A 56,805-nucleotide genomic window follows, 5' to 3' on the forward strand; every position below is an offset into this window, starting at 1 on the left:
CCGTCGGACAGCGACTCAAGTCCTGCCAACAGGCGCAAAAGGGTGGATTTACCACAGCCGGACGGCCCGACCAGTACAGTGAAACTGCCATCTTTGATGGTCAGGTCCAGCGGCTTTAACACCTGCTGCTTGCCATAGTTTTTGGCAACTTTTACTAATTCAACCAATGCCATCGATTATTTCTCCACCGAATTTTTTTCTGCCGAAACTGAAAGTAAAACCTGCCAATCTGGATACTGACGCGGGTTACTGCTGATGGCGCTTCCCGCCACGCGCACGCCCCATTGCAGCGCCTGCTGCGGCTCTTGGCCATACACCAGCGCCGACAAGAATCCGGCGTTGAAGCTGTCGCCCGCGCCGATGGTGTCAACCACCTGCACCGGATCCGCCGCCTGATGCAGCTGCCCATGGGCCGACCATAACCGCGCGCCGTCAGGGCCACACTTGGCGACCACAAAGGCATTCTTTGCCATCTGCGACAGCAGGTAGGCTGCGGCGTCATCCAAGGTATCGCGGGCCGACATGCCCAGCGTTTCTACTTCGTTGAGCAGCAGCGCGTCGCAATAGCCCAGCCACGGAGTAATTTGCTGGCGCAGGGTGTCGCTCCAGTCCTGCGGCGGCCAGCCGCTATCCACTACCACCTGATAACCGCGCTGCTTGAGGGCCGACAGCAGTTGCGGATACTGCTCGAACAGCCGGGTGCAGAGGAAGGTGCCGCACAGCAACACCCAGTCGCCGGGTTGGGCCTGGGAAGGCAGTTGCAGCAGCACGTCGTCGAGATTCAGCCGGACGATGTGCCCCTGATTGCTAAAGAAAGTGCGTTCGTGGTCGGGGTGGGTTACGCCAAAAGTCAGCGAAGTTTCACAGTCCACGGTCGGCCAGTGCGGCGCGCTTTGCGGGAACAGGCTGGCCAGCCAGTCGGTGAACTGGTCATTGCCCTGATTAGCCACCAGACGGTGCGGGGTCCCCAGCGCCGCCAGCGCTAATGCACAGTTTCCCGCCGAGCCGCCGGGGCGAATCGAGCTGGTTTCCAGCATGGTTTCAGTGCCTTTTTGCGGCCACTGGTGCAGGGTGCTCATGATCAAATCAACGTTCAGATTACCCACCACGTACAGGGTGGACTGGGTTTCTGGCTTATTCATGTTGTCGAGGTTTCCCATCATGCTGACATTCATCCCTTGCTGCCGCCGCTGGTTAAGCCGCTAACCAGCGTTTTTTGCAGCCACAGAGCAATAAACAGAGGCGGAATAGCCGCCAGAATACCGACGGCGGCGATCAGGCCATCGTCGGTGGCGCGCCCGGCGGTGAAACCGGCAATAGTCACGGGGAGCGTTTGGGCATCAATGTTGTTGGTAAACAGCAGCGCGTAGAAGAACTCATCCCACGCCAGCAGCCAGCCAAACATCGCCGACGCGCCCAGCGCGGGCTTGGCCAGAGGCAACGTGATGCGCAGCAGTACTTGCCAATAGCGTAAACCGTCGAGGCGCGAGGCCTGTTCGATATCCACCGGCAGGGCGTCAAACTGGTTTTTCAGCATCCACGTCAGGAAGGGCAAAATCATCGAGCAATAAACCAGCACCAGCCCCAAATGGGTGTTGAGCAGGGTGAGCTTTTGCAAAATGAAGTACAGCGGCAACACGAAAGCCACCGGCGGCACCATGTAAATCGCCAGACTGCCGAACAGCCAGCCGTTGCGCCCCGGATAGCGCGAGAAGCTGTACGCCGCCGGGATCGCCAGCAGCAGCGAAATAATGGTCGCGCCGCAGGCAACCAGCAGGCTGTTGCCGAGCGCGTGCAGGAACAGCGCCCCCGGCTGCCCGGCTTGCAGGGTCAGCAGGCTGACGTAGCGGCTAAAATCCCAGTGGCGCGGCAGCCATTCCAGCGGAATGCGGGTGAGATCTTCCGCCGAACTGACGCTCATCAAGAACATCCACAGCAGCGGAGCCAGAATCGACACGGCCAGCAGCAGGGCGAAGGTGTAACGCAGAACCAGACGAATTTTCGATTTCATTCCACGCTCCCTGAACGGCGCTGGCGTAATAACATCAGCATGTAAATCAAGATTAAAATCCCGCAAATCAGGGTCATCAGAATGGCGTAAGCCGCGCCGCTGCCGGCTCTCAGGTAGCTAAACGACTCTTGATAGACGAAGAAACTCACCGTTTTGGTGCTATCGAGCGGGCCGCCACGGGTCATCACGTAGATGATATCGAACACTTTAAAGGCGTCGATGGTGCGCAGAACCAGCGCCACCGCCAGCGGAGCCGCAATCGCCGGGAAGGTGATTTTGCAAAAGCGTCGCCATGGCGAAGCACCGTCCAACCGCGCCGCTTCGAACAGGTCTTCGGGAATGGTTTGCAGCGCCGCCAGCGTCAGCAAGGTGATCAGCGGGTAGTTCTTCCAAATATCGGCGAACATCACCGCGTTCAGGGCTGAGCTGGTATCGCCCAGCCAGCTACGGTAGCTATCCAGCACGCCGAGTTGGGTCAGCAGGGCGTTGATGCTGCCGTAATCCGGGTTGAAGTTGAGTCGCCACATGGTGGCGTTAACGATGGTCGGCAGCGCCCAAGGCAGGATAACCAGCACCCGCAGGGCGCTGCGCCCCCAGAACTGTTGATTGAGCAGCAGGGCAACCAGCACGCCAATAATGCCTTCGAACAGCACCGACACCAGCGTGAAATAGAGGGTGCGCCACAGCGCGGCGCGGAAATCCGGGTCGGTCAGGGCATAAATAAAGTTGTCGCTGCCCACCCAGTTAGGCGCGGTGCCGTCGCCAATCAGCCCGGCATCGGTAAAACTCAGCCAAAGCGTGCGGGCCAGCGGCCATGCGGTGAGCAGAAACATCATCAGCAGCATCGGCGCCAGCAGCAGCCAAGCCTGACGTCGTTCTCGTTGCGGTAAAGTAAGCATGTTCTAAGTTCCGTGGTGTTGATTTGCCCCGCATATCGCTATGTGGGGCATTGGTTTCGCTAATAAAGTGGAACTTAACGCAGACGGTCTGCGGCTTCGGTCGCCGTGGTCATGCCATCTTTGGCGCTCACTTTGCCTTGCAGCACGCCTTGCAGGTTCTGCTGCAAGATGTTGGACAGGCGAGAGTAATCAGGGGTGACCGGGCGAGAAAGCATCACGTTGAGTGAGGTCTTCGCGGCGGCGATCAGCGCTTCCTGATCTTTCTGCACGGCCGGGTCATCATAAGCCGATTTCCAGATTGGCAGGCTCAGCTTGGCGTATTTGTCCTGTACCGGCTGGGAGGTCATATAGGTGATGTACTGCCATGCCTGATCCGGATGCGTACTGGCCTTGGCGATGCCTAAACCCATGGATCCGTTGACGCCAGACGCCTGACCCGCCACCGTACCCGGCGCCGGAATAACCCCAACCTGGCCCGCCACTTTGCTCTGTTTCGGGTCATTCGCCATGTTGTACATATAGGTCCAGTTCAGCGCGAAGGCCGCGTCACCGTTGGAGAAGGACTTACGCACGTCTTCTTCCAGATACTCGCGGGAGTTCGGGTTTGTCAGACCTTTATCCAGCGTCTCTTTCATGAAGTCGACGGCTTTCAGCGCGCCCGAATTGTTGAAATTCAGCTTGCCGTCTTTATAGAAGTCACCTTTAAACGCCGAGACCAGCGTGGTGTAGTCACACAGCAAGGCTTCTGACTGCGACCAGCTCCACACCAGTGGGAACTTGACGATGCCTTTCTCTTTCAGAATTTCAGACTGCTTCTCCACTTCGGCCCAGGTGGTTGGCGGGGTAGTGATCCCGGCCTTCGCCAGCATGGCTTTGTTGTAATAGAGATATTTAGTGTCGAGGATCCACGGCATGCCCCAGCGTTTGTCTTTGTAGGTCACGGTGGAGATAGCGCCGTCGAAGATTTTGCTGCTTTCGTCAGCGCTGATGCGTGAGGTCACATCTTGCAGCAGGCCGTATTTGTTGAATTCGGCAGGCCAGATGGCGTCGAACAGCACCACGTCATAGCCATTGGCCCCGGCACCGCGCGCGGCGACGATTTTGTCATGCAGGGCTTCGTAAGGGACGAATTCGAGATTGACCTTGATATCAGGATGCTGCTTGGTGAAGTCGGCGGTCATGGCGCGAATGTCAGCTTCGCTATAGGCCGCCTGAGTCATAAACAGGGCGCTGAGCTGGGTTTCAGCCAGCGCATTTGCGGAATAACTGAACGCTAAAGCGGATAGGGCGCAAAGGGTGGCGGCAGGGGTTAATCGCATATCTTCATCTCCAATAACTCGGTAATGGGTGGGTGGATAATTAAATCAATTTGATTGCTTTAATGGGCGAAAAAAAAGTTCCGCCCCTTGCCCCTTTTGGGGCAGCATCCATGCCGAATTTCCATCGCTGCTACACGTGGTTTTAAAGATGACGATGAAGATAATGACGAATTTGTATTATCATCACGCAAAATTATAATAAAAACTTAACATGCTCATAACACTGAAAGCTGTGATAGCGGCGTCATTCTCAACACTTAGATCAGAGCAGGGTGATTAATAAAATCAATTTGATTGCTCAATTATCTATCAGCATACTGGTTTCAAGCTTTCCCTTGGTGCATAGGCAGTTATGACAACTTCTGGTACTAACCTTGAGCATGCTCGTGCTCACAATCGCCGCGTAGTTATCGAGGCGATTCGCCTTAATGGTGAACTCACTCGCGCCGAAATTGCCCGTATGACGGCCTTAACGCCGCAAACCGTCTCCAACATTGCCACCGAGCTTGAGCAAGCTGGCGTGCTCTCATCCCATCTGCCGCGTAAAGCGGGAGGAAGAGGGCAACCGGCCACGCCGTTGACGCTCAATCCAGACAGCGCCTACTCCATCGGCATCCATCTTGATCACCAGTCATTGCTCATCGTGCTGGTTGATCTCACCGGCACCGTGCGTTTTCGCCACTGGCTGGCGGTGCAAAAACCGCAGCCGGAACCGACGCTGGCCCTGATAGAGCAGATACTGCAAGAAATGCGCCAACAGGTGAAAATCGACTGGAGAAAAATGCTGGGAATTGGCATCGTGATGCCGGGGCCTTTTGGCGTCGAAGGCATCTCTTCCGAAGGCCCAACCACCTTGCACGGCTGGGATAACGTCGACGTCGAAGAGCGACTGCGCAGCAGTACCGGCTGGCCAGTCACGCTGGAAAACGATGCCACCGTAGCGGCCATCGGCGAGCGTTTTCACGGCGTCGCTAAGCAACTCACCTCCTTCATTTACCTCTATATCGGCACCGGGCTGGGTGCTGGCATCTTTATGGACGGGCGAATTTACACCGGCCATGCACACAATGCGGGCGAGGTCGGTCACATAGTGGTGCAACCCGGTGGACGAGAATGCTATTGCGGCAACAAGGGTTGCCTCGAGCGCTATCTGTCACTGCAGGCCGCCTATGAAGCCTGTGGGTTGGATCCGATGTCCGCTAAGCCGGAAGATCTGTTAGAAGTGGGTGACGACGCCTTCGAGCGTTGGCTAGATACCACCGTCGAACCCGCCTGCCAGGCTATCAATATTATGGAGTGCGTGTTCGACGCCGAATGCGTGATCATCGGCGGCATGATGCCGCAACCCCTGCTCGAAAAGCTGATGAAACGCCTGACGCCGCTCTATAGCTCAGTAAGAAGCCGCTATCCGCGCGGCATGCGCGTCAGAATGGGCATGTCCGGCACCGATACCGCCGCGCTGGGTGCTGCCGCACTGCCGATTTTTGATGAGTTTAATCCGCAATATGAGGTGTTGTTGAAGTAGAGCGACTTCTGGGCGCTTTCTTTTCAATTTCATCTTAAGGTCAAAACCTTGCGTTACCACGCAAACTGGCCTTTAAGGTCAAGGTCGTGCGCTGCCGCCACACCGGCCTTAAGGTCAAAACCTTGCGCTGCCACGCAAACTGGCCCAAAGGGTTTTAAACGAAACCCTTTGGAATCCTGCGTTTTTTTGCTGCTGAAAGATCGAGGCTTCGCAGGGTCGGAATGGACGTGTTCCAGCGGCCAAAAATGATCGCCGCGAAGTGCCGCCGCTTAGGCGGTTCCCTCGCGGCGGGATTCCAACCCGTGAAAAAAGACTCGCGGTTTTCCACCTCTTGCTCGGCGTCACTTCTGAATGCGGCCTACTGGCATTTCAACCGTGCCTTTTAAGGGGAGTGCTGTTCTGCATCAGTGGGTTAATGACAAAAACTCACTTTTCACTGAAAGGCTGAAAGACAAACATGCCGCCGACGGCTTGGGCGTAGCGGGCCACGGTTTCTAAGTTGGGGGAGACCACGCCGTTTTCCATGCGGCTGATGTTTTGCTTTTTCATCCCGGTTTTTTCCGCAATGTCTTCTTGGGTGAGGTTGAGCGCCTGCCGGGCCTGTTTGAGCTGTGCCAGCATCGCTTGGCGAATTTCAATGGCGTCGAAGGCCGCGCGAACCTGCGGATTTTTTAGTGCTTCATCCATGACCTGCTGAAGTGGCAACAGATCGTTCTCGTTTTTAATCGCCATGCTATGACCTCCGTTTTATCGCCTTCATTCGCTGAACGGCTAATTTCAATGATTGCCGTGGTGTCTTTTGTGTTTTCTTGTGCAGCACATGCACCACGTTAATCTGACGTCTTTCCATGAAAAAATAGAAAGCGCGACCTTGCCCATCAAGGCTGGTGACCCGAAGCTCTCAAATGCCTTCTCCTACATACCTCACCTGCGGCTCCTGCAAGAAAGGCCCAAACTCTGTCAGTTGCGTAAAACCAAAAAGCATTGCGGCAACCATTGAAGGGGGTAACTGCTCCAACTCTTTTTGAGCACTGCGGGTTAAAGCGACTTGATACATTCCGCCATCCTTGGAGTAATCAATTATGATGTTTTTAACCAATAAGTAAAGTCACCATTTATGATTACTTTCCTTTATTGGAATGAATGTCGCATTAGGAGTGTAAACAGCATGTATGGCTGCAAAACACTCCTTTTGAGCATTCTAAAGTGTCAGGATTTTGGCGCGAGTGCTTAAAGTGAAGGTGCCGAGACAACTCGCAAAAATGGCGGGGATATAGCTATTACAGGTCACGCCAACTTGCGATTCTGCAATTTCACCGCGATCAGCATCAGCGTGACGCCTATCAGCACGGCAATCGACGCCATCGCCATGCCGTCGCCAACCGAACCTTGCTCAAACTGCCGCCAGACAAACACCGACACGGTTTGTACACCTGCGGGAGCCAGCAGCAGCGAAGTGACCAGCTCGCGCGACGCCACCGCGAACACCATCATCATGGCGGCCAGCAGGCTTGGGCGAACCAGCGGTAGTAGGATCCGCCACAGCGCCTGACCCGCGCTGGCGCCGTGCACCCGGGCCGCGGCGTCGAGATTGCCACCAATCTGCTTCAGGGCGGCGCTGGCGTAGCGCACCGGATAAGGCAGCAGCAGACAGCAGTAGGCCAGCAGCAAAATCGCCCAGCTGTTGTAAGGCGTGACCGGCCAGAAGGTCCGGTTCCACGCCAGTATTAGCCCGACGCCCACCACAATGCCCGGCAGCGCGGCGGGGAGCAGAGATAACCCGTCAATTGCCGCCGAGCCGCGAGTCTTGCGCACCACAACCAGCCACGACGCCAACAGGCCGACGGCCCCGGTGATCAGCGCCGTGCCCAAGGCCAAGCCGAGGCTAGTGCTGAGCGCGCCCAGCGCATCGCCGTCAATTTCAAACAGCGCCGCATAGTGGCGAAGTGAGAGGTTTTGCCACGAAATGCCGCCGGACAGCGTGTTTGAGAATGCCGTCAGTGCCATAGAGCACAGCGGCATTACCACCGTGACCAAGCCAACCAGCGAGAACAGGGCTAACACCGGCCATTTCGCCGCGCCCAGAGGTTTCGCCACCACGTCCGCCGGTTTGCCGGTCAGGGTTTCCACATTGCGCCCGGCCAGCACCGCGCGCTGCACGCAGTAGGCGCAAAGCGCCAGAGACACCAGCACCAAAGACAGCACGGCGGCACCGGGCATGTCCACTGGCCAGTCGGCCAGCTTCTGCTCAATGCCGGTAGTCAGCAGGTTCACGCCGCTGCGCGCACCCAACGCGCCGGGCACGCCATACTCTTCAATCGTCAGGGTGAAGGCCAGCAGCAGGCTGGAGGCCATGGCGGGTAGAGCTAAAGGCAGGGTGACGCGGAAAAATGCCCGCCACGGCCCCGCGCCGTGAATGCGCGCGACGTCGGCCAGTCTGCTGCCACTGGCGGCCATGCTGCGCGACACTGCGAAGTAGACCACTGGGAAGATGTTGAGGGTCATCACCGCAATCATTCCCGGCACTGAGAACAAAAACGCATTGAGACGCACGGCCAGAAGCTGTTCCAGATAGCCATTGGTTTGCAACGCCAGCATCCACGATAGGGCGGCGATGTAGGGCGGCACCATGAAGGGGATCAGAAACACTAAGTCCCACAGCGCCGCGCCGGGCAAGGCGAATAACCCGCGCAGCGCGCCGAGAGGAATGCCAATAATGGCGCTGCACAGCGCCACGCCAAGCCCGACTTTCAGCGTGCTAATGACCATTTCCCGCAGCTGGGCATCACTAAAAAGTCGGCCAAAAGGGGCAAATGCGTATCTAAAAGCGCCGCCGTCGAGATGTGGAAAGATAGCCTGTAATACGACAAAACTAACCGGCAGTCCCACCAGAAGCAGCAGCGCAGCGCCTGTGAGCGCGGGTAACAAGAGCGTCTTATTCATCAGAAGAGTGTCTGTTGGTGTAAACAGGGAAGATAACGTCAGGGCCGGCTTGCGGCCCTGAACATGGATGACTCAGCGTTGACCAAACAGAGCGGCAAATCGGTCAAGAACCTCTTTGCGCGATGCCGAGGCTTGAGCCTCTTCTGGAAGCAGTTTCAAAGATTTAAACAGCGGGCGCTTGGCGTCGATATCGGTGCGCGCTGGCATCAGCCAGGCTTCGGCAACCAGCTTCTGGCCTTCTTCCGAAAGGGCGTAATCGATAAAGGCTTTGGCCTCTTTTTGCTCTTTGCTCGACTTAAGGATCATCATCGGGCGCGGCGCGATCACCGTGCCGGTAGACGGGAAAATCACTTTAATCGCCTCACCGTCCTGCACGCTGCTGTAAGAAACATAATCTACCGCGCCGAACACCGCGGCTTTCGCACCTTGCAGCACCGGCGTCAGGGCCTGTGCGTTAGGTCCGGCAATCACCATGCCGTTGGCTTTGAGCTGGTCAAAGAGCTTCCACGCCTGCTCGTGCTGGGCATTTTGTAACCCGATCAGCAAATCCAGCGAAGCCCCGGACAGCGCCGGGTCAGGCGTGGTGACTTTATCTTTAAATTCAGGCTTGGCGAGATCAGTCCACTCTTTTGGCTCCGGCGTGCCGCTTTTGGTATTCCAGACAATCCCCAACGCCGAAATGCCCTGAGCCACGTAATAAGGCGTTTTGAACTGCGCCGGAACCTGCGCCGCGTTAGGGCTTTGGTAAGGCAGCAGCCAGTCGCGTTTTTGCAGGTCTTCGGCGGTATCCCACGAGGCGGAAATCAGAATGTCCGCGCGCGGATTGGCTTGTTCGGCGTCAAGGCGTGCCATCACTTTGCCGGTGGTGGCCTGAAATACGTCGACTTTGACGCCAGTCTGCTTTTCATAACCTGCGGCCAATTTTTTAGCCAGAGAGCCTGGCCCGGCGGTGTAGAGCGTCAGGGCATTTGCGCTGCCCGCCATTGCGAGAGAAAGAGTCATTGCAGTGATCAAACCTGTTTTCGATATAAAAGGAGTGCGTTTCATCATCAGTTATCCATCAGAGGTTAAAGAGCAAAAGGAACAACGCGGGAAGGTTCAATATGGTCAAGTCGCGCGATCTGGCCGTGCTCCATGCGAGCCACGCAGTGCGCCAAAGCTTGGGCTTCTTGCGGGTCATGGGTGACGTAAACCGCCGTAGTGCCCAGCTGACGCAGGAGCACCGCCATTTCTTCACACAGGGTTTCGCGCAGGTGACGGTCGAGGTTGGAGAGAGGTTCGTCGAACAGCAGGATTTGCGGCTCGGCGACAATCGCCCGCGCCAGCGCCACGCGCTGCTGCTGCCCGCCAGAAAGCTCAGCAGGGCGGCGTGCGGCGAAATCCGCTAACCCCACGCGCTCGAGGGTTGCCATCACCCGCTGCTTTTGCTCCGCTCCGCGCACGCCGCGCATCTGCAAGGGAAACGCGACGTTCTGCATCACGCTCATGTGCGGCCAAAGCGCGTAATCCTGAAACGCCATGCCCAACGAGCGTTTTTCCGGCGGCAAGCTAAAGCGACCGGCAGCCACGCGAGTGGCACCAAAGTGGATCTCACCCGATGACGGATGCAGCAGTCCGGCTAACAGTTTCAGCAGCGTACTTTTCCCACAGCCCGAAGGGCCGAGCAGGGCGATGATGGTACCTTTCGGCACCTCGAGATTGACGTGATTGAGTACCCGATTTGCCCCAAATTGGTAACAAACCTGATGAACAGCGATTGCGGGCAAGGAAGACGCGCAGGGGCGCGATCCCAGAGCCGCAAGGTCTGGAGTGGTCATGGGAACTATCCTCTTTGGGATTTAATGTATCGCTGGAGCTTAAAGGGGATTGATGACGGATTTATGACTGTTGGGGGAAACAGTCGGCGTCGCTTTTTAGCCTTGGGCAGCGGCCCAAACGCGCTTTTATATTCAAATTCAACTTCAAGGTCGTGGGCGTCGGCCCACACCGTTTTAAGGTCAAGGTCGTGCGCTGCCGCCACACAGGCCTCAAGGGGCGCCTATCGCCGCGCCCCTCAAGACTCCCAGGCTCTTTACTGCGCGCTTCGCTCGTGAGGCGGACGTGTTTCAGGGACTTCCGTTATCCACCGCAAAATGTCGCCGCTTAGGCGGTGCCTTCGCCACGGGATTCGAGCCTTTGGTCTCGAACCTCTCGCTCAGCGCCATTTTTGACTGCGGTTTTGAGGCATTTCGACCGTGCCGTTTCAGTGAAGTTCTATTCGGCTCCTCCCCCTGACAAGAGGGAGGAGCAAGGCAATAACAAACAGAAAACCTGAAAAGGCACGGTGTAAAAGCCAGTAGGTCGCGTTCAGAAGTGACGCCGAGCAAGAGGTGGAAAACCGCGAGTCTTTTTTCGCGGGTTCTAATCCCGCAGCGAGGGAACCGCCTAAGCGGCGGCACTTCGCGGCGATCATTTTGGCGGCTGGAACACGTCCATTCCGACCCTGCGCAGCCTCGATCTCACAAAAGAAAAAACGCAGGGTTCCAAGGGAGGCGCGTTTACGCCTCCCTTGGTCGGTGTGGGCCGACGCCCACGACCTTGACCTTAAAGCAGCTCAAAGGGCTGCCCCTTATTCACTGTGGATAGGGAACCCAGCTCCCGCCATTCAACCGGATGTAGAACTTCCCTTGATACTCCATGACCACGGCGTTCTCGTTTTCTGACACCCTTGGGGTTTCAGGCAGGTTGCCGCTGAGGGTTGGCCAGTCGACGGTGGGAGAGGTGAACAGCTTGCCGTCCACGGCGCGGGAGACCAGCTCGGAGAGGGCCAGATAGCTACTGGGTTGATCGATTTTCAGCGGCGTGGCTGGGTGCGGGGACTGCATACCGAAGAACTTCACGCCGACGGGAATATGGGTGATGCTCGGGCTTGGGATATCGCGCAGGCCGGAGATCTGCATCTTATCTCCTGCTAAGGCTGCGCCATGCTCGGGTACCACCACCAGCATCACTTTACGGCCGGATTTCTCCAGCTGATCCATAAAAGTATCCAGCTGCGCGAACAACGTCTCGGCGCGGGTGCGGTAATCCGCCGGTTTATTGGTGCCAACGTAACGGTTGCCGTCGTGTAGCGGCACGAGGTTGAAGAAAGTCGCGGTGCGATTACTGCCGGCTTTCTGCTGATTCTCCAGCCAGCGGGTGAATAACTGACCGTCGTTGTAGATTGGCGAACCGTCGAAAGAGGTCAGATTATGGCCCAGCCCGGCTTGCGACATCAGTGGTGCCTGCAACCCAGCATCTTTGCGTAAGTCTTTAATATAGTTGCCAAACTCACCGGTGTGATCCATCGCCAACTGGGAGCCAAAACCCAGGCGCGCGAGATCGTCAAACAGGTAACATTTCTGGCCTGAGGTTTGATACAAATCGTGGTGCGACGTCTGGCCACAGCTGGCGCGCAGCAGGCGAATCGAGGCCGGGCCGCTGTAGGAGGTGGCGGAGTTAAAATTGCTGAACACCATGTCGAAGCGCGACCAGAGCGGAGAATTCGCCAGATTGGCGGCATCCAGATCCGACCACGCCAGCGAACAAATGTTGATCACTAACAGATCAAACGGCTGGGCGTCGGCGGGCAGAGCTTCAGGGAATAGCGTCTGACGAGTGCGCTCGCGCTGATAGAACTGCTCTAAATAGGCATTCAGATTTTCATTAGTTGGCGGCCCGCTGACGGTATTGGGCAGGGATTCGCCACTGCGCGGTTGAGCCACCGGCTGGCTGACTGGGGTGGAAATGTTCGCCACGGCTTTCGCTTCGGGCGATGACCAGCCCGGTAGCACCAACAGGCTGACATTCAGCCAGACCAGTACCGCCACGGTTAGCGTAGTGATGCGGATCCACTGCGCCACAAACAGATAAGCCACCAGCAGCACGAAGGCTACGCCAACCCACTGCCAGTTAATAAAGCGGTCGGTCAACTCGAGCAGGTAGTCGAGGCTAAATCCGCTGACGTCGCCGCCCTGACTGACGATGGTGCGCCAGCCCGGTAGCCAGGTGTCGTGATAAAACAGCCCTAAACCAAACGGCAGGGCCAGCCAGTGTCGCCAGCGATGCAGGCGCAGAGACGGCAGGGGGAACAGCAGGCAGGCGGCAAAAATCAGGTTGCCGATGGCGTCGAAATTGAGATAACCCTGCCACAGCAGAATAAATTTCAGCAGAAAATAGTAATTCCATGCCCCAAGACCACGCCAGGATTGCCACAGGGGAAGGCGAGATGTGTTTAATTTGTTGTTATTCATGATGATCTATTCGATGAGTCTGGCGCTGAATCAGCCGCGGCGAAGGCTTGCTCCGCGCGGCGGGCCTCTTTGGCGGTGATCGGTTTAAGGTAGCGAGGGGACAAAAAGCGCGCCTCGAAGCTCAGTTTCCACCGTGTCAAACGGCGGCCGATGAACATTCCAAAGGGGATAAAAATTATCGCCGCCAGAATGAATATTTCGATAATGTCGCTGATATTCATGGTTATTGCTGATCCTTAGCGCGATAAGGCGTGGCGCTTAAAAGCAAATTGATTGGCTGCGGGTGCGTCGGTTCAGGCGCGTTGGCGGCGTCACGCGGCGGCACGGTCATCTGCTGCGGCTCGGCGACAGGGTCCGGCAGAGCAGGTTTGGCGGCCAAACGGCGAATTTCCGACTGAATATCATCAGCTTGATGCCAAACCGTGCGGCTGGCGAACACTTCATCCACCGGCAGGCTGAACAGCGAACGCAGCACCTGCTCCACATCGCCGGCCTGGCAGTTGGAGAGAAACAGCAGCAGATGACGCTCTGTCAGGGACAAAATATCGCCGTCGCGGCGCAAATGACACAGCGACATAGACTGCGCCGGATTGATGCCCGTCACCGGGCGCAGGGAAATCAGCACGCCCGGTGCGTCGGTCTGCTGCTCGGCGTGGCTCCAGATGGACTGCATCACTTTGCAGAAGGCCGGCAGCGGCAGGTAGCCTTTGTGATGGGTCGGCAGGCGGCCTTGCAGCAGTTGCTCAATATCGTCCGACACCTGACGGGTGAAGCTCAGAGGCTGAATATCCTCCAGCAGGGTGAGGAAGCTGGAAAGACGCGCCGCCTGTGGCACCACCAAATTGGCACCGCAGGCCTGCAATAGGCGCTGGTCGGCGTAGCGCAGAGCAGCGCCCAGTTCGCGCACTACAATTTTCAATCCGCCGCCGCGCTGGGTGCGCAGCAGGTGGATTTGCCGGGCGAGGGTTTCAACCTGCTCATTGCTATTAAGGGCGAAAATCAGCGTAGCCGAGCGAGCACGCATACCACTTTCGGCCAGTGCCGCGTTGTCTTCAAACAGCTGCCAGTTGCCGGAGAGAGGCGGCGCGCCTTCCAGCACGCCGCGCTCGGCCAAAAAGGCCCACTGATCGTCACTGAGCGCGGCCGGGCCAGCGTCGGCGGCGGCTTTGGGCATTACCGACCAGCCAAGCGGGCGCTTTTGTAGCGCGTAAGTGGTATTGGCCTCCGCGGTCACTTGGTTATGCCACCAGGAAATAACCCACTGCGCTGGCTCAATATCACTGCGCAAATGGCAAAGACCATATAAAGCACGATGATAAGTATGGAGTTTTAATTTAAGGTTCTGCTCAGATTTGCCATGGGCAATAATAAGTAGCGCAATCTTCTTAGATTTCGCCAACGCGCTGATTTCATGCAGCCAATGGGCAAACTCTTGCTCGCTGAACCCCTGCCAAACGCCGTTGGGAAACAATAAAACCACCAGTTTATTTTGTTCACCAATCACACGATTGAGATCACGCGACAGAGATTTGAACGCCTTTTTATCCGTCGGCATCGCATATTGCTTGACCGAGGGGGCGGACGAAATAAGGCGCGAAATGAGCACGTGGTCCGGGGAAAGAGGGCGTTGCTTGTTACTCGTAATGAGATTTTCTTGAGGATAAATAATCGTCGTTATTATTTTAATTTCTTGTGCATCAAGCACCTGACCCGCCAGCTCGTAAGCCGCATTTTGGCTATCTGCGTTGACCCAGTAAAGCCCGCTGGACTGCATTTCAGCCAATTCATTCCAGAATTGCTTGGTGCCAAAAGAAAGGGAAAGAGCCATTATTTGTATAGCCTAAATAAGTTTGCCGGAATAAGTCTGACTGACTTGCTGGCATAAGGTGTAACATCATTTTAATTGAAAGTATGCTTTGGAGACAATTAGAAATATGATTATAATAACCGAAATTTCTTAATCTAAATATTTCGGGCATTGCCCCATCCCATATCCAGTAAAGAACATCCTAATACCACAACTTATTTTTAGTCGGCGGTGTTGTTTTTATATCTCAGGAAATGTGAGGGAAGCGGAGTGAAAAAGAGATGCGACCTGATAGCCCAGTAGTCAATAGCGAAAAAGATAATGAAAACGATGATTTACTGGCGTTAAGTCACCTTTTTTCCTTACCTGAATTACATTATATCGATATAGCCCGTAAAGAAAAAATTCCGCAGGTATTAAAACGCTGGCCACTGCTGGCTGAATTATCTCCGAAAGCGGATTTTCATCCCGACCACGAATTAACTCACAACCAAGGGTGATCTCATGCCTGTTATTGCCCTTCAGGGGATCCGGGGAGGAACCGGCGTCACCTCAGTCACTGCGTCTTTAGCCTGGGCGCTGTCTCAGGCCGGTGAGAAGGTGTTGGCTATCGATTTTTCGCCCGCTAATCTCTTACGTTTACACTTTAATATGCCTTACGACTCGCCGCGTGGCTGGGCCACGGCGGTGCGCGCAGGCGAGGGCTGGGAGCAGGGCGCGATGCGCTATCATTCCCATCTCGATTTCTTGCCTTTCGGCCAACTGCCTGCCATCGAGCAAACGCAGGTTTACTGCGACTGGCAAGATAACCTGACAAAAATTGACAATACTGGCGTCTATGATTGGGTGCTGCTCGACACGCCCGTTGACCAACCGGCGCTGGCGGCGCAGGCACTCTCTATTGCCGACCACGCTTTCACCTTGCTGCACGCCGACAGCCAGTCGCACGTTCGTTTGCATCAGCAGCCGGTGCCCGCCAATAGCCATTATCTGGTGAATCAGTTCATGCCTGGCAGCCAGTTGCAGCAAGACATTCTGCTGCTATGGCAACAGAGCCTGCCGCGCCTGCTGCCGCTGATCCTGCACCGTGACGAAGCCATGGCGGAGTCTCTGGCTGCTAAGCGTCCGGTGGGCGAAATGGCCCCACTGAGCAAAAGCTGCCAAGAGATGCAGGCTCTCGCCAGCTGGTGCCAAATCCACCTGCGCGCGGGGCAGAAGTAATGAGTCACCTGCTTCGCGCCTTGCTGGTGCCTCCGGTCGCCAGCGCCTTACAACAGCGTTATCGCAATTATCGCCAGCAGGGCGCGTCGCTTGTCGCCAGTCTGCTGATGGTGATGTGCGTCACGCTGGGTTGGCTGTTGCTGCGCTTTGAGTCTCCAGCGTGGCAGCGCGTGCGTCAGCGCCGCGCCCAGTGGTTCCCCCATATTTCTGCCCAACGCCCGCGCCCGGCGGACCCCATCCGCTACCTGCTGCAAACCTGCTGGCTACTGCTGTTTATTCCGGCAGGCGGCCTGCGCGGGCGGGTAAAAGTCAGTGACTGGCCGCAGCGTTTACGCGCCAAGATGCACAACTGGCTGGACGCGATGCCCGCGCGCATCACCCATAGCCCCTTGTCAGAGAAGGTGATGCATCCGATGCGTGGCCTGAGCAAGCTGGCAAGAAGGGCGCTGATCGTCATCGGTTCGCTGGTCGCCGCCGTGCTGGTGATGTTCTGCATCTCGCAGCCCTTCGGCTATCTGGCGCAGTTCATATTTGTGGTGCTGCTGTGGAGCCTCGCCATGCTGGTGCGCCGCATTCCGGGGCGCTTCCCGACGCTGATGCTGATCGTCCTCTCGCTGACCGTCTCCTGTCGCTATCTGTGGTGGCGCTACACCTCAACCCTCAACTGGGATGACCCGGTGAGCCTGATTTGCGGCCTGCTGCTGTTAGCGGCGGAAACCTACTCATGGGTGGTACTGGTGCTGGGCTACTTCCAGACCATTTGGCCGCTGAACCGCAAACCGGTGCCAATGCCCACGGACATCGCCGTCTGGCCGCAGGTGGATCTGCTGATCCCCACGTATAATGAACCTCTTAGCGTGGTGAAACCGGCGATGTACGCCGCGCTGGGGCTGGACTGGCCGAAAGAGAAGCTGACCATTTGGCTGCTCGACGACGGCAATCGCCCCGAGTTTGCTGATTTCGCCAAGGAAATCGGCGTGCAATATATTGCGCGGCCGACCCACGAACACGCCAAGGCGGGCAACATCAACAATGCCTTGAAGCAGTGTAAAGGGGAGTTGGTGGCGATTTTCGACTGCGACCACGTGCCGACGCGCTCCTTCTTGCAGCTCACCGTCGGCTGGTTCTTCAAAGACAGCAAGCTCGGCATGTTGCAGACCCCGCATCACTTCTTCTCGCCGGATCCGTTCGAACGCAATCTGGGCCGAGTGCGCCGCACGCCAAACGAGGGCGAGCTGTTCTATGGCTTAGTGCAGGACGGCAACGACCTGTGGGACGCCAGCTTCTTCTGCGGCTCTTGCGCCGTGCTGCGCCGCAGCGTGCTGGATGAAATCGGCGGTATTGCGGTGGAAACCGTCACCGAAGACGCCCACACCTCACTGCGCATGCACCGCCACGGCCACACCTCTGCCTATATTCGCATTCCACAAGCAGCCGGATTGGCGACTGAAAGTCTGTCAGCCCACGTCAACCAGCGTATTCGCTGGGCGCGCGGCATGGTGCAGATTTTCCGCCTCGACAACCCGCTGTGGGGCAAAGGGCTGAAGCTGGCGCAGCGTCTGTGCTACGCCAATGCCATGTTGCACTTCTTGGCGGGCATCCCGCGCCTGATCTTCCTGACGGCGCCTTTGGCTTTTCTGCTGCTTAACGCCTACATCATCTATGCCCCGGCGCTGGCTATCGCGCTGTACGTGCTGCCGCACATGGTTCATGCCAGCCTGGCGACCTCACGGGTGCAGGGGAAATATCGCCATTCTTTCTGGAGTGAAATCTATGAAACCGTGCTGGCGTGGTATATCGCCCGGCCAACCACGGTGGCGCTGTTTAACCCGCGCGCCGGGAGCTTTAACGTCACGGCGAAAGGGGGGATGCACGACAAATCCTACGTCGACTGGAAAATCACCCGGCCTTATCAGTTCCTGATGTTGCTCAATCTGCTGGGCTTTGGCGTGGGGATCTGGCGTCTGTTCCATACGCATTCCGACGAGTTTTATACCGTGCTGATAAGCCTCGCGTGGGTGACCTACAACATGATTATTCTGGGCGGCGCCATCGCCGTGGCCTTTGAAGCCAAGCAGGTCAGGCAGGCGCACCGCGTGGAAGTCTCCATGCCCGCCGCGCTGGCCCGCGAAGATGGCCATATCTATGTCGCCACCATGCAGGACTTCTCGGACAGCGGCGCAGGTATCGCCACGGCCGGTGCCGCGCACTTCAGCAAAGGTGACAATGTCACTTTATTATTGCCTCGCGGCCAGCAGGAATATGCTTTCCCGTGCCGCATAAGCCGAGTATTTGGTGAAAACATTGGCGTGCAGCTGTTGCCAATGACCACCGCGCAGCACGTCGATTTTATTCAATGTACCTTCGCCCGCGCCGACAGCTGGGTAGTACGCAGCGACAGCTTCCCTGAGGACAAGCCTCTGGAAAGCCTGCGCGAAGTGCTAGGGCTGGGCATTCGTGGCTATCTGCGCATGCTGGATATTGCGCCTTACCGCTTCCGGCCGCTGGTCGCGCGCGGCAACACTTTTGGCCGCTGGGCGGTCTCCTTCCTGCCTCGCAATCCGTCGCTGTCCGTGCAGCCTGATGAATCAACCTTAACGATGATAAAAAAATGAAACTACTTCCTTTACTCACTTTGATGACTGCGGCATGGGGTGCGGCAGCTCCGGCGTTGCATGCCGAAACCGCGCCGCTGGATTCGCCGCAGGCCACCGCCATTCCGCTGGTTGCTCCGGCGGCGGTGCCGATGATTATTCCCGGCGCGCCGGTGCGTGAGGTAAATCTGCCGTTTCAGGCGATGGTGCCTGAGCCGGGCGCCATGACCCTGCGCGGCTTCAAGCCCTCGGGCGTGATTGAGTTTGGTGTGCGTAGTGATGAAGTAGTGACCCAGTCCACCCTGAATCTGCAATACACGCCGTCGCCGTCGCTGATCCCGGTGCAGTCGCACCTGAAGGTGTTTCTCAATGACCAACTGATGGGCGTGCAAACCATCGAGAAAGACCAGCTCGGCAAGCCGAATCAGTTAAAGATGGCTATCGACCCGCGCTATATTTCCGACTTCAACCGCATCCGGCTGGAGTTTGTCGGCCATTATCAGAATGTCTGTGAAAACCCGGCCAACAGCACGCTGTGGCTGGAAGTGGGCAAGGGCAGCTCGCTGTCGCTGACCGTGCAGAAGCTGCCGTTGAGCAACGACTTGGCCCACTTCCCGGTGCCATTCTTTGATGCCCGCGATAGCCGCCCGCTGACGTTGCCGATGGTGTTCTCCGCCGCCCCGGACGCCGGTGAGCAGCAGGCCGCCGCCATTTTGGCCTCGTGGTTTGGGGTTAAAGCCCAGTGGCGCGGCCAGACCTTCCCGGTGCTCTATAACCAACTGCCGGACAGCCACGCCGTGGTATTCGCCACCAATGACCATCGCCCGGACTTCCTGCGTGACCTGCCGCCGGTGAAAGGGCCGACGGTGCAGATGGTCAGCCAGCCGGACAATCCTTACGTCAAAATGCTGCTGGTACTGGGGCGTGACGATAAAGATCTGGTGACCGCCGCTAAGGGCATTGCGCAGGGGAATCTACTGTTCCGTGGGTCAAATGTCAGCGTGGATAATGTCGAACAGCTCAACCCGCGCCAGCCTTACGACGCGCCAAACTGGGTGCGCACCGACCGCCCGATGCACTTTGGCGAGCTGAAGCAGTACGCCGAACAGTTACAGGGTAACGGCATTGAGCCCAACCCTATCACCCTGAATATGAACCTGCCGCCGGACCTGTTCCTGATCAACAGCAACGGCATCGATATGCGGCTGAAGTACCGTTACACCTCGCCGCAGGTGAAGAATACTTCGCGCCTGAGCATCAGCCTGAACAATCAGTTCCTGCAAGATTTCACTCTGGTGCCGGGCAGCGAGCAGGGTTCGCAACTGCTGCACTTGACCATGCTGCAGGGGCTGCTGGATGACCATAAAGACCTGATGATCCCCGCTTTAAAACTGGGTGCGGTGAACCAGCTACGTTTTGATTTTGACTACAGTTCGCTGCTGGCGGGCACCGCCGAAGGGCGCTGTGAGACTTACACTACGGTGCAAAACCACGTGGTGATTGATGACAGCTCCACCATCGACTTCTCCGGTTATCGCCACTATATGTCGATGCCGGACCTGCGCGCCTTTACCAACGCCGGTTTCCCGTTCAGCCGTCTTGCAGACCTGTCACAGACGCTGGTGCTGGTGAAAGCTCAGCCACAGCCGGTGCAGCTCACCACCATGCTGGATCAGCTGGGCAACATAGGCTCCCTTACCGGCTATCCGGCAACCGGCGTGGCGGTCAGCAATGACTGGTCGCAGGCCAAAAATGCCGATGCCGATATTCTGATGATTGGCGCGCTGCCGGAGGATTTGCGCGACGCCTCAATCCGTGATGATAAGAAGGCCAATCTGCTGCTCGACGCCACCCGCGCCGCCGTTAATATGCCCAACCGTCAGGTGGCTTTGCCGGAGAACACCGCGCCAGCCAGCGATGCCACGCCGGATGCCGATGTGCAGGTCAGCGCCCAAGGGCCGATTTCCGCCATTGTCGGCCTACAGTCGCCTTACCACGCTCAGCGCAGTGTCGTGGCGCTGCTGGCCGACAGCCCGCAAGGCTTCGCATTGCTCAATCATTCACTGCAGGACAGCAAGCAGAAGGCGCTGGTGTATGGCTCGGTGGCGATTTTCCGCGATTCCGGCGTTAACAGCCTGAAAGTGGGCGATGTCTACTATGTCGGCCACCTGCCTTGGTGGGAGCGCGTGTGGAACAAGTTAGCGACGCACCCGGTGCTGCTGGCCTTTATGGCGGTGGTGGCGGTGGTGCTGACCGCCGTATTGCTGTGGAATGGGCTACGCGCGCTGGGCCGTCGCCGTCTCTCATCCGACGATCAGGATTAATCCCGTGAGGCAGATTTCTCGAGGAGTGCCTTTGTCACTGAGCGCCCTGGCGCTGGCGCTGGAGCTTTGTTTGACTCCCACGGCGCTGTTTGCCGCCGAGCAAGTGGCCCCTGAAGAGTGGCTGCTGGAGCAGGTGCGCATTGGTGAAGCCAGCCATCGCGATGATTTGGTGCGCCAGTCTTTGTATCGGCTGGAGCTGATGGCCCCGGAAAATCCGCAGGTGTTATCTGCCCGTATGCGTCTCGCGCTGCGGGAAGATAATCAAGCGCTGGCCCAGCAGCAGTTGGATAAAATTCAGCAGGTTGCGCCCAACTCGGCGATTTACCGTCAGGCGAAGCTAAGTCTGGAACTGACCTCGCCGGACAAGCAGGCTTTAGTGCAACAGGCGCGCCTGTTCGCCGTGGCTGGCCGTCTGCCAGAGGCCAAGGCGCTGTACGATCAGGCCTTGCAAGGGCAGCCGCCGCCGCGTGAACTGGCGCTGGAGTATTGGCAGCTGGTTGCCCGCATGCCGGGGCAAAGCGCAATGGCCGAACGCCAATTGCAGGCGCTCAATCAGCATTACCCCGGTGATGTGAATGTGCTTCTACAGCTGGCGAAAATGGCCTTTGCCCAGCAGCAAAATGTCCGCGCCATTGCGCTGGTCACCGAGCTTTCCAATTCCGATGAAGGCCGCGAACAGGCGGCGGCCCTGTGGTTAACCGAGATAAAATCCCAGCCGGTGAGCAATCAGTCGGTCGCGGAATTGCAGCATTTTGGCCAAGTGTTCCCCAGTGGCGACTCGGCGATTGAGGCCCAGCAGGAACTACAGCGCCAGCAGGCCTTATTGGCCGATCCTCGCTATCAGGCGCGGGTCAGCGGGCTGCAAAAAGTGGCCAGAGGGGCCTCGACCGCCGCCATCGCGCCGCTGAAAGAAGCCCTGCAACAAACCCCCAATGACGCCGACGTGCTGGGCGCGCTGGGTCAGGCCTATTCCCGCGCGGGCAACCGCCAGCAGGCACTGTCGTACTACCGGCAGGCCAAAAAAGCCGACCTCAACGCGGCTTATGGCAATAAGTGGGACAGCCTGATTAAAGCCGACAGTTACTGGCTGGAAATCGAGCAGGGCGATAAGGCGCTGAAGGCCCAAAATGTCAATCAGGCCAGCCAGCACTATCAGCGGGCAAGGCAGATTGACAGCCGCGACCCGTGGGCTTGGGTTGGGCTGGGGGATATCGCCGTGGCGCGCCACGACGATACGCAGGCGCAGCAGGCGTATCTCAGCGCCCTGAGCCTTGAGCCTGGGAACAGCAGCGCCCAGCGCGGGCTGGCGAATATCTATCAGCGCCAGTCGCCGCGAAAAGCGCTGGAGTACATCCAGACGCTCCCCGCGGCGCAGCGCGCCAAGCTCGAGGATATGCAGCGCGGCATTGAAAATAGCCAACTGGCTGACGAGGCCGAGCGCCTGGCCAACCAAAAACAGTGGGCCGCAGCGGCGCAGCGCTACCAGCAGTTGCTCAAACTGGATCCGGATAACGTTTGGGCCACTTATCACTACGCCAATGCGCTACGCGAGACGGGGCGCAACGCCGAGGCCGACGCGGCTTTCACGCCTCTCATCGCCAAGCATCCGGACGATCCGCAGCAGGTCTACGCCTACGCGCTGTATCTTTCCGGCACAGATCGCGACGCCGCCGCCGTGCAGCACCTCAACTCAGTGCCGCAGGCGCGCTGGGACAGCAATATGCGCGAACTGGCGCAGCGCATCACCCTCGACAAGACCTTGAGTGAGATTGACCAGCTGATTGCCCGCGGCGAAAAACCGCAGGCGCGGGAGAAACTGGCCGCCAGCCAGCTGCCGGTGAGCACGTTGAGCCTCAACCAGCAGCGCCGCGTGGCGATGGCCTGGCATGATGTGGGAGAGACAGCGCAGGCCGCTCGTCTGCTTCAGCCAGTGAAAACCGCGGCCCGCGATTTGCCCATCGGCCAAGACAAGGCGCTGATTTACCGCGATTCGGCGCGCCTTGAGCAGCAGACAGGCCAGCCTGAGGCGGCGCGTGAAGATTACCAGCAGGCGATGCTCGCCAGCGGCATGACCACCCAAATGCCTGCCGACAATGACAGTTACACCCGGCTGACGCGCAATCAGGCCGGGGATGACTGGCTCAATCGCAGTATTCGTGCCGATGCCCATGACCTTTACCGCCAGCAGGACGTCAATTTCACTCTCGATCAGGATATGTCCACCAACAGCGGCACACCGGGCAAATCCGACCTTAAAGCCAGCACCACCATGCTACAGGCCGATATGCCTTGGGATCAGGGGCGCGCCTTCCTGCGTTCCGACATTGTGCGCATGGATAACGGCTCCTTTGAGAATGTCACCAACGATGAAGGCCAGTATGACGGGTACAGCACCTTGTTTGGCACCTGTAGCAGTCAGGTGAAATGTGACAGCGATTATGGTCAGCGGGCCAGCGGCGTGAGTCTCGGCGCGGGCTATAAAGACCAAACCTGGGAGGGCGATCTGGGCACCACGCCGCTCGGCTTCCCGGTGGTGGATTGGGTTGGCGGGCTGGCCTACAGCAGTGACTGGCAGGATATTGGCTGGACGGCGATGGCGTCGCGCAGGCCAATCTCCAGCTCCATGCTCTCCTACGCCGGGGCGAAAGATCCGCATACCGGCATCAAATGGGGCGGCGTGCGTGCCACGGGTGTCAGTCTCGGCGTCAGTTACGATCAAGGCAAAGCGCACGGGCTGTGGGGCGACATCAGCGCTCATCAGCTGACCGGCAAAAACGTCGCCGACAACAGCCGCGAACGCCTGATGGGTGGCTACTACTATAAAGTCATCAATGAGGATAACCGCCGCGCCACAGTGGGACTGAACTCCATGCTGTGGCACTACCAGAAAGACCTCAGCGGCTACACGCTGGGACAGGGCGGCTATTACAGTCCGCAGCAGTATTTCTCGCTGGCGGTGCCGGTGAACTATCGCCAGCGGTCGGACAACTGGTCATGGGAAGTGGGCGGGTCGGTCTCTTGGTCGCGCTCCTCCACCAAAGACCAGAAGCGCTATCCGCTGCCGGGACTGATCCCTGACGGATTGGTGGACAAAGACGCGATAGAACAGGGCAGCAGCAGCTCCGGTTTTGGTTATACGGCGCAGGCGCTGGTTGAAAAACGCGTCAGCTCGCACTGGACGGTCGGCGCGGCGATTGATATTCAGCAGGCCAAGGACTACACCCCGAGCCACTATCTGCTCTATGTCCGCTACTCGCTGGCGGGCTGGCAGGGGGATCTGGATATGCCACCGCGCCCGCTGGTGCCTTACGCCGACTTTAAGTAACGGCTTCAATCACTTCCTCTCCTTTATCGGGATGGGAAGTTAAGCTTTCACCTCGCCATTAGCATAAAACCTCTTATACTGTGACGGTGTCACTTTAAGCTGGCGCAAAAACGCTCGCCGCAGGATATCCACGCTGGAAAAGCCACACTCATCGGCGATTTGCTTAATCGCCAGCTCGTCGTTTTCCAACAAGGTTCTGGCTTGGGAAATGCGCTGTTGCTCCAGCCATTCTGCCGGAGTCTGGCCAATTTCCTGATTGAATAGCCGAGTTAGGTGCCTGACGCTAACCCCCATATGCTGCGCCATGGTCTGCACATTGTGCGGCGACGCCAGAGAGCTCAGCACCCAGCGCTGCACATCCTGTAACGCAGAACGGCCGCTGACCGAGGCTTTGCCGTGACGGCTAAACTGCAACTGGCCGCCGGGACGTTTGAAGAACATCACCAGTTGGGCAGCCACCTGCATGGCAACCTCCCGCCCGACGTCTTCCTCCACCATATTCAACGCTAAGTCTAGGCCGGAGGTCACGCCCGCCGCCGTGCGCAGCGGGCCGTCGCATAGGAAGATGGCATCGGCGTCAACTTGCACCTGCGGGTAGTCCCGCGCCAGCTGTTCGGCTACCGCCCAATGAGTGGTGATGCGCCGGTTATCCAGCAAGCCGCTGGCGGCTAATAGCAGCGCGCCGCTGCACACTGAGCCATAACGGCTGCTTTGCAAGGCTAGGCGACGAATGGAAGCAAGCACCGAGGCATCGGAGACAAAGGTGTCGAGCACTGGCGCCCCGGCCAGTAAAAAGGTATCGATAGGCTGGGTTGGCTCATCAGAAAGCTTTAAGTCTGGCAACAGCCGCGCGCCGGAAGAGGAGACGATCGGCTGGTCATCCAGCGCCATCACGCGAAGCTTATACAGCTCGCGGCCCAGTTGGGCGTTGGCTTCGGCAAAGACGTCGAGTGGCCCTGAGACGTCGAGCAGCTGCACCCCCGGCACCGCCAAAATAATCACCTGTTTTACCATCTGAGCACTTTCCTCTGTTTTCCTGTCGCGTAACAACGCAATGTCGCTTTTAGTCGTACTGCGACGTTTGAAGACATTTATCATCCCCCTTATTCTCTGCTCATGCAACTCACTGCATCACTGCTTACCAACGAGGAACAATCATGAGTCTAAACATTAACGGTATTCGCATTCCCGACAGCAAGATGGCCCGCGAGGCGACAGAACTGGTGCGCGACACCGAGTCATCATTGCTGTTTAACCACTCCAGCCGCGTGTACTACTGGGCAGCATTAGCCGGGCAACAGCGCAATCTGACCGTCGACCAGGAGCTGCTGTATATCGGCTGTATGTTCCACGACATGGGTCTGACCCACGAGCACTGTAGCTGCGATAAACGCTTCGAAGTGGATGGCGCCAACACCGCCCGTGACTTTATGCAGCAGTACGGCGTTTCAGCTCAGGATATCGACAAGGTGTGGACCGCCATCGCGCTGCACACCACGCCGGGCATCCCGGAGTTTATGGACCCAGTGATTGCGCTGGTCACCGCCGGGGTAGAGATGGACGTGCTCGGCATTAACTACGGCGGCTATGAGGATAAAGTTCGCGAAGACGTGGTGGCGGCTTTCCCACGCACCGCGCAATTTAAAGAAGACATTATTCAGGCATTTTACGACGGCATTAAACACAAGCCGGATACCACTTTCGGTAACGTGAAAGCCGACGTCATTGCTGATAAAGAGCCAGATTTTATGAAAGGTAATTTCTGCCAGGTTATCCGCGCTTCACGTTGGAAGGCGTAATTAAGAGGGATTGACCCGCGCCGCAGGCTGTGACGCGGGGTTTTGGCTTAATCCTGTTTGATATTGTGGCTGGCCACGGCGGTTTCTTCTGCGGAGAAACGCGCGCTGATGGCGTCACGCTCGTAGCCCTGCGGCTCAGCCAGAATCTGATACAACGCTGGGCGACGGCCGTAAATCCAACGCCGCCCGGTACTCAGAGGGATAAGCGTCAGATCCAGCTCGGCTGTAACCATGGTATCCGCCGCCGCCCAAGTTTCATTGATGATCCGCCCATAGGGGTCGAGGATCATCGCGTTGCCCGTTCGCACCTCATCGTCATCAGCCCCCACGCCATTGCTAAACAGAATAAACAATCCATTGTCGTGCGCCCGTGAAGGCAACCAGCGCATCAGCCATTCACGGCCATTCGGGCCTAGGAAGGCGGCGGTAATTTCCTCTTTCTTTTCATGCCGCTGTTGCCATAAATCCAGTGGAATCGGCTTCATACCGTGCGGGCTGCGGGAGTTCGTTCCTCCCGTTTGGTGCGGCGCAAGCAGAATGTCAGCGCCCAACAGGGTAGTCGCCCGGACGTTTTCCACCAGATTGTTATCCCAGCAGATCAAAATGCCGACCTTAACGCCCCAAGGGGTATCAAACACGGTATAAGCATCGCCGCTGCTAATGGCCTGATGCTCGAAGGCGTGAAGTTTACGATGAGTGTGGAAGCTGCCGTCCGGCATGCAGGCCGCATAAGCATTGAACAGACGCCCGTCGTCGGCCAGCTCGATTAACCCAACGCCAATCAGCATATTGTGGCGCATAGCCAGCGAGCGAATTAGCGCCAGAGAAGGGCTGTCGGACAGCGGCTCAGCCAGCTGCCGCACCTCATCCGCGCTGAGTTTCGGCACGTGCCAATAGCCGGTAATGCACATCTCCGGGAAGGCGAGGATCTGGATGCCCTGCAGCGCGGCTTGTTCTATGTACTTTTCAATCACCATCAAATTGTATTTCTTGTCGCCCGCCTGGTGCTGAAACTGCACCACGGCGCTTTTAATCAGATTGCTACCAGTCATGTCATTCTCCCGTTCACTTCGGTTCACTGGCTGGTATTACAGCAACTTCACTGATAACTTTATAATGAAGTATTTTCTAATATTGATTACTAAATGGAATGCAAAACCATGAATATCAAGCTGCTGAAAGCCTTTGCGATGCTGGCTGAGAAGGGCAATTACGCCGAAGCAGCCTCAGCGCTGTCAATGACCCAACCCGCGCTGACCAAACAGATCAATCTGCTCGAGGCGAAGCTTAACGTGCGGCTGTTTAGCCGTGGCAGGCAAGGGACGCAGCTTACGCCCGGCGGCGCGCGGCTGCTGCCCGAAGCGCAGAAAGTCTTGAAGCAGTCCGCCCTGTTTATGCAGCACGCCGGGCTGGTGGCTCAGGGAATGGAGGGCAAAATCGCCATAGGATTTGGCTTATCGAGCTTTGTCTATGCACCGCAAAGCGTGGCTAAGTTTGGCAAACGTTTTCCGGCCATCAATATCACTTTGCAGGATCTGCCTTCAAGCCAGCAGATACAGATGTTGCAGCAGGGCGAATTGCAGATTGGTTTCGTGCGCGTTCCGCCACCCAGCCCGCTGGCGCATTTGCCGCTGTTTGAGGACCGTCTGGTGCTGATCACCCCGGAGAGCCATTTCCTGTCAGTAGAAGAGTGGCTGGCAAAACATCCGCTGCTGCGGTTACAGTCCGGGCGCGGGCAGGGGCTGAATCGGCAGATTGATCTGTTTATGCATGAGCAGTATTATCAGGCGAGGAGTGAACAATATGCTGCTGATATTCATACGCTTTTGGCTATGGTGCTCGCCGGGCTGGGCGTGGCTTTGCTGCCACAAAGCATTGTGCATATTGCGCCGTCGGACCTGAATATAGTGCCACTCAAAGGGCGCAGCTTAAGCTGGCAGACGGGGATTGCCTGGGACCCAAGAATAGAGGATAGGGCGCGGGATAAATTCATTGAAATGGTGCGGCAGGAGGACCCCGCCGCAGGCAAATAGGCTTTATTTAAGCAGGCGGAACTCAATCATAAACAGCTCATTTAGCCCCGGATTAATCTCTGAAATCACCTGTTTGAGCTGCTCTAAAGTCATGTTTTCCTGATCCGCGTGGCGCTGGTTTAACTCTGAAAACAGCACCGGCGTCACCGCAATCACTTCAATGTTGCAGAAAAACACCCCATCCTCGTAGCGCGAAACCCGGACTTTATCACCCGCTGAGAACTGGGCGTCGCTGGCTTCGCGCAGGGTAATGGTTTTGCGCTCGGCCAGAATGTCGGTTTCGAATCGCGAGAAGAAAGTGATGTTTTTCATTGCTGTTCCTATTATTTGGCCGGAAAATTATTGCCTGATCATCTGATTGGCGAAAAGTCCCACATAGGTGTCGCCAGCCGTTTTACACCCATTGTATGAAGCGCCGGGAGAATGTAAACGACTGGCGATCATTAAGCGCGGCTATTGGCTGTCAGTTGAGCAAGTCAGGCTTTCCCATTGATCAATTTCCTCACTCCAGCTGGCCAGTTTTTGTCGAACCAGTTGCAGGGCATCGCTGCCTAATAGCAGGTGAGCGGGTGGATTTTCACTGGCAATCAGCGTCAACATGGCGCGAGCGGCCTTCTGCGGATCGCCAAGCTGCTTGCCACTTTTGGCCTCGCGCGCCTGACGAATTGGGTCGAACAGGGCGTCGTAATCAGTGAGCGAGCGCGGGCTGCGAACCATCGAGCGGCCCGCCCAGTCAGTGCGGAATGAGCCTGGCTCGACAGCGGTGACGAAGATGTTGAAAGGGGCCAGCTCTTTGCTCAACACTTCAGAAATCCCTTCTAAAGCAAACTTGCTGCCGCAGTAGTAGGCAATCCCCGGCATGGTGATGAAGCCGCCCATGGAGGTGATATTCAAAATATGGCCCCGGCGGCGTTGGCGCATAAAGGGCACCACGGCCTTGGTGACGGCTACCGCGCCGAACACGTTGACGTCAAACTGGCGGCGCATCTCTTCCAACGGCGACTCTTCGAACACCCCTTCGTGGCCGTAGCCCGCATTATTCACCAGCACGTCAATTGGCCCGACGTTGTCTTCAATTTCAACAATGGTTTCGTCAATATAGGCAAAGTCGGTGACATCTAAAATGCGCGCAATGGCGTGAGTCGGGTGCAGCGCGGTAAATTCTTCAGCCGCCTTGGCGTTGCGCACGGTGCCTATCACGCGATGGCCGTCAGACAGCGCCTCTTGCGCCAGAGCGCGGCCAAAGCCGCTGCTTACACCGGTGATCAAAATGTTTTTAGTATCAGACATGGTTATTTCTCCAAAAGCATTGATAAAGCCAACGCGGCTTTTCACGGCGCTCAGAATAGCGCCGATATGTCATTCGCAAGAGACCTGAAACTCGGAGTTTATTGCCTAAAACTATGAGTGTTGTTTTTATCACCATCGCAACTTGTTACACTGCATCAGAGTTATCTTTGAGGTGATTGACATGAACAGCGAAAACGTGGGGCAGGTTGGGGCAGTGCAGCAGGAGATGGTCAAGCTGCTGGAAACACTGGCGCCGGTCGAAGGTTATAACCTGTCGCGGGTGCCCGATGTGCGCTTTTTACGCTCAAACCGCCCCTTGAAACGCATGCCGGTGCTCTATGACCCGGGCATTGTGATTGTCTGCCAGGGGACAAAACGCGGCTATTTTGGTGACCGGGTGTACGTTTATGACGCACAGCATTTCCTCGCCGTGGCGCTGCCAGTGCCTTTTACTATGGAAACCGACGCCAGCGCAGAACAGCCGCTGTTAGCCATTTATATGCATCTCGATTTTTCTGTCGCCGCTGAACTGATCATGAAGATTGACCAAAACTCTGCGCAAGAGTCACCAAGGCCGCAAAGCATGGTGTCGACACCCATGGGCGAAGCTATGCAGCACTCGGTTTTGCGTTTTCTTCAGGTAATGAGTGAGCCACAGGAGGCCGCCATCCTAGGCCCGGCGCTGGTTCGCGAGATCTACTACCGCGTATTAACCAGCGAGCAGGGGGCTGGGATCCGCACCGCGTTACAGCTGCAAGGCCAGTTTGGCCGTATCTATAACGTGATTCGCCACATTCATAGCGCGTATAGCGAAAACTTAGATATCAATCAGTTAGCCCAAATGGCCAATATGAGTCCGGCGACTTTCCACAGCCACTTCAAACTGATCACTGAGACATCGCCAATGCAATATCTGAAGTCTTTGCGGCTGCACCAAGCCAGACTGTTGATGGTCAGAAAGGAGATCACGGCGCTAACGGCGTCGCTGCAAGTCGGTTATGAAAGTGCTTCGCAGTTTAGCCGTGAATTCAAACGCTTATTTGGCCGCACGCCGGTCGAAGAAGTGAAACGTATGAAAGAGAACTTCGCCGTGCCGCCTGAGCATCAGGCCACCGAGTTTATTTCTTCCCACTGAGATGGCTGACGAGCACATGACAAATGACGCAGATTTAATGCAGCACATCATCGAGCTAGAAACGCGTTTGCATCAACGCAATTCACGCCGCGATGATCAAACACTCGAGCATTTGCTGCATAGTGAGTTTGCAGAGATTGGCCGCTCGGGGCAGCTGTACAGCAGGAAGGATGTTGTCGAGGCGTTATTGGCTGAAACCCATCAATCGAAGATAGCAGCCGAAAACTTTGCGCTGGGCAAAATCAGCGAAGGCGTGGTCATTCTGACTTATCAAAGTTTCGAGTTAACGCCAGACAACGTGATAGTGCGGCGCACATTGCGCAGTTCAATTTGGCAATGGTCAGAGCCTTACGGCTGGCAGATGAGATTTCATCAAGGGACAGTAAGAAAGGAGTGAATGTAAGAAAAATAGGTTTAGATAAAAAAAGACTAATTCTTTTTTTACTACGCCACTTCCAACGTATTCCGCTTAAGCTACCTCAAAGTTTAATATACAAGAATATTCCGACACGGCTTAAATTAATGTGGGTTCTATTTTTAGTATTTATTTCAATTTTTTCTTAGCAAACGAAATTAGCTAAAAGCCTCATATGTGAGATGCGCTTGTCAGCGGTGGGTAAAGATCCTAAACGCACCAGAGCATATAAAACAGGCAAATCATACATAATAATAATACCAGCGAAAAAATCATCACTAAAACGCATTCATAACGCAGGGTTATAATTTAAAAACAGGCTTAGCCCTACTTAATTTGTCATAAAGCAAAACTTCACGTTGACTTAGTTCTGTAATCAGATAAATTCACACTCCTGGTAAATTTCTTTTTACCGCAAATGAACTTATTCAGTGATTCGATTTTCTGCAAAAACACTCTCAAATGTTTAGGAACGCAGAATTGAAATCAATAACATTCACAGAGTGAATGTTAAAAACCTGAGTTATTCATCATCCTATTATTACTAAGATTAATTGTCTGTCATAAAGAAAGGATTTCTTATATGAAAATGCAAATGAAAGCATTGTCCGTGTGTATTACTCTCGCCTTAGGTATTCCCCAAAGTTATGCCGCCGGGGCCACATGTCCTAAAGACATCTCAAAACTCAGCAAAGCTGAAAAAAGTGCGCTGCCAGCAGACTGTCAGAAAACCGGTTTCACCGATCAGCAACTATGGATCACTGGAGGTGCGATTGCCGGTGTTGCAGCAGTAGTAGGTATTGCAATGGCTGCGGGTGGCGGCGGCGGTGGCGGCGGTAATTCGGAGGGTGGTAAACCCGTTCCGCCAAGCGACGGCGGTGATAAACCCGTTCCGCCAAGCGACGGCGGTGATAAACCCGTTCCACCAAGCGACGGCGGTGATAAACCCGTTCCGCCAAGCGACGGCGGTGATAAACCCGTTCCGCCAAGCGACGGCGGTGATACACCCGTTCCGCCAAGCGACGGCGGTGATACACCCGTTCCGCCAAGCGACGGCGGTGATAAACCCGTTCCGCCAAGCGACGGCGGTGATAAACCCGTTCCACCAAGCGATGGTGATACACCCGTTCCGCCAAGCGACGGCGGTGATAAACCCGTTCCGCCAGTCGATCCGGTCGCGCAAACCACGACTTATCCGAACGGCTTATCCGTCACCATGATTAAAGGGGCCAGCACCGCCACGCTGACCTTAAATGGCGTATCGATGGAAGCAACCAAGCAGTCCGACGGCACGTGGTTGATCACCGACCCGGCGACCGGGAAAACGTATGTTGCCCAGACGCTCGATCGGACCACCGGCGAGATAAAAGGCTACAGCATTGTCGATCGTAAATTATGGACGCTGGATGGCACTACGCCAATCGGTATTAAGAAGTGGACATCGAATTACAATCTGCTGAACCCTAAGGGTACATCGCTGGCGCTAACTGATGGACAATTTCTAAATTACAATGCGTCAGCCTCAGAACCTCTGGTTATCGAAAATGCGGGCACGTTGACGGGTTTCAACAGTTTTTACAGGAGCGGCACAGGTGAGAAATGGCATATCTCGCAAACAAAGGTTGGAGAAAACGCTCTATTCTTAAATACGGGCACGATGAAATTCACGAGAAGTCTGGGAGCATCTTCCGACAATGCGGTTTCTCAAATTCTCATTACCAATAAAGGTACACTGTTCAATGCCAAAGGCGCTGAAATTAAATTTGGCGATCTGACCCAGGGTGACCAATATGCAACCCCTATGGGCGGGAGCATAGGCATGCTGGATAACTCGACCATGGTGAATCACGGTCAGATTAATGCAGCCGGGAGGATAATTATTCCTGAATCAGGAAGTCCTTTGAACATATATGAAAGTATCTTTACCTTGGGTGGAAGCGGCACTTCTAACTCTATTTATTGGGAAAATGCCACGGACGGCGTTATCACCGCCAGCCACGGCTACAACGTTATTACAGATGATACGAGGTGGCGTTGGGTAGATGGTTCCACAGGTGGATTTTTGTCAAATGCAGAAACTAAAAGCGGGGTGACAATTAATGCGGTTAATAACGGGCTAATAGATTTTACCGTGCCACTTCAGCCAAATAATTTCTATCATCCATCGGCCGCGATTTCATTGGGTATGGCAAGTAATGGTGCTCCAAAAAATTCAAATATCAGCACATTCATCAATAACGGCACGATGACGGTCAAAGGCAATGATGCTACCGCATTATACGGTGAAGGAAACTCCACCTTAGTCAATAACGGCACCATTAATTTAGGGTCAAAGGAGAATTCCATTGCTGATAATGGGACGGGATTAACCGCCTTTAAAGCCGTGGGGGAAAAGGTTACCGCCTATAATCAGGGCACGGTGAACATTAACGCCAACCAGTCTTACGTCTTTGACCGTAACGGCACCACGACGGCACACCTGGTCAATACCGGCACGGTGAACGTCCGCGATGGCGTAACCGAATGGGGCCTGGTGAGAGGGGAAAATGCCAGCGTTGTGGATACCACATCGGTGTACCGCAGCACGATCAAAAACTACACCGTGGGCACCAAGGCAAACGGCACTGCCGGTACCATGAACGTGTCTCATGCGAACCTAAAAGACGTTTCCGTGGATACCACATTCACCGAAGGAACGGATGCGAAAACCAAAACTTTCGATAACGTCTTCACCGGCAAGGACATTCAGGGCACGCAGAACGTTAAGTCAACCAGTGCAGTATGGAATGCCCGCGCGCAAACCGATACTAACGGTAACGTCGACGTGACCATGACCAAAAGAAGCTATCAGGACGTAGTGAAAGACAGCGCCGGGCTGCAAAACATGGCGAGCAAGCTGGAAAACAACTACACCAATAACGCCTTATACAACAGCCTCAATCTGAAAACGTCTGCTGACGTAGAAAGTGCGATGCGTCAGCTATCCGGCGCGAACGCCACTTCCGCGTTTAAAGAGGCCCGCGTGTTAAGCCAGCGTTTTAATATGCTGGCGGATAACGCGATTGTGATGCCTTCCGGATTCGGTTTCAATCTGGTGGACAAAAACGATAAGCGTGCGGAGCTGGGCAACGACACCCGCTACGATATGATGGCCTTAAGTCAGAGTTTTGACCTGAGCGCCAGCCAGAAAATGCAGATGCAGTACGGTATCGCGCGCCTGGACGGGAACGGCGTGAACGGCAAGCAGAAAGCGGGTGACAACGGGATTATCGGCGGGTACAGCCAGTTCTTCGGGCTGAATCACAGCGTGGATATGGGCCGCGGCCTGACGCTGACCAACGCCCTGCGTTATGATGTGCACCAGTTGGAAAGCAACCGCAGCATCCGTTACTCCGGCGCTAATCAGACGGCGAAATCAGACAATAGCCAGCAATATATGGAATGGCGCAGCGGTTTCAGCAAAGGTTTTGACGTTGCCGAAGGCCTGAGCCTGACGCCAAGTGCGGGCCTCAAACTGCGCCACACGGCGAACAACGGCTACAGCGAGCGCGGGGCAGGTGACTTCAACCTGACCATGGATGACAGTAACGAAACGGCGGTGGACGCGCTGGTTGGTTTGAAACTGAAATTCGCCACCTCTAACGGCTGGTCTGTCAATGCCTTAGCCGAAGGCGGACCGAACGTCAGTTACAAACAGTCCGCGCAGACTGCTTCGTTACAGGGTGCCGGTAACTCGCGCTTTATGGTCGACAACGATCAGAAAGGTGGCGGTATTAACGGCGTGGTTTCCACGGGTGTTAGTTACGGCGGTGAGGCGGGTCGTCTGGCATTCGATGCCTACCAGTGGAAAGAAGACAGCGTGAGCGACAAAGGTATTCTGATGAATTACCAATACAATTTCTAACGGATCACTGCTGATATGTTTTTTCTTTTCTGATGCCACGTCGCGTTATGACATGCCATTAGTTTAAGAAATACTTGAAGGATCCGCTGTTATTGAAAAGGGCTCATAATCTTTTATGAGCTCTTTTTTTATGCGTCGACACGTTCCAATAGGTCAGAGCCTTATGACTGGCAAATTAGATTTCATCAAGGAACAGCAATGAAGGAGTGAATGTAAGCGAGACAGGTGAAATGGCGCAAAACCGCAGATCCGCGAGCAGCACAATGACAGCGCCAAAGCCCCAGATTCTACGTACCCTTATCTAGGTGCGCATAATGTATATTATGTTAAATTGAATATCATAGCGTACCAAGCCTGACTGGCTTACCTCATCCCCTGTTGTTTTCCATGGCTTATTTTATGATTCGGTCCTTTTTATTTAGCATAAAAATTGCGACCTTTCGGCCGCAACTCTTTTTAACTCTTAACCGGCGGCGTTGGCGGAACTGGCAGAATAATTTCTGAAGCGATCTTCCATTCTTTGTTAACTTTCAACCAGTTATGAATCAACAGGAAAGGTTTCGGCTTACCGTCTTGCCCAGCGTAGGACACGGTAATGGTCACCGGCGCGTAGCTTTGGGCCACATCTTTGGTTAATCCCACCACTTTTAACTTACTCAGATCCGGGGTCAAAACTACCGGGCCGGAGTGCGCGATGTCTGACAATTTCTGATCGATAGCCGCATTTCCCCACACTGCCGACCAATTGCCCTCCACTGCCGGATTGGCGCTTTTCGCTACCAACATGGCTGACGACGATTGCCAGAACATATTGTGAATCCCCGTAATATCGTGCTTGTTCGCCAAATCCGCCAAATGAATAAAATCATTCCTGATGGTTTCTCGGGTTTGTGCTGATAAGGGATCCTGATCCGCAGCCACTGCCTTTGGCAAGCTGGCCAATGTCGAAAGCGTCACAACCAGCCCGACGACTACATTTTTCATCGCTTCATATCCTGCTATTAAGTAAAAGACACGCGGTGTAGCCAAAACCCACGACACTTCTCAGTTCATAGAGACATTGGCCTTAATTCATTAATGACCGATCATCTTGAAATAATCAAGGCAACGCTGTGGCAAAATTGTAACTGTCTGCCTACTCTGCCCATGCAGAATTCGCCAGATCGCGTCATTTCACCATGGCATAAAAAGAGGGTTTCATGTCATTTGTTAAAGTGGTTTAAAGATTAATACTGGGTTTCCTTACTGAGACACTATTGGACTTTAAAAATGACAACATCTACTGCTCGCCCTGTTGCTCTGATCACCGGCGCTTCTACTGGCATCGGCGCTATCTATGCAGACCGTTTAGCTCGTCGTGGCTATGACCTAATTCTGGTGGCGCGTAACCAGTCTCGCTTAGAGAAAGTGGCTGATATTATTAAGGAAAGCACGGGCGCTGGCGTTACCGCGGTGGCCGCGGATCTCGGTCAGCCTGAGCAATTACGTCAGGTGGAAGCCCTGTTACGCCGTGAAGATAGCCCGATAAGTTTGCTGGTCAACAACGCGGGGTTTGGCTCAGTGTTCCCACTTTTGAATGCCAATGTCGATGAAATGGAACAGATGATCGACCTGAACGTTACCGCCCTGACCCGCCTGACCTACGCCGCCGTACCGGGATTTGTGGCACTCGGCAACGGCGCCATCATCAATATCTCATCCATCGTGGCGATCAGTACCAATGTGCTGAACGATGTCTATAACGCCAGCAAAGCTTATGTACTGAACTTCACTCAGTCGCTGCATCACCAGTTGGCGGATAAAGGCATTAAAGTCCAAGTGGTTCTTCCAGGCGCGACGGCCACCGAATTTTGGGACGTGGCCGGAACTCACGCCTCCAACTTGCCGCAGGACTGGGTAATGAGTGCCGAAGCGATGGTGGACGCGTCGTTGCGCGGTTTTGATCAGGGCGAAGTTGTCACCATCCCGCCGTTGCAGGACGGTGACAAATGGCTGGCTTATGATGCAGCGCGCGTTGAGCTTTCCGGGTTGTTTGCTAATAAAACCCCAGGCCCGCGCTATTTATAACCGCTTGAAAATGCAGGTATTACTCGACTGCGGGTGCCTGTTCCACATAGGCCTGGCGGGAACGGATCTCCCGCAATAACGCCTGCGGCGGCTGCCCGAGCGTGCGTAAAAAGGCGCGCCGCATGCGTTCTTCATCACCAAATCCCGTTTTTAAAGCAATCTGCGCAATAGAAGAATGCCCAGCTTCAATCATCGATTTTGCGGCTTCAATGCGTAATTTTTCTACCGCTTTGGCTGGTGAATGGCCGGTCTGATGCTGAAATGCGCGGCTGAAATGTCTTGGGCTCCAGTGAACCTGCTCGGCGAGTTGCTCAACGTTTAAGGGTTCACACAAATTCTCTTTGGCGAATTCCAATGCTTTGCGAACGCGATCGGAATCTGGCTCCATTTCGGCCACGGTTGAAAACTGCGACTGGCCGCCAATCCGGCGATGATAAACCACCAGTTTTCGCGCCACGCTTTTGACCAGTTCTGCGCCTAAATCCTGCTTCACCATGGCGAGAGCCAAGTCAATGCAGGCCGTCATACCCGCAGAGGTCCAGATTTGGCCTTCATTAATATAGATTTTGTCCTGATCGACGCGCACTTTGGGGAATCTTTGTTGCAGCGCGGCCGCCTGTCCCCAGTGCGTGGTGGCGATGTGGCCGTCTAAAAGCCCCGCCTCCGCCAAGATAAATGCGCCGCTACAGATGCTGGAAACGCGCCGCGTTTGCAACGCAACATGTTGAATTTGGCTGATTAATAGCGGGCCGACGTGTGGAATATCCGTACTGCCGCCGACCATAACGGTGTCGAACTCGAGCTGCTCAATCGGCTGGCTATCAATTTTGACCCCAGCCGAACTGCTGATCAGGCCACCCTGACTCGAGACAATGTCGAACTGATAATATGGCTCTTCATGGCCGCGCATGGCCATTTCCAGATTGGCAATTTCAAAAACAGAGAGAGCCGCCAGATCCAACATTTGAAATCCGGGGAAAATTACCAGTCCGATACGCAGCGCCATGATGTCCTCTTTTGAGGGAAGTAATATTTAATAGACTTTGCCATGGACGCCGTATTCAGGTCAATCAGCCTTTAACCATGACAGCATCGACTATCAGCCGGAGCCTGATCGCGCTCCTTCAGGCCATAATCTCGCACGACCTCGGCTACGCGCAGCCGGTAATCCGCCAGAATATTCTCCCGTCCTTTGGTCTGCGCCAGCCGGTGCGGCTCGAGGTTTCGCCACTGCTTTACCGCCTCTTCATCGCGCCAAAAAGAGAGAGAAAGCAGCTTGTTGGGATCGGCAAGGCTTTGGAAACGCTCGATGGAAATGAAGCCGTCGATTTCTTCAAGCAAGGGCTTAAGCGCGGCAGCCATCGCCAGATAACTTTCACGCTGGCCATCTACGGGTTGTAGTTCAAAAATGACAGCAATCATGGGCATTCTCCTGATGTGTTTACAGGTTGCGAGTTTACGACTGGCGCGAACGCCATACTTCGCTTAACCTCGAAGTATGGATAACATTGATATTGAAGAACGGCTGGCAGCCCTCGCGGCGGCCATGGCCGACAAAACCCGAACCCGCATGCTGTGCCTGTTAATGGACGGTCGGGCTTACACTGCCACGGAAATGAGCGCGGCGGTGGATGTCGCGGCATCCACAACCAGCGCACATCTGGCAAAACTGATGGAGCAGAACCTGATTAGCTGCGTCAAACAGGGGCGCTATCGCTACTTTCGACTGGCCGGTTTAGAGGTCGCCCAGCTGCTGGAATCGCTGATGGCGATGGTCGGCGTCGAACGCCCGGTGGTGAAAAGCTCGACTCCTGGCGCATTGCAATTTGCCCGCACCTGTTATGACCACATGGCCGGTGACGTGGCGGTGAGGCTGCATGACGGCCTGTTCCGCGCGGGCTGGTTGAGTGGCGATCAGCTCTACCAGCTAAGCGAGGAAGGTCGTGAAAAGCTGACCGCCGTGGGCGTGGATTGCTCCCAGCCCGCTTCACGTCGCCATTTTGCCTGTAGCTGCCTTGACTGGAGCGAGCGCAAAGCTCACCTTGGCGGTGCTTTAGGCGCGGCAATATTGGCTACTTTTGAACGAAAAGAGTGGGTGTTACGCCACCTCGACAGCCGCCAGTTGTCGTTCACCGCTAAGGGGAAAATCGCCTTAGCTCGCCATTTTTCACTTCATCTGGATTAAGTCGATTGCCCGCTCGATCCTGCTGCTTTTTATTACATTTCAGTAACATTCCCTGTGACAGCCTCCTTGCGAAAAGGTAGTCTGAACGTAAATGAGTGTCATCGTCAGTCGCCTTTTCGGAGTGGTTCATGTCGTTCAAATTCAGCCTCCCTGCTGGTTCCGCCTTGCCTTTATTAGTGGCGGGCGCATTCTTCATGGAGAACCTAGATGCTACGGTGATTGTCACCGCGCTGCCGCAAATGGCGCAGGCGTTTGGCGTACACCCGGTCGATATGAATATCGGTGTATCGGCCTATATTCTGACTACGACGGTGTTTATTCCGGCCAGCGGCTGGATTGCCAATCGCTTCGGCACGCGTAAAGTTTTCTCGATGGCCATCGTGCTTTTTGCACTAGCGTCGATCCTCTGCTCGGTCAGTACCAGCCTCGCCACCTTTACCGCAGCCCGCATGTTACAAGGCTTTTCCGGCGCACTGATGGTGCCGGTTGGGCGACTGGTAGTACTGAGAAATACCTCCAAGTCTGATTTGATCCGCGCCATCGCCACTATCACCTGGCCGGGGCTGGTTGCGCCGATTATCGGCCCGCCGCTGGGTGGCTTTATTACCACTTTTGCCTCCTGGCACTGGATTTTCATCATTAACGTGCCGCTCTCTCTGGTGGCGCTTTATTTCAGCCAGAAGCTGGTTCCCGCGCTGCCCGGTGAAAAAGGGGTGCCATTCGACTGGCTGGGATTTGTGCTGACCGGCGCGGCCTGTCTGGGCCTGATGTTTGGTCTGGATCTGTTTAATCAGCAAGGGGTGAGCTGGTTGCCAATCACCTGCGTGGCGGCAAGCATCCTGCTGGGAGTCTTAACGGTGCTGCACTCCATCCGCGCACCTTTCCCACTGCTGCCGATGGTGGCGATGAAGATAAAAAGTTACGCCGTCACTATTTATGGCGGTTCGCTGTTCCGTATCGCCATCGGCGCCCTGCCTTTTCTGCTGCCTTTGATGTTCCAGCTGGGCTATGGCATGAGTGCTTTTGATGCCGGTCTGCTGGTGCTGGCGGTGTTTGCCGGAAATCTGGCGATGAAGCCTTTTACCTCGGCCATTCTGCATCGCTTTAAGTTTCGCTCGGTCATGTTGGTCAACGGGGTGCTTAACAGCCTGACTATTTTTGCCTGCGCGCTGCTGACTCCTGAGGTGCCGACCTCACTGACATTATTGCTACTCTTCGCCAGCGGCATGACGCGTTCAATGCAGTTCACCGCGTTGAATACCCTAACATTTTCTCAGGTGCCGAGGGAGCAAATGGGCGGCGCGAACACCCTGGCAAACACTGTGCAGCAGCTTTCCACCGGGTTGGGCATTACCATTGGCGCCCTTTCACTGCGCGTGGCGGAGCATTTCCAGACCGACGCCGGAAGTTCGGTGCACCTCGAGCAGTTCCACGTGGCCTTCATTATTATCGGGCTGTTTTCGCTGGTCGGCACCTTGAATAACCTGTCCCTTAGCCCGACCGCCGGGGATGAAATCCGCCGTAAAAAAGCCCCGTCGGCCCCTGCTGCCTCGGGCGGAAAATAATGGGTTAAGCACACTGCCGATTTGCCTTCATTTATGCTAATACTGTGTGCAGCTTCACATTTTAATGCGTGATAACTATTGAGGATTCTTGGGATGATTATTTTTGTAACAGGCGCAACCGCTGGTTTTGGCGCTGAAATTGCCCGTAAATTTGTTAAAGCAGGTCATCAGGTTATCGCCTCTGGACGCCGAAAAGAGCGTCTGGCCGATTTGAAATCTGAGCTGGGCGATGCGCTGTACGTGGTGCAGCTAGATGTGACCAATCGCGCATCGGTTGGCGAAGCGATCGCCGCGCTGCCTGCCGAATGGCGCAATATCGACGTGCTGGTCAACAACGCGGGCTTGGCCCTGGGTCTGGAAAAAGCGGACAAAGCCGATCTGGATGACTGGGAAAACATGATTGATACCAACGCCAAAGGCTTGGTGTACATGACCCGTGCCGTTCTGCCGGGCATGGTTGAGCGCAACGTGGGCCACATCATTAACATCGGCTCAACGGCCGGTAACTGGCCATATGCCGGCGGCAACGTTTATGGCGCGACCAAGGCTTTCGTTCGCCAGTTCAGCTACAACCTGCGTTCCGACCTGCACGGCACTCACGTTCGCGTGACCAATATTGAGCCGGGCCTGTGCGGCGGCACTGAGTTCTCCAACGTACGCTTCAAAGGCGATGACGAAAAGGTCAGCAAAACCTATGACAACACCAACCCACTGACCGCGGCCGACGTGGCTGAGTCTGTGTTCTGGGTGTCAACGCTGCCAGCTCACGTCAACATCAATAGCATTGAAATGATGCCAGTCAGCCAGTCTTTGGCGGGCTTGCAGGTGCATCGCGAAGAGTAATTTTTGCGAACTGGAAAGCAAAAAAGCGCCGCTGGGCGCTTTTTTTATGGCTGAATCATGAGATAAGGCTTAACTCGCTTTCCAGCCAGAGACGATGATCAGCATTCCAGCCAGAGCCACGCAGGCTCCCAGCCAGTCGGTATGACTTAATTTCACGCCATCGACAAAACGTAACCACAAAAGCGCGGTCATAATATAGACTCCGCCGTAGGCCGCATAAACACGGCCACTGGCTGCCGGATGCAGGGTAAGCAACCAGGCAAACGCCGCGAGGCTCAGCGCCGCGGGAAACAGCAGCCAAACGCTTCCTCCCTTTCTCAACCACAGATAAGGCAAGAAGCAGCCGATGATTTCAGCCAGCGCGGTGACAAAAAACAGTATGGTAGTTTTGAGCATGGCGGAAGTTTACAGTCCATAATTCAATCAGGAATAAACCACTCGTCCGTCAAAGAGTGACGTTCGTGGTCGCAATGGTATAATTTATTTATTCGCCTGAGCGATGTGTAAACCTATAAGGAAGAGCTAATGAATACAATGTTTATGACCCAAATGACCCGCCGGTTGTTACCGGTTGCCCTGTTGGTCATGGCGGCAAGTTGGCAGGTTTCTGCACAGGCCGCAAATACCAACTGTTCCGGCGGTACCTGCGTGTTCAGCGGTACCGGTAATGACGCGGTGAATAACGAAGCCGCGCGCCAGAGCAAAGAGCAGTGGAATGACACCGAGCAGCTGCGCCATTCAATCAACCAGCGGGCGACCAAGAGCTTCAATAAGTTCGACAAAGCCGTGGATGCGCGCGATGCCTGCGAAGCCAGCCAAAACCTGAATGCCTACTGGGAACCTAACACTGAGCGCTGTCTTGACCGCCGCACCGGCCGCGCCCTGTTAGCACCGTAACGCAGAGTTAACAGCCAACGAGCGTAAAGGCCCCCCTTTGCGCTCAGGCTGCTAAACTTAAGTAGAAGACCTTCTTTTACTTAATAATCATAAAAGGATTAGATGATGAAAAAAACCATGTTAGCCGGACTGGCCATTCTCGCCCTCGCACCCTTAGCAGCTCAAGCATCATGCGACAGCGTGAAAGCCGATATCACCCAAAAAATCGTTGCTAACGGCTTGCCTGAAGCCAATTTCAAGTTAGATATCGTGCCAAATGATCAAGCCGATCAGGCTGGCGGTCAGGTAGTGGGTCACTGCGAAAACGACACGCAGAAAATCGTCTACACCAAGACTTCCGATCGCATCGATGACAGTGCCAAGACTGGGACGAGTCAGGATGCACCAGCACAGTAATTTGCGCTTTTAAAAGCTGGTCAAGTTCAAGGTCGTGGGCTCGCCGCCCACGACCTTGAACTTGAAGTTGAATTTGAATTTGAATTTGAATTTAAAGATTTAACAAGCAGGTCAGGGATGCAGCCCTCAGATCTGATAATCAATAACCACTTCTTCCTCTTGTGGCTGTGCGAAAGCCTTCTCTTTAATCTCATTAACTGACAGCCGTGGGTTGCACAGCTCGATAAATCGCCAAACATAGTTACGTTGTAACTGCGCCCTTTTCAACCCTAGCCAGACGGTGTTGGCTTCGAACAGGTGTTCGGCGTTGATGAGCGTCAGGCCGCTGTCGCGCTCTGCTTCAAAGGCTTTGTCGGCGACGATACCCACGCCCAGACCTAACTCGACATAAGTTTTAATCACGTCGGAGTCCTGCGCGCTCAGCACGATGTCCGGGCTGAGGCCCGCGCGGTTAAAGGCTTCGTCAATGCGCGAACGGCCTGTGATGCCCTGACGATAAGTGATTAACGGTTGCTCGCTCAGGTGTTGCAAGGTTAACGGTTGCTGGTTAATTAGCGGATGATCGTTAGGCACTACCACCGAGTGATGCCAACGGTAATAAGGGAAAGCGGCGACGGCCGGATCGTTGATCAGCCTTTCGCTGGCGATACCAATGTCCGCCTGGCCGCCTAACAGCATGGCCAGCACTTCCTGCGGCGAACCCTGTTGCAGCTCGAGGCGCACGCCCGGATAAATAGCGCGGAACGCCTTGATCACCTTCGGCAAGCTATAGCGCGCCTGAGTGTGGGTGGTGGCGATAGTCAGAACCCCGGCGTCTTCCTTAGAAAACACATCGGCCAGACGGCGAATATTTTGCGCCTCATTCAGAATTCGCTCGGCGACGGCCAGCAGCTCTTTACCCGGCTCGGTCAATCCCAGCAGACGCTTGCCGCGACGGATGAATATCTCCACGCCCAGCTCATCTTCCAGCTCACGGATATGGCGGCTCACGCCCGACTGAGAAGTAAACAGGATGTTGGAAACTTCCGTCAGGTTGTAGTTGCATCTCGCCGACTCGCGAATGATTTTTAGCTGTTGGAAATTCACCGTTTTCTGCCTCTTGAAGTTCGTAAATGTGCGTAAATCTTTTGTGCGTAGCACTATTGTTACGGCCTGTTGCTGCGCAGGACAAATACGAAAAAACGGTTACTTATGCTTTTTCCGACTAAAGAAAAGAAAAACGCCGGAAACCGGCGTTAAGAGATGGCGACTGATCTCAGTCAGGCACGGACGGGAGTCAGCACCGGCGCGCCGCCAAAATGGGCCAGCAGGTTGTCGATCACCAACGTCATCATGTTGTTCATCGCCTCGGGAGAGCGCCCGCCGATGTGCGGAGTGATCACCAGATTGGTCAGCGGGATGATCTCCTCCGGGACTTTTGGCTCGCCGTCAATGACGTCCAGCGCTGCGCCAGCGATGTCACCCTGCGTCAGGCTGGCAACCAAGGCTTGGGTGTCGACCACGCTGCCGCGGGAGATGTTGATTAAGAAGCCCTTCTCGCCCAAGGCGCGCAATACTGACGCATCTACCAGTTTGGCGGTGCCCTGACCGCCCGGCGTCGCGACGACTAAATAATCGGCCCACTCTGCCAAGGCGTGCAGGCTGTCAAAATAGCGCCACAGGCTGTCAGTGAGTGGATTGCGATTATGGTAGCCGACCGCCATGTCGAAGCCACCGGCGCAGCGGCGTGCAATTTGTTCGCCGATATTGCCTAGCCCGAGAATGCCGAGTTTTTTGCCAAACATGCCGCCGACGTCAGTACCGGCGCGGGTCCAGTCGCTGCGGCGCACCTTGGCGTCCATCTGCGGGATTTGGCGCGTGATCGCCAGCATCAGCGCCAGCGTATGGTCTGCCATCGACGAGCTATTAGTGCCGGGACCGTGAGTCACCACAATGCCGCGCTGCTTGGCGGCGGCCACGTCAACTAACTCATAGCCCACGCCCTGCGCACAGATAATGGCCAGATTCGGCAGCTTATCCATCTCTTCGCCCGTCAGCCCGATAGTGCCAATGGTCAATACGGCGCGGATGCTCTCGGCCACGGCAGGGTCGAGATTCACCCGGCTTTCCGGAGTTATGGCGTAATGCAGCTGGAAGCCTGCGGCTGTAAAACGTTCTGGATAACCGGCTTCGAGGGGGACATGACTTAGCAGCGGGACATTCATGATAGCTCCTGATTAAACAACGAATATTGGCTTAAAGAGGTTTTGATTATGGTTTTGACTATCGGCGAATGGCACAGCCTTGTACAGCCAATAAGCGCATTATCAGAGGCTTAAAAGGTAAAAAATTGCATCAAGGTCTACACTCAATCGAGGCTTCGTGCACACGGCTTTATCTGCCGCTGATGTTCTTCGCTCAATGTTCCTTCAGGTTTTATTCTGATTTCCCTGTTCAGGAGTGACGTTAAGAATGGCAAAAAAAGCATCCCCTAAATCCACAACTTCCGCCGAAACCCCAGCCGCCAAGCCCTCCACCGCGCCTCACAAGCAAGTGAATGTCGCCGTGGATGAGGGTGGCGTCAGGATCATTCATCCCTACAGCGATGGTGAAATCGTCAAAAGCTTCGACTCGGGGCACCAAACGCGGGTCCGGGAAGGTTTACCCGTGCCTTTGGGTGCAACTTGGGACGGTTTGGGGGTCAACTTCGCCCTATTCTCTGCCAATGCCACCAAAGTCGAGCTGTGCCTGTTCAACGATCAGGGCGAGCAGTATGACGTCATTGAGCTGCCGGAATACACCGACGAAGTCTGGCACGGCTATTTGCCCGACGCCCGCCCCGGCCTGCTGTATGCCTACCGGGTACATGGGCCTTATGACCCGCATAACGGCCACCGTTTTAACCCGGCCAAATTGCTGCTCGACCCTTATGCCAAGCAGATTGTCGGCGAGTTGAAATGGGACGATGCGCTGTTCGCCTACGACATGCAGAGCGACAAAAAGGACCTCCACCTCGACAATCGCGACAGCGCCGAATTTTTGCCGAAGTGCCGCGTGATTGACCCGGCCTTCTCCTGGGCCAGATCGCGCAAGAACCATATTCCGTGGGAAGAGACGCTGATTTATGAAACGCACGTGCGCGGCTACACCATGCGTCATCCGGCGGTGCCAGAACATCTGCGCGGTACCTTCTCAGGCTTGAGCACCCCGCAAATCGTTGATTACATTAAGTCGCTGGGCGTGACTTCGGTAGAGCTGATGCCGATCCACGCCTTTACCGACGACCGCCACTTGCAGGAGAAAGGGCTGCACAACTTCTGGGGCTACAACACCCTGAGTTTCTTCGCGCCGCACCCGCAATACATGGCGACCCACACGGTGAACGAATTCAAACAGATGATCGCCACCCTGCACGCGGCGGGCATTGAGGTGATCCTCGACGTGGTTTACAACCACACGGCGGAAGGCAACGAGCTTGGCCCGACCCTTTCTTTCAAAGGGATTGATAACGCCAGCTACTATCGCCTGATGCCGGACAATAAGCGTTATTACATCAATGACACCGGCACCGGCAACACCCTGAATCTGAGCCATCCGCGCGTGCTGCAAATGGTGACTGACTCCCTGCGCTACTGGGCGACCGAGATGCAGGTTGACGGTTTCCGCTTCGACCTGGCAACTATTCTGGGGCGTGAAAGTTATGGTTTTGATGAAGGCTGCGGCTTCCTCGACACCTGTCGTCAGGACCCGGTGCTCAGCCAGTGCAAACTGATAGCAGAGCCTTGGGACTGCGGCCCCGGCGGCTATCAGGTAGGCGGCTTCCCTCCCGGCTGGACCGAGTGGAATGACCGTTTCCGCGACTCCGTGCGCAAGTTCTGGCGTGGCGACGAAAGCCAGCTGGCGCAGTTCGCCACCCGGCTCTCTGGTTCTGCCGACCTATTTAACCATCGCGGCCGTAAGCCTTACGCCTCGGTGAACTTTATTACCGCCCACGACGGTTTCACCCTCAACGATTTAGTCTCTTATGAGAACAAACACAATGAGGCCAATGGTGAAGATGGTCAGGACGGCAGCGATAACAATATTTCCGCCAACTACGGGGTTGAAGGACCGACTGACGATCCGGCGATTAATGAGCTAAGGCTGCGGCAAATGCGCAATATGCTGGCGACGCTGCTGTTCTCACAGGGCACGCCGATGCTGCTGGCGGGCGATGAATTCGCCCGCTCGCAAAACGGCAACAACAACGCCTACTGTCAGGATACCGACATCGCCTGGGTAAACTGGAACATCGAGGATAAAGGCAAGTCGATGATCCTCTTTACCTATCGCCTGATTGCCCTGAGAAAGCGTTTCCCCATTCTGCACCGTGGGCGTTTCCTGACGGGTGCCGTGCATGAAAAGCTGAATGTGAAGGATGTGAGCTGGTTCCAGCCACGCGGCGAGGAGATGACCGACGAGGCTTGGGCCGATCCTCACGCCAAAAGCATCGCCATGCTGCTCGATGGCCGCGCACAGCCTACCGGGTTACTGCGCTACGGCTCGCTAAGTACCGTGCTGCTGTTGTTTAACGCCTCACATGAAGAGGTGGTGTTCACCTTACCGTCGGTGGCTCACGGCGAGAGCTGGCGGCACATTTTTGACACCTTCCAGCCGGATGATGTCAATGAGCACAACTTTGATTTTGGCCGGGAATACATCTGCCCGTCGCGCACCGTGGCGCTGTTCGAGCTAATAAGCGCCGGTAAGCACTCGGCGTAAAACGTTACGTCACAACATCAGGGCGCGAGTCAGACGATTCGCGCCCTATTTTTTGCCTGTCATTCGCCACTGATAGCTTCGCGCAGCGAATGACGCGCCCTCTCCAGCGCGGTTTCCCGGCCAATGGCGCTCATGCTGACGCCTTCGGCGGTGATCACGCTGACGTCATTCATACCCATCAGCGCCAGAATAGAAACTAAATAAGGTTCCTGAAAATCGTGCAGCCGCCCGGCTTCTGAGGAGTAAATCCCGCCACGCGATGAAGCCATAAACACTTTTTTATCCGTGACTAGGCCCTTAACCCCGCCGTGGGTATAGGTGAAAGTGATGCCCTTTTGCGAAATCTGATCGATCCAGGCTTTGAGGTTGCTGGAAATAGAATGGTTGTACATCGGCGCGCCAATCACAATGACGTCGCTGGCCATCACCTCTTCGATGGATTGATAAATGCCGTCGATTTCCTGTTGCAGCTCAGGGGTGATCGCCGTCTCTTTGGCGTCATGGAAAATGGTCATGGCTGCTGCTGATAAGTGCGGCGGCGGCGTGGTACCTACATCGCGATAACGCACGGCGGCGTCCGGGTTGATCTTCAGCAGTTCAGCGACAATCCACGCCGATAACTCGCGGGTGACGGAGGTTTCAACAAAGGGGCTGGAATCAATATGTAAGATTTTCATGCTGCGGCCTTAATTCGGGAGGGTGAATGGGCGCAGTCTAGTCGTTGTCGTAAAGTTGATAAATGCACATAATGGCAACATATCGTTGTGAAATAAGGACGACACCGTGCAAGACGATCTGAATGACATGGCTTACTTCGCCGCCGTGGTGCAGCATCAGGGGTTCACCGCCGCGGGGCGGGTGATCGGCGTGTCGAAATCGGTACTGAGTCGACGCATTGAGGCGCTGGAGGCTCGTCTGGGCGTGCGGCTGTTAAATCGCACCTCGCGGCACTTTTCCGTGACGGACATTGGCCTGCGTTATGCCCAAGAGTGTCGAAAAATGCTCGAGCAGGCTCAGGCCGCCCGGCAGGTGATTGACCAATCGCGGCAGTTCCCGCAAGGCTTTTTGCGCGTCACTGCCCCGGTGATGATGGCAGAAATCGTCCTCGCGCCGATTATTAGCCAATTTCTCAAGCTTTATCCGCAAGTGACCTGTGAAGTGCTGGCGATGAATCGCACCGTGGATCTGCTGGAGGAGAACATTGATGTGGCGATTCTCTCGCACAACGCGCCGCTGGAGAGCTCCTCGCTCTACCGTCGCGCTCTGGGGCAATTGAAAAATCTGTTGGTCGCCAGCCCTGAATTTATCGCCCAATGCTCCGTTGCGCCGAGTATCGACACCCTTGAGCAGTTGCCGGTGCTGACTCGCCATGCCACCACGCCGCGCAGTGAATGGCAGCTCCATCACGCCGAATTGGGCAGCCGAAGCGTGCAGGTGCAGTCCCGTTTGCGCAGCAATAATCTGCTGGTCATCAAGCAGGCCGCCATTGAGGGGCTGGGGATTGCGCTGATTTCAGAACACGTCTGCGCGGACGCGCTGGCAGAGGGAAAACTCGAGGTGGTGATGCAAGAGTGGCACACCGCGCCGTCGTATATTTCGGCGCTGTATGCCAATAAGAAAGGGCAATCCTCCGCCCTGCGCGCCTTTCTCGACTATTTAAGTCAGGCGATGGGGCGAGAGTGATTGTTGCAGTCCCACTACCTTAGCTTACTCAGGATCGCGCAAATACGCCTTAAACTGCGGGGTCATGTGCACCTCAAAGCCGTCCGGGGTTTTGGTGATCAGGTACACCGCCAGATGCTCTTTCTCTGCCAATGCCATGGCTTTTTTGGTGCCGAGCACCATCAGCCCGGTGTCCCAACCATCGGCCTCCAGCGCGGTAGAAGCAATCACCGTGGCGGAAACCAGCTTGTGGGTGATCGGATGGCCGGTCGCCGGGTCAATGATGTGCGACAGGCGCTTGCCGTCCAGCTCATAATAGTTGCGATAACTGCCCGACGTGCTGATGCCCATGCCCTGTAGATCCACAATGGCCTGCACTTCATTATCTTTATCCGTCGGCTTCTGAATCGCCACCTGCCAAGGATTGCCCTTCGGGTTGTGCCCGCGAGACACCACGGCGCCGCCGACGGACACCAGATAGTTGCTAATGCCGTTAGCTTCCATCAAACGCGCCAAATGGTCGGTGGCGTAGCCTTCGCCCACGGTGGACAGGTCGACATACATGTTCGGCATATCTTTTTGCAGATACTGACCGTCACTCTGCTGGATCACTTTCAGATGCTGTAAACCAATCTCCTGACGCGCGGCGGCAATTTGCTCATCGGTCGGCGTTTTGGTTGGCTGTTTTTGAGGGCCAAAGCCCCACAAATTGACCAACGGGCCGACGGTGATATCCATTTCGCCACCGGTTTTCTGCCCGATACGCAGCGAGGTCACAATGGCGTCAGCCATCCCCGCGCTGATGGGCTGCGGCGCGGTACCCAGATATTGGTTAAAGCGTGAAAGCACCGAGTCTTCTTTGTAGGTCGACATCTCGTGGTCATCTTCCGCCAGCTGCGCCTCAATCAGCTTACGCAGCTCGGGTTCGCGGCTCTTATCCACGCCTTGCAGGCTAACCCGGTAGAAAGTCCCCATGGTTTTGCCGTCGATGACCAGCGCATCTTTCGAAGAATTAGTGACGTTGTCACAGGATGAGAGCAGGCTTGCCCCGGCAATAACCCCCGCCAGGCTTAATGCCAGCGAGATTGAGGAACGCTTAAATTGGAACATGTAGTTGGCTCGCTAAAAAAACAAACCGCCTGCGGAGCAAGCGGTAAAAGTGTTGGGACAGTACGACATGTCACTTAAACAAGGAATTAACGACTGCGTTTCGCATGGCGTTCCCAGTTTTCTTGTTTGGCCTGCGCGGTTTTCTTCAGCGCGACATAACAGGCCCCGGCCCCGCCGTCTCGCTGTAGCGCGACGCTGAACGCCTGCACTTCATCGAGCTGCTTCAGCCATTTGGCGACATAACTTCTGACAATGTTGGCGTGGCTGTCATCGTCACGACCACGGCCATGGATAATCAGCAGCGTGCGTAAACTGTGGGTTTGTGACTCGCAGAAGAAGTTAAACAGCTCCTGACGACAGGTTTCGACCGGCTTTCTGAGCAGATTCAAACTGGCTTCTAACGGATATTTCCCCGCCCGCAGTTTATCCAACACGCCCTGCTGCACGCCGCTCTGTTTGTACTCCAACGGCTCATCAAAAGGCAGAATATCAAGAAAGCCGGTGGTGAAGGTGTTCTCTGGCCGCTCAGGTTCGGTTTCCACGCTATTCTTTGCCGCCGGATGCCCGCCGCTTTTGAGGTAAACCACGCGTTTATCGCTAGCCAGCGGCCTGACGTCGGCCATTTCCTGACTGAAGAGTTGCTCATCATCTTTCATCTAAACGCCCTCCGTTTACTCACTTAGTTTACCTAATTTTGCCCTTAGTAACAGTCCCGTGCTGTGGCCGCTAAGGGGCCGGTTTAGGCTGCTGAAACCTTTCTCCCTTGCTCTCGCAAGTCGCCCTTCGCCCAGTGAATCTGAATTTTCCGTATATACTGAATGATTAGGGAGCGAAATAATCATTCGTGATTGTATTCGGTTCCTTAATGAAATTGAGGAGAAATAATGCCGTACCTTGATGATTCCTTGATGGTTTTTACCGATCTCGATGGTTCTTTACTCGATCACGACAGCTACTCTTGGCAACCGGCACAAGGCTGGCTGGAGAAGTTAGCCCAGCACCAGATCCCGGTGATTATCACCACCAGTAAAACCTCGGCCGAAGTCTCCTCCTTGCAGCGTGATTTGCAGCTCAGTCACTTGCCTTTTATCGCGGAGAACGGGGCCTATATTCATCTCCCCGCCAGTGAGGGGCCGCAGCATCAGGTTATTGGTGCGGATTACCAGCGGGTGCGTGAAATTTTAGTTCAACTTCGCCAAAGGTACGATTTTGAGTTTCGCGGCTTTGGCGATGTCAGCCCGCAGCAAGTGGCGGACTGGACCGGACTGTCTCTCGACGATGCGAAGCTGGCTATGCAGCGCCAAGGCTCGGAGCCTTTAATGTGGTTTGGCAGTCAGCCGGATTTCGCCCATTTGGAAAAACTGCTGGCGGAGGAAGGCCTGGCGCTAACCCGCGGCGGTCGTTTCTGGCATGTCATGGGCCGCGAGGCGGGCAAAGGACAGGCGGTCAAGTGGCTGACTGAGCACTATCAGCAGCAGCGAAGTAAGCCGCTGGTGAGTCTGGGTCTGGGAGACGGCCCGAATGATATTTCCATGCTTGAAGCCGTTGATTTCGCGGTGGTTATCCGTGGAAAGCATGACCAAAAAATGCCGCTAAACAAGGCCGATAACAATATTTATCGCACCACTTTGTATGGTCCGGAAGGCTGGAAACAAGGGCTGGATCACTTTTTATCCTTTTGATTTTAATACTTTACTCATTTACGGGAGTGTTCTATGAGCGATTTTTATCAGGATGGCATCATTACCAATTTCCACAATCTGACTCGTCGCAAGACTGAAGAGCTGGAGTATGACCTGCAGGTCTTCTCCGGTCGTCGCTCAATGGGGCTTATTTTACCTTCGCTGTTCTCCGAGCTGGAAGGTCCGGCGCTGACCAAGATTGTTGATGAACTGACCCAAGTTCCCTATCTGGATGAGATTGTCATCGGCCTCGACCGAGCTGACCGCGAGCAATTTTTGTTTGCCCGTGAATTCTTCTCGCGCCTGCCGCAGCGGCATCGCATTTTGTGGAATGACGGCCCGCGCCTAAAAGCGCTGGATGAAGAGTTGCAACAGAAAGGCCTGTCGCCAATGGAGCCGGGCAAAGGCCGCAATGTCTGGTTCTGCGTCGGTTATACCCTCGCCTCGCGCCGTACCTCGGTGGTCGGGCTACACGATTGTGACATTGTCACTTATAATCGCGATATGCTGGCGCGCCTGATGTATCCGGTTGCCAACCCGAACTTCAACTATGACTTCTGCAAAGGCTATTATGCCCGCGTGGCGGACGGCAAATTTAACGGTCGCGTCGGCCGCCTGCTGGTCTTCCCGCTGCTCAAATCGCTGCAAAAGGTTTACGGCAACTCCGATTTCCTCGACTATCTGCGCACCTTCCGCTATCCGCTTTCTGGCGAGTTCGCTATGCGCACCCACGTGCTGAATGACCTGCGCATTCCGAGCGACTGGGGACTGGAGATTGGCGTGCTGTCAGAGATGCACCGCAATACCGCAACCAAGCGTATCTGTCAGGTGGATATCGCCGACAACTATGACCACAAACATCAGCCGATGTCGGAAGAAGATGCCAGCAACGGCTTGCAGCGTATGAGTATTGATATCACCAAGGCGCTGTATCGCAAGATGGCGGTGCTGGGGGTGAATATCACCAGCGAGTCCTTCCGTATTCTGAAAGCGACCTACTATCGCAACGCGCTGGATATGATTGACGGCTTTGAAAATGACGCACGGATGAACGGACTGTCCTTCGACCGCCATAACGAAGAGTCGGCCGTAGAGCTGTTCTCCAAAGCGATCATGGAGGCCGGTCAGGCCTTTGTGGATACGCCGAGTGAGAAACCCTTTATTCCGAGTTGGAGCCGCGTACAGTCGGCCTTCCCGGATATGCTCGATCGGCTGCATGACGCCGTTGAGTTAGATAATGAAGGTGATGTGTAAACCAAAAAGTCAGGGCGCCATAGCAGGCGCCCTTTTCAAGAGAATTTAACAAAAGAAAGTAACGGGACGCTTAGGCGTCCTGTTGTTTTTTACCGGGGAACAGGAAGCTGGCGACAATGCCCAGCGCCAACACGCCCAGCACCACGTACAGGCTGGTCATGGCGCTGATGTTGTAGCCGTGGTGCCACAGATGGTCGCTGGAGTTAAGCGCCAGTTTCACCGCCACGAAGAACAGCAGTGAAATTACCGATTTTTCCAGATGCACCAGATACTTGCGCAGCGCTTCCAGCACGAAATACATGGTGCGCAGGCCCAGCACGGCAAACATCATGGCCGAGTAGACAATCAGCGGCTCGCGGCTAACGGCAATTACCGCCGGCACGCTGTCAAAGGCGAACATTACGTCTGAGATCTCTACCACCGCAATACATAGCAGCAGCGGCGTGGCGTAACGCACCCCCTGCTTCACTTTAAAACTAAAATCTTTGTTCTCGGGCTTGGCCAGATCGGCTTCCACTTCCTGGCTGGTGACCAAAAATTTTGGACCAATCAACTTCGGATACACCGGGAAGAAACGACGCACCAGGCGGTTGGCGATGTGGTCGGAGTAGTCATCAGACTCTTCGTCGTCATTGCCCGCGCGCATCATCAAAATCGCGGTCCAGAGAATCACAATGGCGAAAACCATTTCAACCCAAGGTCCTAGCGCCAGCAGGCTGGTGCCAATCACCACGAAAATGCCACGGAAGACGATGGCGCCAATCACGCCCCAGTAGAGAATGCGATGGCGGTAGCCGTCCGGCACTTTGAACCATGCAAAAATCGCCATGATGACGAACAGATTGTCGACCGACAGCACCTGCTCTAAGGCATAGCCGGTGAGGAACAGGCTGGCGACCTCTTTACCGTGGTGATAATAGAGAAAACCGGCGAAAGAGAGTGAAACGGCGATCCAAAAGGTGGTCCACAGAGAGGCACTTTTCAGCCCGATAGGCTTGTGACTGCGATGAGCCAGAATATCAATAAGCAGCGCCGCGACGGCGACGACAACAAAAACGGCGGTGGTTTCCGGCGGGAATCCCAAAGAGACTGACTGCATTGCACTTCCTGATAAGTAAACAAAAGCTAAACGATTGTTGCATTGTAAGCGGTTGTGCTGATGTTGGGTATTGAAAGTCGAAAAATGCTATGGGTCATGCAATAATTCGCGACGCGTCTTGGTCTTTGTTGAAGAAACTGTCGGAAAACTGTCGGAGAAACCTATGTTGACGTTAAAGAGTGAGACTATCGCCACCCCGCTTGGTGAACTTGAGATCATCACCGATACCCAAGGCCAGCTGCGCGCTCTGGAGTGGGCGGATTTTCACTCGCGTTTGCTGCAACTGTTAGTACGCCATTATGGGCCTGACCATTCGTTAAATCCTTCCACAGCCTCAACCGCAAAATCTGCCGCTAAACCAGGTTTTTCCCTCCATCAAGATAATGTCGCGCAAAATATTCGCCAGCCAATCGAAGACTATTTCGCCGGAGACTTAGCCGCCATTGACACCCTGCCCGTTGCAACGGCCGGAACTGAATTCCAACGCACGGTGTGGAAGATGCTGCGCATAATTCCGTGCGGGCAAATTATGACTTATGGGCAGATGGCCGCACAGCTCGGCAACCCAGGCGCGTCAAGGGCCGTCGGGCTGGCAAATGGCTCCAATCCCATCAGCGTCGTGGTGCCTTGTCATCGGGTGATTGGCAGCAACGGAACGCTGACCGGCTATGCCGGTGGGGTGGAAAGAAAAAAATGGTTATTGGTGCATGAAGGTTATTTATTTGATCAACAAAATTCACTTTTTTAATACATTTAATCTAATTTAGATCTTATTGATTCTCGATTGACTTATTTTTTAGCAGTCGAGATCAAATAATAAGAAAAAAATCCCTTTAAAAATCGGGTATTTTAATAATTTAGCCCTTTTGGCCTATATTCCCCACTTATCAATTCTGGCAAAAGATGTTAAAATTGACCCATATCAATATTGCCAGAGTGAATCTATTATGATCCCGGAAAAACGTATTATTCGTCGTATCCAATCTGGTGGTTGTGCAATCCACTGCCAAGACTGCAGCATTAGTCAACTCTGCATTCCTTTCACGCTCAATGAGCACGAGTTGGATCAACTCGATAATATTATCGAAAGGAAGAAACCGATCCAGAAAGGCCAGGCGCTGTTCAAAGCAGGCGATGAGTTGAAATCCCTGTATGCCATCCGTTCCGGGACCATTAAGAGCTACACCATTACAGAACAAGGCGATGAGCAAATTACCGGCTTCCACCTCGCGGGTGATTTGGTTGGTTTTGACGCTATTGGCGGTTTAGAGCATCCGAGCTTCGCTCAGGCTTTAGAAACGTCCATGGTCTGTGAAATTCCTTTCGAAACCCTCGACGACCTGTCTGGCAAAATGCCTAATTTGCGTCAGCAAATGATGCGTTTAATGAGCGGCGAAATTAAGGGTGACCAGGATATGATCCTGCTGCTCTCGAAGAAAAATGCTGAAGAGCGTTTAGCGGCATTTATTTACAACCTGTCTCGTCGTTTTGCTGAACGTGGTTTTTCTCAGCGCGAATTCCGCCTGACCATGACCCGTGGTGATATTGGTAATTACCTTGGTTTAACGGTTGAAACTATCAGTCGTTTATTAGGCCGTTTCCAGAAATCGGAAATGCTTAGCGTGAAAGGTAAATATATCACTATTGAAAATCACGCGATGCTTTCCCAGCTGGCAGGTCACTCGGTACCCGTCACCGCGTAGCTCATAAGCTGCTCATAAATAAGTCCTCTCTCCGATCGGATCAGCAAAGGCAATAATTTGTTGATCCGACTCAATTTCTGCTCTGTCCGATTGCTTAATCTTGGTTTACTCTGTACTTAATACACTGAGCTATAACGCTGTTCAATCACAGGTGTTAAGGAGTTTCCTCATGGCTAAGTATCAGAACCTTCTGGTCGCAATTGACCCAAATCAGGATGACCAACCCGCCCTGCGACGCGCGGTTTATTTGGTCCAACGAAACGGCGGGCGCATTAAAGCCTTCCTGTCGATTTATGACTTCTCCTATGAAATGACCACCATGCTCTCTCCTGACGAGCGTTTAGCCATGCGTCAAAGCGTGATTAACGAACGTGCCGCGTGGATTGCAGAACAGGCCCACTACTACGTTGAAGCTGGCATTCCGATTGAAATCAAAGTGGTCTGGCACAACAAGCCATTCGAAGCCATTATTCAGGAAGTGATTGCCGGTGAGCACGACCTGCTGCTCAAGATGGCACATCAGCATGACCGCCTTGAGTCCGTAATTTTCACCCCGACGGACTGGAATCTGCTGCGAAAATGCCCTTGCCCGGTATGGATGGTGAAAGATCAGCCTTGGCCAGAAAGTGGCAAAGCGCTGGTGGCGGTCAACCTCTCCAGCGAAGAGCCTTACCACGACCCGCTCAACATCAAGCTGGTGAAAGAAACCATCGAGCTGGCGGACCACGTGAACCACACCGAAGTGCATCTGGTGGGCGCTTATCCGGTCACGCCAATTAATATCGCC

General features: G+C 55.1%; 51 protein-coding genes and 1 pseudogene (2 of these 52 cut by a window edge). 24 read left to right on the forward strand and 28 right to left on the reverse strand.

The window, feature by feature from the left end:
* The 5 genes from ACT3RT_RS13380 to ACT3RT_RS13400 all read right to left on the reverse strand — a co-directional run.
* A protein-coding gene (locus ACT3RT_RS13380; protein ID WP_353502036.1) for an ABC transporter ATP-binding protein crosses the window boundary here: on the reverse strand, positions 1-173 show its 5' end (the start). Its footprint begins 916 nt before the window's first position; 173 of the gene's 1,089 nt are visible here — the first part of the coding sequence; it begins with the start codon at positions 171-173; its stop codon lies off the left edge, out of view.
* A 3-nt stretch (positions 174-176) separates the two neighbouring features.
* The gene (locus ACT3RT_RS13385; protein WP_496203225.1) at positions 177-1,142 is read right to left on the reverse strand and encodes a carbohydrate kinase family protein; all 966 of its coding nucleotides are present in this window, start codon (positions 1,140-1,142) and stop codon (positions 177-179) included.
* Between the two features lie 29 nt (positions 1,143-1,171).
* Positions 1,172-2,011, reverse strand: coding sequence for a carbohydrate ABC transporter permease (locus ACT3RT_RS13390; protein WP_353502038.1), 840 nt, complete (start codon positions 2,009-2,011; stop codon positions 1,172-1,174).
* Complete coding sequence (locus ACT3RT_RS13395) at positions 2,008-2,910, reverse strand: carbohydrate ABC transporter permease (RefSeq protein ID WP_353502039.1); 903 nt, start codon at positions 2,908-2,910, stop codon at positions 2,008-2,010. The genes ACT3RT_RS13390 and ACT3RT_RS13395 overlap by 4 nt, the downstream gene beginning before the upstream one ends.
* A gap of 74 nt (positions 2,911-2,984) precedes the next feature.
* Positions 2,985-4,229 carry an extracellular solute-binding protein gene (locus ACT3RT_RS13400; RefSeq protein WP_496203115.1) on the reverse strand — a complete coding sequence of 415 codons (1,245 nt, stop codon included), beginning with the start codon at positions 4,227-4,229 and terminating at the stop codon, positions 2,985-2,987.
* 352 nt (positions 4,230-4,581) lie between these two features.
* On the opposite strand from ACT3RT_RS13400, the gene ACT3RT_RS13405 reads away from it, so the two are divergent.
* On the forward strand, positions 4,582-5,754 hold the full coding sequence (locus ACT3RT_RS13405; RefSeq protein ID WP_496203116.1) for an ROK family transcriptional regulator: 1,173 nt from the start codon (positions 4,582-4,584) through the stop codon (positions 5,752-5,754).
* A gap of 426 nt (positions 5,755-6,180) precedes the next feature.
* On the opposite strand, the gene ACT3RT_RS13410 is transcribed toward ACT3RT_RS13405, so the two are convergent.
* The 9 genes and pseudogenes from ACT3RT_RS13410 to bcsE all read right to left on the reverse strand — a co-directional run bounded on the left by ACT3RT_RS13410 (position 6,181) and on the right by bcsE (position 14,796).
* Positions 6,181-6,486 carry a helix-turn-helix domain-containing protein gene (locus tag ACT3RT_RS13410; RefSeq protein ID WP_353502042.1) on the reverse strand — a complete coding sequence of 102 codons (306 nt, stop codon included), beginning with the start codon at positions 6,484-6,486 and terminating at the stop codon, positions 6,181-6,183.
* Position 6,487: 1 nt separating this feature from the next.
* Positions 6,488-6,643: pseudogene (locus ACT3RT_RS13415) on the reverse strand (type II toxin-antitoxin system RelE/ParE family toxin); the annotation flags it as partial.
* A gap of 12 nt (positions 6,644-6,655) precedes the next feature.
* Positions 6,656-6,811, reverse strand: coding sequence for a hypothetical protein (locus tag ACT3RT_RS13420; protein ID WP_353502043.1), 156 nt, complete (start codon positions 6,809-6,811; stop codon positions 6,656-6,658).
* Between the two features lie 230 nt (positions 6,812-7,041).
* Complete coding sequence (locus ACT3RT_RS13425; RefSeq protein WP_496203117.1) at positions 7,042-8,697, reverse strand: ABC transporter permease; 1,656 nt, start codon at positions 8,695-8,697, stop codon at positions 7,042-7,044.
* Positions 8,698-8,769: 72 nt separating this feature from the next.
* The gene (locus ACT3RT_RS13430) at positions 8,770-9,744 is read right to left on the reverse strand and encodes an ABC transporter substrate-binding protein (RefSeq protein WP_496203226.1); all 975 of its coding nucleotides are present in this window, start codon (positions 9,742-9,744) and stop codon (positions 8,770-8,772) included.
* A gap of 20 nt (positions 9,745-9,764) precedes the next feature.
* Positions 9,765-10,514, reverse strand: coding sequence for an ABC transporter ATP-binding protein (locus ACT3RT_RS13435; protein ID WP_353502045.1), 750 nt, complete (start codon positions 10,512-10,514; stop codon positions 9,765-9,767).
* A gap of 795 nt (positions 10,515-11,309) precedes the next feature.
* On the reverse strand, positions 11,310-12,968 hold the full coding sequence (gene bcsG, locus ACT3RT_RS13440) for a cellulose biosynthesis protein BcsG (protein ID WP_496203118.1): 1,659 nt from the start codon (positions 12,966-12,968) through the stop codon (positions 11,310-11,312).
* Positions 12,965-13,189, reverse strand: a complete 225-nt coding sequence (bcsF, locus tag ACT3RT_RS13445) for a cellulose biosynthesis protein BcsF (RefSeq protein WP_485900493.1) — start codon at positions 13,187-13,189, stop codon at positions 12,965-12,967. The genes bcsG and bcsF overlap by 4 nt, the downstream gene beginning before the upstream one ends.
* Positions 13,190-13,191: 2 nt before the next feature.
* On the reverse strand, positions 13,192-14,796 hold the full coding sequence (gene bcsE / locus ACT3RT_RS13450; protein WP_496203119.1) for a cellulose biosynthesis protein BcsE: 1,605 nt from the start codon (positions 14,794-14,796) through the stop codon (positions 13,192-13,194).
* Positions 14,797-15,056: 260 nt separating this feature from the next.
* On the opposite strand from bcsE, the gene bcsR reads away from it, so the two are divergent.
* The 5 genes from bcsR to ACT3RT_RS13475 are packed head-to-tail and all read left to right on the forward strand — an operon-like array spanning position 15,057 to position 24,239.
* Positions 15,057-15,275, forward strand: a complete 219-nt coding sequence (gene bcsR, locus ACT3RT_RS13455; protein ID WP_496203120.1) for a cellulose biosynthesis protein BcsR — start codon at positions 15,057-15,059, stop codon at positions 15,273-15,275.
* A 4-nt stretch (positions 15,276-15,279) separates the two neighbouring features.
* A complete protein-coding gene (gene bcsQ, locus ACT3RT_RS13460; protein WP_496203121.1) occupies positions 15,280-15,996 on the forward strand; it encodes a cellulose biosynthesis protein BcsQ in 717 nt (238 codons plus the stop codon).
* A complete protein-coding gene (bcsA, locus tag ACT3RT_RS13465) occupies positions 15,996-18,611 on the forward strand; it encodes a UDP-forming cellulose synthase catalytic subunit (RefSeq protein WP_496203122.1) in 2,616 nt (871 codons plus the stop codon). The genes bcsQ and bcsA overlap by 1 nt, the downstream gene beginning before the upstream one ends.
* The gene (bcsB, locus tag ACT3RT_RS13470; protein WP_496203123.1) at positions 18,608-20,914 is read left to right on the forward strand and encodes a cellulose biosynthesis cyclic di-GMP-binding regulatory protein BcsB; all 2,307 of its coding nucleotides are present in this window, start codon (positions 18,608-18,610) and stop codon (positions 20,912-20,914) included. Before bcsA ends, bcsB begins: the two co-directional genes overlap by 4 nt.
* Positions 20,862-24,239 (forward strand): cellulose synthase subunit BcsC-related outer membrane protein, encoded by a 3,378-nt coding sequence (locus ACT3RT_RS13475; protein WP_496203124.1) that lies wholly within the window; start codon positions 20,862-20,864, stop codon positions 24,237-24,239. Before bcsB ends, ACT3RT_RS13475 begins: the two co-directional genes overlap by 53 nt.
* 39 nt (positions 24,240-24,278) lie before the next feature.
* On the opposite strand, the gene ACT3RT_RS13480 is transcribed toward ACT3RT_RS13475, so the two are convergent.
* The gene (locus tag ACT3RT_RS13480) at positions 24,279-25,253 is read right to left on the reverse strand and encodes a GlxA family transcriptional regulator (RefSeq protein ID WP_485900504.1); all 975 of its coding nucleotides are present in this window, start codon (positions 25,251-25,253) and stop codon (positions 24,279-24,281) included.
* Between the two features lie 143 nt (positions 25,254-25,396).
* Here ACT3RT_RS13480 and ACT3RT_RS13485 point away from each other — a divergent pair, with 143 nt between their 5' ends.
* A complete protein-coding gene (locus ACT3RT_RS13485) occupies positions 25,397-26,038 on the forward strand; it encodes an HD domain-containing protein (protein WP_353502054.1) in 642 nt (213 codons plus the stop codon).
* Positions 26,039-26,085: 47 nt separating this feature from the next.
* On the opposite strand, the gene ACT3RT_RS13490 is transcribed toward ACT3RT_RS13485, so the two are convergent.
* Entirely contained in the window at positions 26,086-27,090 is a 1,005-nt protein-coding gene (locus tag ACT3RT_RS13490) for a nitrilase family protein (protein WP_485900506.1), read from the reverse strand.
* A 108-nt stretch (positions 27,091-27,198) separates the two neighbouring features.
* On the opposite strand from ACT3RT_RS13490, the gene ACT3RT_RS13495 reads away from it, so the two are divergent.
* Positions 27,199-28,071, forward strand: coding sequence for a LysR family transcriptional regulator (locus ACT3RT_RS13495; RefSeq protein WP_496203125.1), 873 nt, complete (start codon positions 27,199-27,201; stop codon positions 28,069-28,071).
* A gap of 3 nt (positions 28,072-28,074) precedes the next feature.
* Here the strand turns inward: ACT3RT_RS13495 and yqfB are convergent, their stop codons facing one another.
* Positions 28,075-28,383 carry a N(4)-acetylcytidine aminohydrolase gene (yqfB, locus tag ACT3RT_RS13500; protein ID WP_496203126.1) on the reverse strand — a complete coding sequence of 103 codons (309 nt, stop codon included), beginning with the start codon at positions 28,381-28,383 and terminating at the stop codon, positions 28,075-28,077.
* Positions 28,384-28,524: 141 nt separating this feature from the next.
* On the reverse strand, positions 28,525-29,361 hold the full coding sequence (locus tag ACT3RT_RS13505) for an oxidoreductase (RefSeq protein WP_496203127.1): 837 nt from the start codon (positions 29,359-29,361) through the stop codon (positions 28,525-28,527).
* 181 nt (positions 29,362-29,542) lie between these two features.
* Between ACT3RT_RS13505 and ACT3RT_RS13510 the strand changes: the two genes are divergently transcribed.
* From ACT3RT_RS13510 to ACT3RT_RS13520, 3 genes are all read left to right on the forward strand, one after another.
* Positions 29,543-30,496 (forward strand): AraC family transcriptional regulator, encoded by a 954-nt coding sequence (locus ACT3RT_RS13510; RefSeq protein ID WP_496203128.1) that lies wholly within the window; start codon positions 29,543-29,545, stop codon positions 30,494-30,496.
* Positions 30,497-30,533: 37 nt separating this feature from the next.
* A complete protein-coding gene (locus ACT3RT_RS13515; protein ID WP_496203129.1) occupies positions 30,534-30,893 on the forward strand; it encodes a nuclear transport factor 2 family protein in 360 nt (119 codons plus the stop codon).
* A gap of 601 nt (positions 30,894-31,494) precedes the next feature.
* The gene (locus tag ACT3RT_RS13520; RefSeq protein ID WP_496203130.1) at positions 31,495-34,815 is read left to right on the forward strand and encodes an autotransporter domain-containing protein; all 3,321 of its coding nucleotides are present in this window, start codon (positions 31,495-31,497) and stop codon (positions 34,813-34,815) included.
* A gap of 456 nt (positions 34,816-35,271) precedes the next feature.
* Here ACT3RT_RS13520 and ACT3RT_RS13525 read toward each other — a convergent pair whose 3' ends face one another.
* Complete coding sequence (locus ACT3RT_RS13525; protein WP_485900519.1) at positions 35,272-35,799, reverse strand: hypothetical protein; 528 nt, start codon at positions 35,797-35,799, stop codon at positions 35,272-35,274.
* A 285-nt stretch (positions 35,800-36,084) separates the two neighbouring features.
* Here ACT3RT_RS13525 and ACT3RT_RS13530 point away from each other — a divergent pair, with 285 nt between their 5' ends.
* Positions 36,085-36,882 carry an SDR family NAD(P)-dependent oxidoreductase gene (locus ACT3RT_RS13530; protein ID WP_496203131.1) on the forward strand — a complete coding sequence of 266 codons (798 nt, stop codon included), beginning with the start codon at positions 36,085-36,087 and terminating at the stop codon, positions 36,880-36,882.
* A 19-nt stretch (positions 36,883-36,901) separates the two neighbouring features.
* Here ACT3RT_RS13530 and ACT3RT_RS13535 read toward each other — a convergent pair whose 3' ends face one another.
* Both ACT3RT_RS13535 and ACT3RT_RS13540 read right to left on the reverse strand, forming a co-directional pair.
* On the reverse strand, positions 36,902-37,888 hold the full coding sequence (locus ACT3RT_RS13535; RefSeq protein WP_496203132.1) for a GlxA family transcriptional regulator: 987 nt from the start codon (positions 37,886-37,888) through the stop codon (positions 36,902-36,904).
* Between the two features lie 71 nt (positions 37,889-37,959).
* Positions 37,960-38,304, reverse strand: coding sequence for an antibiotic biosynthesis monooxygenase family protein (locus ACT3RT_RS13540; RefSeq protein ID WP_485900525.1), 345 nt, complete (start codon positions 38,302-38,304; stop codon positions 37,960-37,962).
* A 76-nt stretch (positions 38,305-38,380) separates the two neighbouring features.
* Here ACT3RT_RS13540 and ACT3RT_RS13545 point away from each other — a divergent pair, with 76 nt between their 5' ends.
* The 3 genes from ACT3RT_RS13545 (at position 38,381) to ydfG (ending at position 41,475) form a co-directional block, all read left to right on the forward strand.
* Positions 38,381-39,067: an ArsR/SmtB family transcription factor gene (locus tag ACT3RT_RS13545; RefSeq protein ID WP_496203133.1), complete on the forward strand. Its 687-nt coding sequence runs from the start codon at positions 38,381-38,383 to the stop codon at positions 39,065-39,067.
* A gap of 128 nt (positions 39,068-39,195) precedes the next feature.
* Positions 39,196-40,632 carry an MFS transporter gene (locus ACT3RT_RS13550; RefSeq protein WP_496203134.1) on the forward strand — a complete coding sequence of 479 codons (1,437 nt, stop codon included), beginning with the start codon at positions 39,196-39,198 and terminating at the stop codon, positions 40,630-40,632.
* Between the two features lie 93 nt (positions 40,633-40,725).
* The gene (gene ydfG, locus ACT3RT_RS13555; RefSeq protein WP_034790494.1) at positions 40,726-41,475 is read left to right on the forward strand and encodes a bifunctional NADP-dependent 3-hydroxy acid dehydrogenase/3-hydroxypropionate dehydrogenase YdfG; all 750 of its coding nucleotides are present in this window, start codon (positions 40,726-40,728) and stop codon (positions 41,473-41,475) included.
* Positions 41,476-41,544: 69 nt separating this feature from the next.
* Here ydfG and ACT3RT_RS13560 read toward each other — a convergent pair whose 3' ends face one another.
* Positions 41,545-41,871, reverse strand: coding sequence for a YnfA family protein (locus ACT3RT_RS13560; RefSeq protein ID WP_396130684.1), 327 nt, complete (start codon positions 41,869-41,871; stop codon positions 41,545-41,547).
* A 129-nt stretch (positions 41,872-42,000) separates the two neighbouring features.
* Between ACT3RT_RS13560 and ACT3RT_RS13565 the strand changes: the two genes are divergently transcribed.
* Both ACT3RT_RS13565 and ACT3RT_RS13570 read left to right on the forward strand, forming a co-directional pair.
* A complete protein-coding gene (locus ACT3RT_RS13565; protein ID WP_496203135.1) occupies positions 42,001-42,372 on the forward strand; it encodes a DUF1283 family protein in 372 nt (123 codons plus the stop codon).
* A 105-nt stretch (positions 42,373-42,477) separates the two neighbouring features.
* On the forward strand, positions 42,478-42,768 hold the full coding sequence (locus ACT3RT_RS13570) for a DUF1161 domain-containing protein (RefSeq protein WP_034790501.1): 291 nt from the start codon (positions 42,478-42,480) through the stop codon (positions 42,766-42,768).
* A gap of 126 nt (positions 42,769-42,894) precedes the next feature.
* On the opposite strand, the gene cbl is transcribed toward ACT3RT_RS13570, so the two are convergent.
* Together cbl and ACT3RT_RS13580 are read right to left on the reverse strand one after the other, a co-directional pair.
* Positions 42,895-43,854, reverse strand: coding sequence for an HTH-type transcriptional regulator Cbl (gene cbl / locus ACT3RT_RS13575; RefSeq protein WP_396130682.1), 960 nt, complete (start codon positions 43,852-43,854; stop codon positions 42,895-42,897).
* A 173-nt stretch (positions 43,855-44,027) separates the two neighbouring features.
* Positions 44,028-44,972 carry a 2-hydroxyacid dehydrogenase gene (locus ACT3RT_RS13580; protein ID WP_496203136.1) on the reverse strand — a complete coding sequence of 315 codons (945 nt, stop codon included), beginning with the start codon at positions 44,970-44,972 and terminating at the stop codon, positions 44,028-44,030.
* Positions 44,973-45,219: 247 nt separating this feature from the next.
* Between ACT3RT_RS13580 and glgX the strand changes: the two genes are divergently transcribed.
* On the forward strand, positions 45,220-47,508 hold the full coding sequence (gene glgX, locus ACT3RT_RS13585) for a glycogen debranching protein GlgX (protein ID WP_496203137.1): 2,289 nt from the start codon (positions 45,220-45,222) through the stop codon (positions 47,506-47,508).
* Between the two features lie 59 nt (positions 47,509-47,567).
* Here the strand turns inward: glgX and ACT3RT_RS13590 are convergent, their stop codons facing one another.
* Positions 47,568-48,185 (reverse strand): FMN-dependent NADH-azoreductase, encoded by a 618-nt coding sequence (locus tag ACT3RT_RS13590; protein WP_496203138.1) that lies wholly within the window; start codon positions 48,183-48,185, stop codon positions 47,568-47,570.
* Positions 48,186-48,291: 106 nt separating this feature from the next.
* On the opposite strand from ACT3RT_RS13590, the gene ACT3RT_RS13595 reads away from it, so the two are divergent.
* Positions 48,292-49,191 carry a LysR substrate-binding domain-containing protein gene (locus ACT3RT_RS13595; protein ID WP_496203139.1) on the forward strand — a complete coding sequence of 300 codons (900 nt, stop codon included), beginning with the start codon at positions 48,292-48,294 and terminating at the stop codon, positions 49,189-49,191.
* A gap of 24 nt (positions 49,192-49,215) precedes the next feature.
* Here the strand turns inward: ACT3RT_RS13595 and apbE are convergent, their stop codons facing one another.
* Both apbE and smrA read right to left on the reverse strand, forming a co-directional pair.
* Positions 49,216-50,280 (reverse strand): FAD:protein FMN transferase ApbE, encoded by a 1,065-nt coding sequence (gene apbE, locus ACT3RT_RS13600; protein WP_353502076.1) that lies wholly within the window; start codon positions 50,278-50,280, stop codon positions 49,216-49,218.
* A gap of 86 nt (positions 50,281-50,366) precedes the next feature.
* A complete protein-coding gene (smrA, locus tag ACT3RT_RS13605) occupies positions 50,367-50,936 on the reverse strand; it encodes a DNA endonuclease SmrA (RefSeq protein ID WP_353502077.1) in 570 nt (189 codons plus the stop codon).
* Between the two features lie 228 nt (positions 50,937-51,164).
* Between smrA and ACT3RT_RS13610 the strand changes: the two genes are divergently transcribed.
* Positions 51,165-51,962, forward strand: coding sequence for a mannosyl-3-phosphoglycerate phosphatase-related protein (locus tag ACT3RT_RS13610; RefSeq protein ID WP_496203140.1), 798 nt, complete (start codon positions 51,165-51,167; stop codon positions 51,960-51,962).
* Positions 51,963-51,995: 33 nt separating this feature from the next.
* A complete protein-coding gene (locus ACT3RT_RS13615) occupies positions 51,996-53,216 on the forward strand; it encodes a glycosyltransferase family protein (RefSeq protein ID WP_353502079.1) in 1,221 nt (406 codons plus the stop codon).
* 70 nt (positions 53,217-53,286) lie between these two features.
* On the opposite strand, the gene ACT3RT_RS13620 is transcribed toward ACT3RT_RS13615, so the two are convergent.
* Complete coding sequence (locus ACT3RT_RS13620) at positions 53,287-54,315, reverse strand: TerC/Alx family metal homeostasis membrane protein (protein WP_353502080.1); 1,029 nt, start codon at positions 54,313-54,315, stop codon at positions 53,287-53,289.
* Positions 54,316-54,478: 163 nt separating this feature from the next.
* Between ACT3RT_RS13620 and ogt the strand changes: the two genes are divergently transcribed.
* From ogt to uspE, 3 genes are all read left to right on the forward strand, one after another.
* Positions 54,479-55,063, forward strand: a complete 585-nt coding sequence (gene ogt / locus ACT3RT_RS13625) for a methylated-DNA--[protein]-cysteine S-methyltransferase (RefSeq protein ID WP_496203141.1) — start codon at positions 54,479-54,481, stop codon at positions 55,061-55,063.
* A 199-nt stretch (positions 55,064-55,262) separates the two neighbouring features.
* Positions 55,263-56,018: a fumarate/nitrate reduction transcriptional regulator Fnr gene (gene fnr, locus ACT3RT_RS13630; protein ID WP_353502081.1), complete on the forward strand. Its 756-nt coding sequence runs from the start codon at positions 55,263-55,265 to the stop codon at positions 56,016-56,018.
* A gap of 169 nt (positions 56,019-56,187) precedes the next feature.
* On the forward strand, positions 56,188-56,805 hold the 5' portion of the coding sequence (gene uspE / locus ACT3RT_RS13635) for a universal stress protein UspE (RefSeq protein ID WP_034790525.1). It continues 342 nt past the right edge of the window; 618 of the gene's 960 nt are visible here — the first part of the coding sequence; it begins with the start codon at positions 56,188-56,190; its stop codon lies off the right edge, out of view.

It is taken from the genome of Ewingella sp. AOP9-I1-14 (assembly GCF_052375995.1).
In the GTDB taxonomy this organism is placed as follows: Bacteria; Pseudomonadota; Gammaproteobacteria; order Enterobacterales; family Enterobacteriaceae; genus Ewingella; species Ewingella allii.

Bases quoted from the DNA above. Each gene is read 5' to 3' on its own strand.
- ACT3RT_RS13540 (WP_485900525.1), bottom strand. From the start codon at position 38,304: ATGATTGCTGTCATTTTTGAACTACAACCCGTAGATGGCCAGCGTGAA.
- ACT3RT_RS13550 (WP_496203134.1), top strand. From the start codon at position 39,196: ATGTCGTTCAAATTCAGCCTCCCTGCTGGTTCCGCCTTGCCTTTATTA.
- ACT3RT_RS13405 (WP_496203116.1), top strand. From the start codon at position 4,582: ATGACAACTTCTGGTACTAACCTTGAGCATGCTCGTGCTCACAATCGC.
- ACT3RT_RS13480 (WP_485900504.1), bottom strand. From the start codon at position 25,253: ATGGTAAAACAGGTGATTATTTTGGCGGTGCCGGGGGTGCAGCTGCTC.
- ACT3RT_RS13515 (WP_496203129.1), top strand. From the start codon at position 30,534: ATGCAGCACATCATCGAGCTAGAAACGCGTTTGCATCAACGCAATTCA.
- ACT3RT_RS13615 (WP_353502079.1), top strand. From the start codon at position 51,996: ATGAGCGATTTTTATCAGGATGGCATCATTACCAATTTCCACAATCTG.
- bcsA (WP_496203122.1), top strand. From the start codon at position 15,996: ATGAGTCACCTGCTTCGCGCCTTGCTGGTGCCTCCGGTCGCCAGCGCC.
- bcsE (WP_496203119.1), bottom strand. From the start codon at position 14,796: ATGGCTCTTTCCCTTTCTTTTGGCACCAAGCAATTCTGGAATGAATTG.
- fnr (WP_353502081.1), top strand. From the start codon at position 55,263: ATGATCCCGGAAAAACGTATTATTCGTCGTATCCAATCTGGTGGTTGT.
- smrA (WP_353502077.1), bottom strand. From the start codon at position 50,936: ATGAAAGATGATGAGCAACTCTTCAGTCAGGAAATGGCCGACGTCAGG.
- ACT3RT_RS13420 (WP_353502043.1), bottom strand. From the start codon at position 6,811: ATGTATCAAGTCGCTTTAACCCGCAGTGCTCAAAAAGAGTTGGAGCAG.
- ACT3RT_RS13485 (WP_353502054.1), top strand. From the start codon at position 25,397: ATGAGTCTAAACATTAACGGTATTCGCATTCCCGACAGCAAGATGGCC.
- ACT3RT_RS13610 (WP_496203140.1), top strand. From the start codon at position 51,165: ATGCCGTACCTTGATGATTCCTTGATGGTTTTTACCGATCTCGATGGT.
- ACT3RT_RS13385 (WP_496203225.1), bottom strand. From the start codon at position 1,142: ATGAATAAGCCAGAAACCCAGTCCACCCTGTACGTGGTGGGTAATCTG.
- bcsG (WP_496203118.1), bottom strand. From the start codon at position 12,968: ATGAATAACAACAAATTAAACACATCTCGCCTTCCCCTGTGGCAATCC.
- ACT3RT_RS13505 (WP_496203127.1), bottom strand. From the start codon at position 29,361: ATGTCTGATACTAAAAACATTTTGATCACCGGTGTAAGCAGCGGCTTT.
- ACT3RT_RS13520 (WP_496203130.1), top strand. From the start codon at position 31,495: ATGAAAATGCAAATGAAAGCATTGTCCGTGTGTATTACTCTCGCCTTA.
- ACT3RT_RS13435 (WP_353502045.1), bottom strand. From the start codon at position 10,514: ATGACCACTCCAGACCTTGCGGCTCTGGGATCGCGCCCCTGCGCGTCT.
- ACT3RT_RS13590 (WP_496203138.1), bottom strand. From the start codon at position 48,185: ATGAAAATCTTACATATTGATTCCAGCCCCTTTGTTGAAACCTCCGTC.
- ACT3RT_RS13395 (WP_353502039.1), bottom strand. From the start codon at position 2,910: ATGCTTACTTTACCGCAACGAGAACGACGTCAGGCTTGGCTGCTGCTG.
- ACT3RT_RS13580 (WP_496203136.1), bottom strand. From the start codon at position 44,972: ATGAATGTCCCGCTGCTAAGTCATGTCCCCCTCGAAGCCGGTTATCCA.
- ACT3RT_RS13620 (WP_353502080.1), bottom strand. From the start codon at position 54,315: ATGCAGTCAGTCTCTTTGGGATTCCCGCCGGAAACCACCGCCGTTTTT.
- bcsQ (WP_496203121.1), top strand. From the start codon at position 15,280: ATGCCTGTTATTGCCCTTCAGGGGATCCGGGGAGGAACCGGCGTCACC.
- ACT3RT_RS13495 (WP_496203125.1), top strand. From the start codon at position 27,199: ATGAATATCAAGCTGCTGAAAGCCTTTGCGATGCTGGCTGAGAAGGGC.
- glgX (WP_496203137.1), top strand. From the start codon at position 45,220: ATGGCAAAAAAAGCATCCCCTAAATCCACAACTTCCGCCGAAACCCCA.
- ACT3RT_RS13490 (WP_485900506.1), bottom strand. From the start codon at position 27,090: ATGACTGGTAGCAATCTGATTAAAAGCGCCGTGGTGCAGTTTCAGCAC.
- ACT3RT_RS13425 (WP_496203117.1), bottom strand. From the start codon at position 8,697: ATGAATAAGACGCTCTTGTTACCCGCGCTCACAGGCGCTGCGCTGCTG.
- ACT3RT_RS13535 (WP_496203132.1), bottom strand. From the start codon at position 37,888: ATGGCGCTGCGTATCGGACTGGTAATTTTCCCCGGATTTCAAATGTTG.
- ACT3RT_RS13410 (WP_353502042.1), bottom strand. From the start codon at position 6,486: ATGGCGATTAAAAACGAGAACGATCTGTTGCCACTTCAGCAGGTCATG.
- bcsF (WP_485900493.1), bottom strand. From the start codon at position 13,189: ATGAATATCAGCGACATTATCGAAATATTCATTCTGGCGGCGATAATT.
- yqfB (WP_496203126.1), bottom strand. From the start codon at position 28,383: ATGAAAAACATCACTTTCTTCTCGCGATTCGAAACCGACATTCTGGCC.
- ACT3RT_RS13530 (WP_496203131.1), top strand. From the start codon at position 36,085: ATGACAACATCTACTGCTCGCCCTGTTGCTCTGATCACCGGCGCTTCT.
- apbE (WP_353502076.1), bottom strand. From the start codon at position 50,280: ATGTTCCAATTTAAGCGTTCCTCAATCTCGCTGGCATTAAGCCTGGCG.
- ACT3RT_RS13525 (WP_485900519.1), bottom strand. From the start codon at position 35,799: ATGAAAAATGTAGTCGTCGGGCTGGTTGTGACGCTTTCGACATTGGCC.
- ACT3RT_RS13560 (WP_396130684.1), bottom strand. From the start codon at position 41,871: ATGCTCAAAACTACCATACTGTTTTTTGTCACCGCGCTGGCTGAAATC.
- ydfG (WP_034790494.1), top strand. From the start codon at position 40,726: ATGATTATTTTTGTAACAGGCGCAACCGCTGGTTTTGGCGCTGAAATT.
- bcsR (WP_496203120.1), top strand. From the start codon at position 15,057: ATGCGACCTGATAGCCCAGTAGTCAATAGCGAAAAAGATAATGAAAAC.
- ACT3RT_RS13400 (WP_496203115.1), bottom strand. From the start codon at position 4,229: ATGCGATTAACCCCTGCCGCCACCCTTTGCGCCCTATCCGCTTTAGCG.
- ACT3RT_RS13570 (WP_034790501.1), top strand. From the start codon at position 42,478: ATGAAAAAAACCATGTTAGCCGGACTGGCCATTCTCGCCCTCGCACCC.
- ogt (WP_496203141.1), top strand. From the start codon at position 54,479: ATGTTGACGTTAAAGAGTGAGACTATCGCCACCCCGCTTGGTGAACTT.
- bcsB (WP_496203123.1), top strand. From the start codon at position 18,608: ATGAAACTACTTCCTTTACTCACTTTGATGACTGCGGCATGGGGTGCG.
- ACT3RT_RS13475 (WP_496203124.1), top strand. From the start codon at position 20,862: ATGGGCTACGCGCGCTGGGCCGTCGCCGTCTCTCATCCGACGATCAGG.
- ACT3RT_RS13390 (WP_353502038.1), bottom strand. From the start codon at position 2,011: ATGAAATCGAAAATTCGTCTGGTTCTGCGTTACACCTTCGCCCTGCTG.
- ACT3RT_RS13510 (WP_496203128.1), top strand. From the start codon at position 29,543: ATGAACAGCGAAAACGTGGGGCAGGTTGGGGCAGTGCAGCAGGAGATG.
- ACT3RT_RS13565 (WP_496203135.1), top strand. From the start codon at position 42,001: ATGAATACAATGTTTATGACCCAAATGACCCGCCGGTTGTTACCGGTT.
- ACT3RT_RS13545 (WP_496203133.1), top strand. From the start codon at position 38,381: ATGGATAACATTGATATTGAAGAACGGCTGGCAGCCCTCGCGGCGGCC.
- ACT3RT_RS13430 (WP_496203226.1), bottom strand. From the start codon at position 9,744: ATGAAACGCACTCCTTTTATATCGAAAACAGGTTTGATCACTGCAATG.